The organism is Pseudomonas sp. H9 (assembly GCF_004353925.1).
Classification (GTDB): Bacteria; Pseudomonadota; Gammaproteobacteria; order Pseudomonadales; family Pseudomonadaceae; genus Aquipseudomonas.
Window position 1 is genome coordinate 227392 of record NZ_SMOK01000003.1, and the last position, 57472, is coordinate 284863.

Consider the following 57472-nt stretch of genomic DNA (forward strand, 5'->3'; position numbering starts at 1 on the left):
GCAGAAGGTCGACGTGATTCGTATCATGCTGGCCGAGTTCTTCCGGATTACCAGCCACCTGCTGTTCCTGGGTACCTACATCCAGGACGTCGGCGCCATGACCCCGGTGTTCTTCACCTTCACCGACCGTCAGCGTGCCTACACCGTGATCGAGGCCATCACCGGCTTCCGTCTGCACCCGGCCTGGTACCGTATCGGCGGCGTCGCCCACGACCTGCCGCGCGGCTGGGACAAACTGGTAAAAGACTTCGTTGAATGGCTGCCAAAACGCCTCGACGAGTACACCAAGGCGGCCCTGCAGAACAGTATTCTCAAAGGTCGTACCATCGGCGTTGCCCAGTACAACACCAAAGAAGCCCTGGAATGGGGTGTTACCGGTGCTGGCCTGCGTTCCACCGGCCTGGACTTCGACCTGCGTAAAGCCCGCCCTTACTCCGGCTACGAGAACTTCGAGTTCGAAGTGCCGCTGGCCCACAACGGCGATGCCTACGATCGCTGCATGGTCCGTGTCGAGGAGATGCGCCAGAGTATCCGCATCATCGACCAGTGCCTGCGCAACATGCCGGAAGGCCCGTATAAAGCGGATCACCCGCTGACCACGCCGCCGCCGAAAGAGCGCACCCTGCAGCACATCGAAACCCTGATCACTCACTTCCTGCAAGTGTCGTGGGGCCCGGTCATGCCGGCCAACGAATCCTTCCAGATGATTGAAGCGACCAAGGGCATCAACAGTTACTACCTGACGAGCGACGGCGGCACCATGAGCTACCGCACCCGGATTCGCACCCCGAGCTACCCGCACCTGCAGCAGATCCCTTCGGTGATCCGCGGCAGCATGGTCGCGGACCTCATTGCGTACCTGGGCAGTATCGACTTCGTTATGGCTGACGTGGACCGCTAAGCATGAACAGCACGCTTATCCAAACCGACCGTTTCGCCCTGAGCGAAACCGAGCGCTCGGCCATCGAGCACGAAATGCATCACTACGAGGACCCGCGCGCGGCGTCCATCGAAGCCCTGAAGATCGTTCAGAAGGAACGCGGCTGGGTGCCGGACGGCGCCATCTACGCGATCGGCGAAGTGCTCGGCATTCCTGCCAGCGACGTCGAAGGCGTTGCCACCTTCTATAGTCAGATCTTCCGTCAGCCGGTTGGCCGGCACATCATCCGCGTCTGCGACAGCATGGTCTGCTACATCGGCGGCCACGAGTCGGTGGTCAGCCAGATCCAGAGCGAGCTGGGTATCGGCCTGGGTCAAACCACTGCCGACGGCCGCTTCACCCTGCTGCCAGTCTGCTGCCTGGGTAACTGCGACAAGGCCCCGGCGCTGATGATCGACGACGACACCTTTGGCGATGTCCAGCCTGCTGGCGTCTCCAAGTTGCTGGAGGGTTACGTATGACCATCACTTCCTTCGGCCCGGCCAACCGCATTGCCCGTGCGGCCGAAACGCACCCGCTGACCTGGCGCCTGCGCGACGACGGCGAGCCGATCTGGCTGGACGAATACCAGGCCAAAGACGGCTACAGTGCCGCCCGCAAGGCGCTGGCGCAGATGTCGCAAGACGACATCGTCCAGACGGTAAAAGATTCCGGCCTCAAGGGTCGTGGCGGTGCGGGCTTCCCCACCGGCGTCAAATGGGGCCTGATGCCCAAAGACGAATCCATGAACATCCGCTACCTGCTGTGCAACGCGGACGAAATGGAACCTAACACCTGGAAAGACCGTATGCTGATGGAGCAACAGCCCCATCTGCTGGTCGAAGGCATGCTGATCAGTGCCCGCGCACTGAAAGCCTACCGCGGCTACATCTTCCTGCGTGGCGAATACACCACCGCAGCGAAGAACCTCAACCGTGCCATCGATGAAGCCAAGGCCGCAGGCCTTTTGGGCAAGAACATCCTCGGCAGCGGTTTTGATTTCGAGCTGTTCGTGCACACCGGAGCCGGACGCTACATCTGCGGTGAAGAAACCGCACTGATCAACTCCCTCGAAGGCCGCCGCGCCAACCCGCGCTCCAAGCCGCCCTTCCCCGCTGCTGTTGGCGTCTGGGGCAAACCGACTTGCGTGAACAACGTCGAGACCCTGTGCAACGTGCCAGCCATCGTTGGCAACGGCGTTGACTGGTACAAGTCGCTGGCCCGCGAAGGCTCCGAAGACCATGGCACCAAGCTGATGGGCTTCTCCGGCAAGGTCAAGAACCCGGGCCTGTGGGAACTGCCGTTCGGCGTCACCGCCCGCGAGCTGTTCGAAGACTACGCCGGTGGCATGCGCGACGGTTTCAAACTCAAGTGCTGGCAGCCTGGTGGCGCCGGTACCGGTTTCCTGCTGCCTGAGCACCTCGACGCCCAGATGTATGCCGGCGGTATCGCCAAAGTCGGCACCCGTATGGGTACCGGCCTGGCCATGGCGGTCGACGACAGCATCAGCATGGTCTCTCTGCTGCGCAACATGGAAGAGTTCTTCGCCCGCGAGTCCTGCGGCTGGTGCACCCCATGCCGCGACGGCCTGCCTTGGAGCGTGAAAATGCTCCGTGCCCTGGAAAAGGGTCAAGGCAAGGCGGAAGACATCGAGACCCTGCTGGGCCTGGTCAACTTCCTCGGCCCTGGCCGCACCTTCTGCGCCCACGCACCGGGCGCCGTTGAGCCGCTGGGCAGTGCCATCAAGTATTTCCGTCCGGAGTTCGAGGCCGGCGTCGCACCTGTTACAGGTAGCGAAGCCCTGCGCCCGAACCTGGCCAAGCCGATTGTGGTCGGCGCATAACAAATGAAACGCGGGTGGTCCGTGCCACCCGCTGCCTCGACAGCTCGCCAGGTAGTCCCTGCGCGGGCTGCAGGCACACAGATTTCCATTAGCCACGCCCGCAGACGCGGGCCAACGAAGAACTTTGAACCATGGCCACTATCCACGTAGACGGCAAAGCGCTCGAAGTCAACGGTGCAGACAACCTGTTACAGGCGTGTCTGTCGCTCGGCCTCGACATTCCTTATTTTTGCTGGCACCCGGCGCTCGGTAGCGTCGGCGCCTGCCGCCAGTGTGCAGTCAAGCAGTACACCGACGAGAACGACACCCGTGGTCGTATCGTCATGTCGTGCATGACCCCTGCCTCTGACGGCACCTGGATTTCCATCGACGACGACGAGTCCAAGGCGTTTCGCGCCAGCGTCGTCGAATGGCTGATGACCAACCACCCGCACGACTGCCCGGTCTGTGAGGAAGGCGGTCACTGCCACCTGCAAGACATGACGGTAATGACCGGCCACAACGAGCGCCGCTACCGCTTCACCAAGCGTACCCACCAGAATCAGGAGCTCGGCCCGTTCATCGCTCACGAGATGAACCGCTGCATCGCCTGCTACCGCTGCGTGCGTTACTACAAAGACTACGCCGGTGGTACCGACCTGGGCGTGTACGGCGCTCACGACAACGTCTACTTCGGTCGCGTGGAAGACGGCGCGCTGGAGAGCGAGTTCTCCGGTAACCTCACCGAGGTCTGCCCGACCGGTGTGTTCACCGACAAAACCCACTCCGAGCGCTACAACCGTAAGTGGGACATGCAGTTCGCCCCGAGCATCTGCCATGGTTGCTCCAGCGGCTGCAACATCAGCCCGGGCGAGCGTTACGGTGAACTGCGTCGCATCGAAAACCGCTACAACGGTTCGGTCAACCAGTACTTCCTCTGCGACCGTGGCCGTTTTGGCTATGGCTACGTCAACCGCGAAGACCGTCCACGTCAGCCGCTGCTGGCAGACGGCACCAAGTTGAGCCTGGATGCTGCGCTGGACAAAGCCGCCGACATGCTGCGTGGTCGCAACATCGTTGGTATCGGTTCGCCACGCGCCAGCCTGGAAAGCAACTACGGCCTGCGCGAGCTGGTCGGTGCCGAGTACTTCTACTCGGGTATGGAAGCCGGTGAGCTGGAGCGCGTGCGCCTGGCCCTGCAGGTGCTGAACAACAGCCCGCTGCCGGTCCCTACCCTGCGCGACATGGAAGACCATGACGCGGTGTTCGTCCTCGGTGAAGACCTGACCCAGACCGCCGCCCGTGTCGCCCTGGCACTGCGTCAGTCGGTCAAGGGCAAAGCTGAAGCCATGGCCGATGCCATGCGCGTTCAACCTTGGCTCGACGCGGCGGTGAAAAACATCGGCCAACACGCCATGTACCCGCTGTTCATTGCCAGCCTGGCCGAAACCAAGCTTGATGACGTTGCTGAAGAATGCGTTCACGCAGCACCGGACGATCTGGCCCGTATCGGCTTCGCCGTGGCTCACGCCATCGACCCAAGCGCTCCAGCCGTTGAAGGCTTGGACGCCGAAGCCCTGGCCCTGGCCAAGCGCATTGCCGATGCCCTGGTTGCAGCCAACCGTCCGCTGGTGGTCGCTGGTACTTCGCTGGCCTCCACGGCGCTGATCGAAGCCGCCGCCAACATCGCCAAAGCCCTGAAGCTGCGCGAGAAGAATGGCTCGCTGAGCCTGGTCGTTCCTGAGGCCAACAGCCTGGGTATGGCCATGCTCGGTGGCGACTCCATCGACGCCGCGCTGGATGCTGTGATCAGTGGCAAGGCCGACGCCATCGTCGTCCTCGAAAACGACCTGTACAGCCGCGTGCCGGCCGCCAAGGTCGACGCTGCCCTGGCCGCCGCCAAAGTGGTGATCGTTGCCGACCACCAGAAGACCGCGACCGCCGAACGCGCGCACCTGGTTCTGCCAGCCGCTACCTTCGCCGAAGGTGATGGCACCCTGGTCAGCCAGGAAGGCCGTGCCCAGCGCTTCTTCCAGGTGTTCGACCCTACCTACCTGGACAGCAGCATCCTGGTTCACGAAGGCTGGCGCTGGATGCACGCCCTGCGTGCGACCCTGCTCAACAAGCCGGTCGACTGGACCCAGCTGGACCACGTCACCAGCGCCTGCGCATCTGCCGCACCGCAGCTGGCGGGTATCGTCAACGCTGCGCCGTCCGCTTCGTTCCGTATCAAAGGCATGAAGATCGCGCGTGAGCCACTGCGTTACTCCGGTCGTACCGCCATGCGCGCCAACATCAGCGTGCACGAGCCGCGTACCCCGCAAGACAAAGACACCGCGTTCGCCTTCTCCATGGAAGGTTACTCGGGCACCGCAGAACCTCGTTCGCAAGTGCCTTTCGCCTGGTCTCCGGGCTGGAACTCGCCACAGGCGTGGAACAAGTTCCAGGACGAAGTGGGTGGCAGCCTGCGCGCTGGCGACCCTGGCACCCGCCTGATCGAAACCGAGGGCGACAAGCTGAACTGGTACTCCAGCGTACCGGCGGCCTTCTCCCCGGCCCGTGGCACCTGGCAAGCGGTACCGTTCTATCACCTGTTCGGCAGCGAAGAGAACTCCTCGCGCGCCGCGCCGGTACAAGAACGTATTCCGCAGGCCTACGTTGGCCTGGCCAAGTCCGAAGCCGACCGCCTGGGCGTCAACGATGGCGCGATGCTGAGCTTGAACGTAGCCGGCCAGACCCTGCGTCTGCCGCTGCGCATCAATGAAGAACTGGGCGCAGGCCTGGTTGCCCTGCCCAAAGGCCTGGCCGGCATTCCGCCTGCCATCTTCGGTGCATCCGTCGAAGGCTTGCAGGAGGCAGCACAATGACCTGGTTCACCCCTGAAGTGATCGAAGTGATCATCGCCGTCGTCAAAGCCATCGTCATCCTGTTGGCGGTGGTGGTCTGCGGCGCGCTGCTCAGCTTCGTCGAGCGCCGTCTGCTGGGCTGGTGGCAGGACCGTTATGGTCCGAACCGCGTGGGCCCGTTCGGGATGTTCCAGATCGCAGCCGACATGCTGAAGATGTTCTTCAAAGAAGACTGGAACCCACCCTTCGTCGACAAGATGATCTTCACCCTGGCGCCGGTCGTGGCCATGAGTGCCTTGCTGATCGCCTTCGTGATCATCCCGATCACCCCGACCTGGGGTGTCGCGGACCTGAACATCGGTGTGCTGTTCTTCTTCGCCATGGCTGGTCTGTCGGTGTATGCCGTACTGTTCGCCGGTTGGTCGTCGAACAACAAGTACGCCCTGCTCGGCAGCCTGCGCGCCTCGGCCCAGACCGTGTCGTACGAAGTGTTCATGGGCCTGGCGCTGATGGGTATCGTTGCCCAGGCAGGCTCGTTCAACATGCGCGACATCGTTGACTACCAGGCACAAAACCTGTGGTTCATCATTCCGCAGTTCTTCGGCTTCTGCACCTTCTTCATCGCTGGCGTCGCCGTGACTCACCGTCACCCGTTCGACCAGCCGGAAGCGGAACAGGAACTGGCTGACGGTTACCACATTGAATATGCCGGTATGAAATGGGGCATGTTCTTCGTTGGTGAATACATCGGCATCATTCTGGTCTCGGCGCTGCTGGTTACCCTGTTCTTCGGCGGCTGGCACGGCCCATTTGGCCTGCTGCCACAGATCCCGTTCATCTGGTTCGCCCTGAAAACCGCGTTCTTCATCATGCTGTTCATCCTGCTGCGCGCCTCGATCCCGCGCCCACGCTATGACCAGGTGATGGACTTCGGCTGGAAGTTCTGCCTGCCGCTGACCCTGATCAATTTGCTGGTGACCGCTGCGCTCGTGCTCTACAACGCGCCAGCTGTTGCGGCCCAGTGAGGATTTGACCCATGTTCAAATATATTGGCGACATCGTTAAGGGCACTGGCACCCAGCTGCGCAGCCTGGTGATGGTGTTCTCCCACGGTTTCCGCAAACGTGACACCCTGCAGTACCCCGAAGAGCCGGTCTACCTGCCGCCACGCTACCGTGGCCGTATTGTCCTGACCCGCGATCCGGATGGCGAAGAGCGCTGTGTAGCGTGCAACCTGTGTGCCGTGGCCTGCCCGGTGGGTTGCATCTCGCTGCAGAAAGCCGAAACAGAAGACGGTCGTTGGTACCCGGAGTTCTTCCGCATCAACTTCTCCCGTTGCATTTTCTGCGGCCTCTGCGAGGAAGCCTGCCCGACCACCGCAATCCAGCTGACGCCGGATTTCGAAATGGCCGAGTTCAAACGTCAGGACCTGGTGTACGAGAAAGAAGATCTGCTGATCTCCGGCCCCGGCAAGAACCCTGACTACAACTTCTACCGTGTTGCAGGTATGGCTGTTGCCGGCAAGCCGAAAGGCGCCGCGCAGAACGAAGCCGAGCCGATCAACGTGAAGAGCTTGCTCCCTTAAGGAAGAAAGATGGAATTCGCTTTCTATTTCGCATCCGGTATCGCTGTGGTGTCCACCCTTCGGGTGATCACCAACACCAATCCCGTGCACGCCCTGCTCTACCTGATCATTTCGCTGATCTCCGTGGCGATGACCTTCTTCGCCCTCGGTGCGCCGTTCGCCGGTGTACTGGAAGTGATCGCCTACGCTGGCGCCATCATGGTGCTGTTCGTCTTCGTGGTGATGATGCTCAACCTGGGCCCGGCTTCGGTCGCCCAGGAACGCGGCTGGCTCAAGCCGGGTATCTGGCTGGGGCCGGTGGTCCTGGCTGCGCTGCTGCTGCTCGAACTGCTGTACGTTCTGTTCGGCAACCAGAGCGGCGCCGGTATCGGTCACACCACGGTCGACGCCAAGGCGGTCGGCATCAGCCTGTATGGCCCTTACCTGCTGGTGGTTGAACTGGCCTCGATGCTGCTGCTCGCTGCAGCAGTGACGGCGTTCCACCTCGGCCGCAACGAGGCGAAGGAGTAATAACATGCCTGCAATTCCTCTCGAGCATGGCCTGGCAGTCGCCGGCATCCTGTTCTGCCTCGGCCTTGTTGGCCTGATGGTGCGCCGCAACATTCTGTTCGTGTTGATGAGCCTGGAAATCATGATGAACGCCTCGGCACTGGCGTTCATCGTTGCTGGTAGCCGTTGGGCACAGCCGGATGGGCAGATCATGTTCATCCTGGTGATCAGCCTGGCAGCCGCCGAGGCCAGTATCGGCCTGGCGATCCTGCTGCAACTGTATCGCCGCTTCCACACTCTCGACATCGATGCTGCCAGTGAGATGCGCGGATGAACCTTATCTTTCTGACGTTCGTATTCCCCCTGATCGGCTTCCTGCTGCTGTCGTTCTCACGCGGTCGCTGGTCCGAAAACCTGTCGGCGCTGGTGGGTGTCGGTTCCGTTGGCCTTTCGGCTGCCGTAGCCGCCTACGTGATCTGGCAGTTCAACGTTGCACCGCCTGAAGGCGGCGCCTACAGCCAACTGCTGTGGCAGTGGATGTCGGTGGACGGTTTCGCACCGAACTTCACCCTGTACGTGGATGGCCTGTCGGTCACCATGCTCGGTGTAGTTACCGGTGTGGGCTTTCTCATCCACCTGTTTGCCTCCTGGTACATGCGTGGCGAAGCCGGCTACTCGCGGTTCTTCTCCTACACCAACCTGTTCATTGCCAGCATGTTGTTCCTGGTTCTGGGCGACAACCTGCTGTTCATCTACTTCGGTTGGGAAGGCGTAGGCCTGTGCTCGTACCTGTTGATCGGTTTCTACTACAGCAACCGCAACAACGGTAACGCCGCACTGAAAGCCTTCATCGTGACCCGTATCGGCGACGTGTTCATGGCCATCGGCCTGTTCATCCTGTTCGCCCAGCTCGGCACCCTGAACGTGCAGGAGCTGTTGGTACTGGCACCGCAGAAGTTCCAGGCGGGCGACACCTGGATGGTGTTGGCGACCCTGATGCTGCTCGGTGGTGCGGTCGGTAAATCCGCCCAGCTGCCACTGCAGACCTGGCTTGCAGACGCGATGGCCGGCCCTACCCCGGTTTCGGCACTGATCCACGCCGCAACCATGGTGACTGCCGGTGTCTACCTGATCGCCCGTACCCACGGCCTGTTCACCCTGGCACCTGACATCCTGCACCTGGTGGGTGTGGTTGGCGGCGTGACCCTGGTACTGGCTGGCTTCGCTGCTCTGGTTCAAACCGACATCAAGCGTATCCTCGCCTACTCGACCATGAGCCAGATCGGCTACATGTTCCTGGCTCTGGGCGTTGGTGCCTGGGAAGGCGCGATCTTCCACCTGATGACCCACGCCTTCTTCAAGGCCCTGCTGTTCCTTGCCTCCGGTGCGGTGATCGTTGCCTGCCACCACGAGCAGAACATCTTCAAGATGGGCGGCCTGTGGAAGAAACTGCCGCTGGCCTACGCCAGCTTCATCGTCGGTGGTGCCGCCCTGGCTGCCCTGCCGCTGCTGACCGCCGGTTTCTACTCCAAGGACGAGATCCTCTGGGAAGCCTTCGCCAGCGGTAACAACGGTCTGCTGTACGCCGGTCTGGCTGGTGCCTTCATGACCTCGCTGTACACCTTCCGCCTGATCTTCATCGCCTTCCACGGCGAAGCCAAGACCGAAGCCCATGCTGGCCACGGGATTTCCCACTGGCTGCCACTGGGTGTGCTGATCGTGCTGTCGACCTTTGTCGGTGCGTGGATTCATCCACCTCTGGCAGGTGTGCTGCCGCAGAGCGTCGGCCATGCCGGCGGCGAAGCCAAGCACAGCCTGGAAATCGCCTCGGGCGCCATCGCCATCGCCGGTATCCTGTTGGCTGCGGTGCTGTTCCTGGGCAAGCGTCGCCTGGTGACCGCGATCGCCAACAGCGGCATCGGTCGTGTTCTGTCGGCCTGGTGGTTCGCCGCCTGGGGCTTCGACTGGATCTACGACAAGCTGTTCGTCAAACCTTACCTGCTGATCAGCCACATCCTGCGCAAGGATCCGGTTGACCGCAGCATTGGCCTGATTCCGCGTATGGCTAAGGGCGGTCATGCCGCCATGAGCAAAACCGAAACCGGTCAGCTGCGCTGGTACACCGCTTCGATCGCCGTAGGTGCCGTGCTTGTACTCGGTGCCGTTGTTATGGCTGCGGTCTGATATGAACCTTGCGACTTTGCGAAAGGAATTGAGCCCGTCATGATTTTGCCTTGGCTGATCCTGATCCCCTTCATCGGCGGCCTGCTGTGCTGGCTGGGTGAGCGCTTCGGCGCCACCCTGCCGCGCTGGATTGCGCTGCTGACCATGTCCCTGCTGCTTGGTATCGGCCTCTGGCTGTGGGCCAACGGGGACTACACCCTGGCCCCTGCACCGGGCGCTGCGCCTGAGTGGGCGGTCGAATTCAAAGTGCTGTGGATCGAGCGCTTCGGCATCAGCCTGCACCTGGCCCTCGACGGCCTGTCGCTGCTGATGATCCTGCTCACCGGCCTGCTCGGTGTGCTCTCGGTACTGTGTTCCTGGAAAGAGATCCAGCGTCACGTCGGCTTCTTCCACCTCAACTTGATGTGGATTCTGGGCGGCGTGGTCGGTGTGTTCCTGGCCCTGGACCTGTTCCTGTTCTTCTTCTTCTGGGAAATGATGCTGGTGCCGATGTATTTCCTCATCGCGCTCTGGGGTCACAGCTCCTCCGACGGCAAGAAGACCCGGATCTACGCAGCGACCAAGTTCTTCATCTTCACTCAGGCCAGCGGCCTGATCATGTTGGTGGCGATCCTGGGTCTGGTACTGGTCAACTACAGCAACACCGGTGTGATCACCTTCGACTACACCCAGTTGCTCAAGGCTGAACTGCCTGCCGGCACCGAATACCTGCTGATGCTCGGCTTCTTCATCGCCTTCGCGGTCAAGCTGCCTGTCGTACCGTTCCACTCCTGGCTGCCGGACGCCCACGCCCAGGCACCAACCGCAGGTTCGGTTGACCTGGCGGGTATCTTGCTGAAAACCGCTGCCTACGGCCTGCTGCGTTTCGCCCTGCCGCTGTTCCCGAACGCCTCGGCCGAATTCGCGCCAATTGCCATGACCCTGGGTCTGATCGGGATCTTCTACGGTGCGTTCCTGGCCTTCGCGCAGACCGACATCAAGCGTCTGGTGGCGTTTTCCAGCGTTTCGCACATGGGCTTCGTGCTGATCGGTATCTACTCCGGCAGCCAGCAAGCCCTGCAAGGTGCGGTGATCCAGATGCTGGCGCACGGTCTGTCGGCGGCAGCACTCTTTATCCTCGCTGGCCAGCTGTACGAGCGCCTGCACACCCGTGACATGCGTGAAATGGGTGGCCTGTGGCATCGCATCGCTTACCTGCCTGCCATCAGCCTGTTCTTCGCTGCAGCGTCCCTGGGCCTGCCGGGCACCGGTAACTTCGTTGGCGAATTCCTGATCCTGATCGGCAGCTTCGTGGCTTCGCCGTGGGTCACCGTGATCGCCACCTCCGGCCTGGTATTCGGTTCGGTGTACTCGCTGATCATGATTCACCGTGCCTACTTTGGCCCTGCGAAGTCGGACGAAGTCCTGGCTGGCATGGACACCCGCGAACTGATCATGGTACTGGGCCTGGCTGGCCTGCTGATCTTGCTGGGCGTCTACCCGCAGCCGTTCCTGGACACTTCTGCCGCCACCATGAGCGGTGTGCAGCAGTGGATCGGCTCCGCTTTCACTCAACTCGCTTCGGCCCGGTAAGAGCGCTATGGACCTGACGATTCAACACTTTATCGCGCTTGCGCCGCTGCTGATTACCACCATCACCGTTGTTGTGGTGATGCTGGCAATCGCATGGCGCCGCAACCACTCGCAAACCTTCCTGCTGTCGACCGTGGGCCTGAACCTGGCCCTGCTGTCGATCCTGCCGGTTCTGAAAGTTGTTCCACTGGCGGTCACCCCGCTGCTGACCATCGACAAGTTCGCCTGCCTGTACATGGCGCTGATCCTGGTTGCCACCCTGGCCTGCGTTACCCTCGCCCATGCATATCTGGGTGAAGGCGGCAAAGGCTACCCGGGCAACCGCGAAGAGCTGTACCTGCTGATCCTGATGGCTGCCCTGGGTGGCCTGGTTCTGGTCAGCGCGCAGCACCTGGCCGGTTTGTTCATCGGTCTGGAACTGCTCTCGGTACCGGTCTACGGCCTGGTCGCTTATGCCTTCTTCAACAAGCGTTCGCTGGAAGCCGGTATCAAGTACATGGTGCTGTCGGCTGCCGGTTCCGCGTTCCTGCTGTTCGGTATGGCCCTGCTGTACGCCGATGCTGGCAGCCTGAGCTTCGACGGTATCGGTAAAGCCCTGGCGACCACCAGCATGCCAAGCCTGCTGGCACAACTGGGCCTGGGCATGATGCTGGTCGGCCTGGCATTCAAACTGTCGCTGGTTCCGTTCCACCTGTGGACTCCAGACGTTTACGAAGGTGCTCCGGCGCCGGTCGCTGCCTTCCTGGCCACCGCCAGCAAGGTTGCCGTGTTCGCTGTCGTGGTACGCCTGTTCATGCTCTCGCCTGCGGCCAGCAGCGGTGTGCTGACTACCGTACTGTCGGTGATTGCAGTTGCCTCGATCCTGATCGGTAACCTGCTGGCACTGACCCAAAGCAACCTCAAGCGTCTGCTGGGTTACTCCTCGATCGCCCACTTCGGCTACCTGCTGATCGCCCTGGTGGCGAGCAAAGGCCTGGCCGTTGAAGCCATCGGCGTGTACCTGGTCACCTACGTGATCACCAGCCTCGGTGCGTTCGGTGTCATTACCCTGATGTCGTCGCCGTACAACGGCCGTGACGCTGATGCGCTGTACGAGTACCGCGGCCTGTTCTGGCGCCGCCCGTACCTGACTGCGGTACTGACCGTGATGATGCTGTCGCTGGCCGGTATCCCGCTGACTGCTGGCTTCATCGGTAAGTTCTACATCATCGCCACCGGCGTTGAGTCGCAACTGTGGTGGCTGGTCGGTGCACTGGTGATTGGTAGCGCCATCGGCGTGTTCTACTACCTGCGCGTCATGGTTACCCTGTACCTGATCGAGCCAAACCTGCGTCGTCACGATGCCCCGCTGAACTGGGAACAGCGCACCGGCGGCGTCATGCTGCTGGCCATCGCCATCCTGGCCTTCGTGCTGGGTGTGTACCCGCAGCCGTTGCTGGACATGGTTCAACATGCCGGCCTGCAACTGATCGGCTGATCGACCTAGCAGTAACAAACACCCCGCTTCGGCGGGGTGTTTTGTTTCTACCTCCTGCTAGGAGCGGGCTTGCCCCGCGATAGCAATCTATCTGACAGACCGCTATCGCGGGGCAAGCCCGCTCCCACAGGCAGTACATATCCGTGGGTGTGCTTCGTCTGATAGTTGCGACGTCTGATACCCGCTCTCAGTTTCGGAACCCCATTGATGCGCCCCACCCTCCCCCGTTCTTCCCTCGCCCTGCTGATTTCCTGCGCGGCGTCCGTTCAGGCCAGCGACAGTATTGAACTGAGCCAAGTCCTGATTCAGGAACAGGAGCAAAGCGAGCTGCAAGACGCCCGCGAGCGCCTGAATCAGGTGCCTGGCGGCACCAACCTGGTAGACATGCAGCGGGTTGAACAAGGTCGGGTCGCCAGCAACCAGGACGTACTCGCCTACCAGCCGGGTGTCTTCGCCCAGTCAGCCGGTAACGATGGGATCAAATTGTCGATTCGCGGCTCTGGTATCAACCGCGCACCCGGCGCCCACGGCTCAGGCGTGTACACGATGTTTGACGGTCTGCCGTTGACCGGCCCGGGTGGTACGCCTTATGAGCTGTTCGAGCCGCTGTGGCTGAGCCGGGCCGAGGTGCTGCGTGGCGCCAACGGTTTTGACCGAGGCGCGCTGGCCCTGGGCGGCGCCATCGATTACATCACCCATACCGGTTATGACGCCGCACCGTTGCAGGTGCGGTACGAGCTAGGCAGCCGCGGCTATGCCAAGCGCCAGATCAGCTCGGGCCAAGTGCTGGGTGATCTGGACTACTACGTGGCCCTCACCGACTCGGAGTACGACGGCTATCAGGAACACAGCAGCGGCAGTAGCAAGGGCATCGCTGCCAACGTCGGCTATCGCTTTAGCCCCGCGCTGGAAACTCGTTTCTACCTGCGTTATCGGGAAACCGAGAATGAGCTGGCCGGGCGCCTGACCAAAGAGCAGATCAAACACGATCCACGCGCGGCCAACCCGTTGTACGTGAGTCGTGATGACAGCCGCCCTCAACCGGGCAGTACCTGGGTGGGCAACAAAACCACTTTCTACCTGGATGATGATGCCCGCCTGGAAGCCGGACTGGTCTACCACGACTACCCGATGGACTTGCGCGAAGGCCCGATGCGTCTGAAGGTTGCCTATACCGACGTCAGTGGGACCCTGAACTACCTGCGTAGAGATATGCTGTTCGGACACGAGAGTAAGACAACCATCGGCTGGCGGACCACCAAGCACCTGCCCAACAGCGGTGCTTCACAGTTTGCTCGGGTCGATGACATCACAGGTGCCCGGACCCGAGACTTCAGCTACCAAGGCTCGGACAACGTGGTACACATCGGCAATGACCTCGAGCTAGTTCCAGACCTGTGGCTAACCAGCGGCCTGGCGATGATTTACACCCGCCGCGAAAGCGACGTGAGCTACCCGGCCAACGGCGGCAAAGTCAGCCAGCACGACTGGGACTACGCCCCGCGCCTGGGCCTGCGTTACGATATCAACCCTCAGTTGCAGGTCTATGGCAACCTGAGCCGCTCAGTGGAGCCACCGCACCCATGGTCGCTGATCTGGAGTTCACCACGGGTTAATGGTCAGCAAATCCAGCCCATCGAAATGCAGAACCAGACCGCCACCACCCTTGAGCTGGGCGCACGGGGTGATTCGCTGATCGGCCGCTGGGACCTGGCCTGGTACTACTCGGACGTACGCCACGAACTGCTGGCGGTGGAGATCGTACCCGATCAGCCTGCCGCTGAATTCAATGCCAGCCCTACTGTGCATCAGGGTGTCGAGGCCGGACTGGACAGCTTGCTGTGGGAACGCGCAACGGTCGGCAAACTGTCTTTGCGGCAGGCCTACACCTTCAGCGACTTTCACTATCGCGACGACGATACCTTCGGCGACAACCGCCTACCCGGCATTCCGATGCATTATTACCAGGCCGAACTGCGCTTCGACCTGCCAAGTGGCTTTTTCGCCGGGATCAATACGCAGATGGCGTCCAAGGTTCAGGTCGATTACGCCAACAGTTACCCGGCAGACGCCTATGCCCTGTTCGGTGCCACCCTGGGTTACAACTCACCAAAACAGGACTGGCAAACCTGGCTCGACCTGCGCAACCTGACCAACAAGCGCTACGCCGCTACGGTGACACCCGCCTATAACGACAACGGCAAGGACAATGCCCGCTCAACCCCAGGTGAAGGCTTTGGTGTGTATGCCGGGGTTTCCTACAGCTTCCGCTAATCAGGTAGCTGCACTTTATGCTTGGTTGAAACGAAGATCGCCCAGCTGGACATGAACAGCGCGGCGATCAGCGGGCCGATGACAAAGCCGTTGAGGCCGAACACCGCCAGGCCGCCTAGGGTTGAAATCAGCACCAGGTAATCGGGCATTTTCGTGTCTTTACCCACCAGGATCGGCCGTAACAGGTTATCCACCAGGCCGATGACCAGCACTCCGAATGCGGTCAGTACCACGCCTTGCCAGACGGCGCCGGTCATCAAAAAATAAACGGCCACTGGCGCCCAGACCACGCCGGCACCAACGGCAGGCAGCAACGAGAGAAAACCCATCAGCACCGCCCATACCAAGGGGCTGGGGATGTCCAACAGCCAGAAAATGATGCCGCCCAACGCACCCTGCGTCATCGCCACCACCAAATTACCCTTGACCGTGGCCCGTACGACCCGGTTGAACTTCAACTGCAAGCGCCGTTTTTGCTGTTCGGCCAGCGGCAATGCCGTCCGCATCCTGCGCGCCAGTTCGGCGCCATCGCGAAGAAAGAAAAACAGTAAGTAGAGCATCGCCGCAAAGCTGATCAGGAAGTCGAAGGTGCCCTGGCCAAAGCTGAATACCTGGCCGGCAAAAAACTGGCTTCCCTGCATAGCACTCTTGCTGATCGTCTCGTGCAGCCCCTCCAGGTCGCCTAGCCCCATGCGCTGCAATACGCGCTGAGCGAACACCGGCAGCAGGTCGTTGAAGCGTTCGATATAGGCGGCAATGTCCAGTTGGCCGCTTTCGATGTTCTTGTACAGCGTTGCCCCTTCCTGCACCAGCAAGGTACTGATGATGATCACCGGCAAGATGGCACTCACCAGACAAATCAGCAGCGTCACCGCGGCGGCCAGATTGCGGCGCCAGCCCAGACGCAGCAACAAGCGCCGCTGCAAGGGGGCGAACAGAATGGCGAGGGTCACCGCCCAGAACACCGCACCGTAGAACGGCAGCAGGATCCAAATGAAGGCGATGGTCACCAAGGCCAGTAACAGCAGCAGGGCCTTGTGCTGCAGGGCAGTTTCGTTCATACGCGCTCCGTTGCCATTCACAACATTAGTGCATGGCACAGGAGCGAAAGTGCCGCTTAGCGCAAACAATCACCTGCGGCGCTGGCAACCGTCCTGTTAGCGGGAGCCTGGAGGTGCACGTCATGCCAGTTCTGCGTCACCTGCGCTGCTTGCTCATCCTGGCGCCAGGCGTAGCTGACATTCAGTTCAATCGCTCTGTATACCGGGCTTGCCCACACAGGATGTGCTGCAACGGGCGCGGCGCTATACCAAGCGCGCTGGCTGTCTGAGGCTTGCCAGGTCGTCGCGCCAGGTGCCTCATGGTGTGCGAAGGAATACCTGCAGTGGCTGACACCCGCCAGGCTTTGGTCTTTCCAGTCAAACCGGTAGGTAGGGTTGATCTGGTTTTTTTCTTTCAATGTGCAACTGCTCATGCAGGCCTCATTTACGTCGCCAGGCGTGTCGAGCGTGATAGCCCAAGGCCCGTGGGATAGCGTAACGGTCATGAATGCTCCTAGTGCAGGCCAAGCCCGCTGCTGTCGAGAGTGCGCACCGGCGTAGTAGGAATCAGGTCACGAATGCGCACCTCCTTGCCGTCTACTTCAATCAGCCCGCTTTGCTTGAGGCGGGTGAGCACCCGAGAAACCGTTTCAGACGCCAGGCCCAGGTGATTACCGATCTCGTTACGGGATATGCTCAAGTTCAACTGGTCAGCGGAGTAGCCCAAGGTACGAAAGCGTGTCGACAGGCTGACCAGTAGCGACACCACCCGTACATCTGCCGCCTTGGCCGAGAGCACACGCGTCATGTGCTGGGTACTGCGGATCTCGCGGCTCATTGCGCGTATCAAATGGCGGCGGACTTGTGGCAAGCGCACCAACAGTGCGTCCAGCGGCGCGAACGGAAGCTCGCACACATGCGTGGTTTCCAAGGCTTGAACGGAAACCGGGTAAGCGTCGGTGTCCATTCCGGACAACCCGATCAACTCACCCGGCAAGTGAATCCCGATAATTTTCTCTTCACCATCGGCGCTCAATGCAACGGACTTCAACACACCTGAGCGGATGGCATAAATGGAGGTAAACGGCTCGCCCTGGCGAAACAGGACGTCATCTTTTTTCAGCGTACGGCCATATTTGACCATGGCATCGAGTATGTCGATTTCTTCGTGACTCACTGAACCAGGCAGACACACCTGCGCAAGGCTGCAGGTTCTGCATTGCGTCTGGCGGTGAGCGGAAAAGCTGACGGGCTGCGACATTGATCAGGTCCTAATGGAATAACACCGGTGTGCCTGATCGCTGTCGATCAAGCCCACGTTGTGAACCCGACCAGTGTCCGTTGAGCGGATGGGCAACACCCCTCAATAATCGTTATTTGATATCAAAGCCCTGATTTGCTTGAACAAAAACAAAAATGGCGGCGCGTGATACAGCGCACTCCTACGGCTCGGCAATGCGCAACATTGATACAGGTCAATTGCCCGGCAAAGCACTACGGTTAGCATCCGCGCCTTTTGCCGCGACCTAAAATGACCTCGCTCGCCAAACCTGAATTGCTCGCCCCTGCCGGCACCCTGAAGAACATGCGCTACGCCTTTGCTTACGGCGCCGATGCCGTTTATGCCGGGCAACCGCGCTACAGCCTGCGCGTACGCAACAACGAGTTCGACCACGCCAACCTGGCGTTGGGTATCAAAGAAGCCCAGGCGCAGGGCAAGCGTTTCTACGTAGTGGTCAACATTGCGCCGCACAACGCCAAGCTCAAGACCTTCCTCAAAGACCTTGCACCGGTCATCGAGATGGGCCCGGATGCGCTGATCATGTCCGACCCGGGGCTGATCATGCTGGTTCGCCAGCACTTCCCGCAGATGCCGATTCATCTGTCGGTGCAGGCCAACACGGTGAACTGGGCCAGCGTCGAATTCTGGCGCAGCCAGGGGCTGACGCGGGTGATTCTGTCCCGTGAGCTGTCTCTTGAGGAAATTGAGGAAATTCGCCAACAGGTGCCGTCCATGGAACTGGAGGTGTTTGTCCATGGCGCATTGTGCATGGCCTATTCCGGCCGCTGCCTGCTATCGGGTTACCTCAACCGCCGTGATGCCAATCAGGGCAGTTGTACCAATGCCTGCCGCTGGAAATACAGCGCCACTGCCGCAGTGGAAGATGTCAGCGGCGATATCGTGCGCGAAGTGCAGCCTACCCTGGGTGTCGGCGCCCCCACCGACCAGGTGTTCCTGCTGCAAGAAAGCAACCGCCCGGACGAAGACATGCCGGCCTTTGAAGACGAGCACGGCACCTACATCATGAATGCCAAAGACCTGCGCGCGGTTCAGCACGTCGAACGCCTGACCCACATGGGTGTGCACTCACTCAAAGTTGAAGGCCGGACCAAATCGCACTTCTACTGTGCACGAACCACCCAAGTCTACCGTCAGGCCATCGATGATGCCGTGGCAGGCCGCGCGTTCGACCGCAGCCTGATGCTCAATCTGGAGTCTTTGGCGCAACGTGGTTACACCGAAGGCTTCCTGCGCCGCCATGTGCATGATGAGTATCAAAACTATCAGCGCGGCAATTCGGTGTCCGAGCGCCAGCAATTCGTGGGCGAACTGACCGGTGAGCGCGTCAATGGCCTGGCCGAAGTGCTGGTCAAGAACCGCTTTGCCCTCGGCGATCATCTGGAACTGATGACCCCCCGCGGTAACTACCATTTCGACCTGCACCAGTTGCGCGACCGCCAGGGTTCCGCCATTGAAGTGGCGCCGGGGGATGGGCATACCGTTTACCTGCCGATACCTGAGCAGGTCGATTTGGCGTTTGGTTTGTTGCTGCGCGAGTTGGTGCAATAAACCTTCGGTGGGAGCGGGCTTGCCCCGCGATTCGGTGTGACTGACAGATCGCTATCGCGGGGCAAGCCCGCTCCCACAACCGGCGATAAAATCAAGGCGCGGCGTTTTCGCGGATCACCTGCACCCGGTACTGCGGGTCTGCCTTGATCTGTGCGGCGGAAAACGGAATCGTATGCCACTGCTTGGCCGAGAAGGCTTTGGTCTGGTCACTGGCATGCGCTGAATCCACTTCACTGGATTCCGAAAAGGCCAGCAACCCTTTGGCTTGAGGCCCTTTGGCATCGAAGGTCACCAACTGCAAGTAGCTGGTGCCACTGACCACCAGGCGTTTGCCCGGCGCCGTCGGTACGCTTTGGATCGCGTTATAGACGCCCAGGCTGGCAGGCCCACCATGGATCGGGGTGCCATCGGCAGCTTGCTGGACCTGCCCCCACTGCACATTGGCATTCAGGCCGGCTTGCTTCACTTCTGCCAGTGATGCCAGCGCAGCTTCATGCAACGCTGCGGCTACTTCGGCACGCTCGACAGCCAGCCCGCGCGGAGTGTGCAGCGGGTCGGCCGGGTCGAAGGCAACCCGCCAGATGTCCGGGCGCTCAAGTAGCGGCTCCAACATGTTCTGGAAATGCACCAGGCCCATGCCACTGTCGAGGTCCGCGCGCAGGTTCCAGGCTTTCAAGCTGGCGCATACGGCCGCCACAGGTGAATTCCCTGGCTGTTTGCCACACCAGTGCAGCAAATCCGGCACCAGCAGCTCCGCCAGGTAAACCTGGTTGTCCATGACCATCTGCTGCAGATCAGCGCCCGACAGCTTGCCATCACCCGTCAAGCGTTGCAGGGCAAAGCGGCTGCGCGGGCCCAGGGGCTCATCTTCGCGGCTGATCAACGGCGAATAGCCGCGCAACGGCTGCGCCGGGTTGACCATCCAGGCGGAGTCGTTGGAATGCTGAATGAAATCACGTCGGCTCAAGCTTGGCTGCAATTGGGCAGGGAAGATACCGGCCTGCGCCGCACGAGGGTCAACCTTCCAGTTGCAGGCGCTGCGCGAGCCATCAAGGACGATCAGTTCTTGCCCGGCAGCCGGATCGCTACACTGCTTGAGCAAATCAGCATCAACAAACGGCACCACCGACTGGTTCAAGTACAAGGTTTGCCCCTTGGCGTCCACCGCCAGGGTGTTGACCCAGGGAATGCCCTGCAATCGCGTCACCGAACCTTGCAGTGCCTGCAAGCTGTCAGCCTGGTTCATGCTGTACCACTGCTGCAGAACCCGCGTGTTGTCCAGGTTAGCGTCACGCAAGCTGAACGCGTGCTGTGTGTTCCAGTCCAGTCGCCCAGGCCACTGCACCACCGGGCCGAAGGCCGAGCTGTAGACGTCGCGGTTGACCGATGTGAGCTTGCCATCTTCCCCCTTGACCATCACCGTCAAGCGCTGGCGGCTCATGGCAAGCGACTTGCCGTCGAGCAGGTAACGGGTGGGATCTTTGGGGTCAAGCTCAAGCCGGTAGAGGGTGAAGTGCTTGGACGTGTCCACGGTGTGGGTCCAGGCCAGGTGGCGGTTAAAGCCGATATTGATCAGCGGCAGTCCCGGCAACGCCGCGCCCATGACGTCCAGCTTACCGGGGACTGTCAGTTGCATTTGATAGAAACGCATGCCGCCTGCCCAAGGAAAGTGCGGGTTGGCCAACAGCATGCCGTGCCCTGTCGCCGAACGCTCACTGCCTACGGCCACCGCATTGCTGCCACGTTCCAGGGCGAAGTGTTCCTGGCGCGCCTGTACCTTGCTCATGTCCAGTGCCACCTGCGCCCCGGCATTGGGCGGCGTAGCACCCGCCAGCGCTTCGGCAAACTGCCCTACCCCGCCTTCAACCAGCAGACGTCGGGTCAACTTGACCAAGTCCAGGGTGGTAATCGGTCGCAGCCACGCAGCCTGCAAGCACTGCGCCCCCTGACCTTGGGCGATACGCTCGGCCAATGCCCGGTTGTAACCCTTGGCATAGCCCTCAAGCAGGGCCCGTACCTGAGCCGGTTGCGCTTGCCAGAAGCCGAATACTGCCGTGGGTGTGTTTAGCCAGCTAAAAAACAGATCGCTGGCCAGGTTCTCCCGCTGCTCAAAGGTGACCTGATCGGGGCCAAAGTAACGTGAACGTTCAGCGTTGACGGTAACCACTTCATTGGCCAACAGACACAGGTTGTCCTGGGCATAGGCATAACCGATGCCGTACCCAAGGCCCTGTTCATCCTGCGCCAGAATATGCGGAACACCAAAACTGGTACGGCGTATTTCGGCACTGGCATCACCCGGGATAACACGGGCCTGGGCGGCGAAGCTGAGTGCGACCAGCAGTCCTGCCAGGCAGGTACGGGTCAAGGGGCGGGGTTTGATCACGGAGACTCCTGCACCGATCAGGGAACTGTTGATCCTGATTGAACGAAGTACAGGCAAAAAATTTACGCAGATAGCAGTGCTGAAACGTCATTACCTGGGTGGATCAATAATTTTTTCGCCAGGTACTGCAGTTTTTCCACGCTCATTCGTCTTATAGGGTGTAGGGAACAATAAATCGGTAACGGGATTGACCACGAAAGGGAGCTTTCACATGTACAACCAGCAACAGGCAGCGCTTGCCACTCGGCCGGAACGAAAAACCCGGCAACCGCTGAGCGTAAACGCCGCCAGAAGCGAACACGAACGCCCAGGCAACGATCACATTCGTGAACTGCTCAAGTCATTCGGGCTGCGTACCAGCCTGATCCGCCTGAAAGTCATCGATGCGTTGCACATGGCCGACAGAAACGGCCGCAGCATCGGCGTACGTGGCGTCCATAGTCAGCTTGAACAGCTGGATATTCCCCTGTCGTTTCTCAGTGTGCGGGAAGTGCTCAAGCGCCTGAGTGCCGAAGGCGTGATCAGCATGGGCAACGACAAGTGCTACAGCCTCAACCCCGAGGCCCGCAGCATTCTGGAACAGGCCTGCCCACGCTAAGCGAATGGCCGGCGACTGTGCCGGCCGCGCAGATCACATCACATTTTGACCTTGCGACGCATGATGCCGTTGACCACCACGACCACAACGGCCACCGCAATGGCGATGATCTGGAACACTTGCTCACTGATCGTCCCCTGCTTTTGCAGGTAAGACAGGCCGAGCATGATCCCCAGTACCAACAGGGAGATCAGAATGGAATATTTCAGGCGTTGACCTTGAGTCATTGATAGATCCTTGCAACATCGGGGTAAGGGCCCGAAACGGCCCGCGTGCATCATACAACGTGACCTTGCCGCAAGCGGACAATTTCCTCCTTTTGGTACCCCCTTTCTCTTGAAAACATGGCGTTCCGGGCATAGCCCCCTGACGAACGGAAGGTCACCATGTTTTTTCGCCGAGTACTAAGCAGCATTACCCTGCTGATTGGCCTTGAGGCCTACGCGCTCCCCACCACTGACCTGTCTCCCGAGCAGCGCCATGCCTTGGGCAAGCAATTGGCCGAGCAGGCAGGCGCCAGCCAGTGGCAACAACTTTGGCAGCGCTCCCGCCAGGCCGGACACCTGCAGGAACACCCAACGACCGCCTACTTCAGCCTGCCCTCCGCCGAGCTGATAAAGGCGGCAGCCCTGACCCTTTCGCAGCCCGCAGACACCCAGGCGCTCAAGCAGACCCAAGTGCTCTATCGCCGGGATTTCTCGCCACACATTGTCGGCAAGCAAGCGCAAGAAAACCTCAGTGCCCTCTGTATCTGGGTGGACTGGCGCACGCTTCCGGAAAATGCCTTGAGCCGCCCCAGCGCCTACCTTGGCCAGATCAGCCTGTTGCTGGCACGCCCCTGCCGGTGAGCATGGGTTACCCAAGCTTGAGCACTGCGAGCAGCCGCCTGCAACCTAGATCCAAGGGTTTAAGGCGTCTCGGCCATGGATTTCCCATTCAAGCAGACCACCTTGCCTACAAATCATATGCCCGATGCCCACCAACCCCGCAGCGCTTGCTGCCTGTTATGACCGGCCCGAATGTTCAAACATTGAGGTGTCAAGCCACTCCCTACAAGGAAGTCATCATGGACCTGCGTGACCTCAAACGAATCGACACCCAACAACTGCCTCATTCGCTTCAGATGCTGATCGAATGCCTGGGCATTGAAAACGCCTACAACCTGACGTGCGCCTTCGGCGGCCGCCCTAAATACATCCCCAAGCATCGGGAACGTACCGCACTGGCACAGGTGCTTCCGGAAGCGGCGCTGGACGCGTTGATCCAGCGTTTCGCCGGTATGGCCCTGGAGATTCCCAAGGTTGACCATTTTCTGCGCCAGTTGCGCAATCAACAGATTCAGCAAGAAAGCGCTGAAGGCCTGTCACGCAGCATGCTGGCCAATAAGTACGGTTTGAGCCTGCGCCAGATCGGCAACATTCGCCGGCAGGAATCGTGCGTACAAGCGAACCTCGCCCCTTGAGCCGTTAACCCCGGCACCCAGGGCACTCTCCGCACACTGATGTGCGACCACTACAAGGAGTTTTCTCATGGCAACAATCGATAACAGCTTGATCGGCTCGGTGATGAACGCTTTGCCACTGGACCGGATGATTTCCGGCCCGTTGCAAGCAATGATCCAGGCGCAGGTTTCGGCGAGCAAGTCGTACGCCGACTTCCTCATGGGCGTCTGTATCCAGGACGGTAAGGCCGTCGCGATTCAGTTCGACTACGACGAAACGATCACCGATGAAAACGGCGTCTATAAGGGCACTGTTGCGAAAAAGATGCAGATCCCGCTGCTCGCGGCGATCACCCACCCCAACATCGCCATTGAAGAAGGCAACATCGACTTCGAGCTGACCATCAGCCAGCAAGCCGAGAGTAGCTCTGAGACCGCCGGTGAAGCAGGCTTTGCCGCTTCGCTGGGCTGGGGACCGTTTAAACTACAAGTCAAAGGCCAGGTCAGCCACAAGTCCAGCCAAACCCGTAAAACCGATACCCGCGCACGCTATGCCTTCAACACCAAAGTGCGCCGCCAGGATCCACCGGAAGCCCTGATGCGCGTCATCGACTTCCTCACTGAGGCAGCAACCAAGCCTGTGGTGCTGGCTGATACCACCGCTGAAAACCTTGATGCCCTGCCAGTGTCGGCCCTGGAAATGCCCGACAAAGTAGCAACCCCCTGAGTTTTACCCGCTGACTGCTGATGAATCCGGCCTCTCTCTCAAGAGAGGCCCCCTTGCCAGGCACACAAGGAGTGCGAGCGTTTGGATGATCTCTCCTCGAAACCCACCCCCATCACCGCTAGCGATCTGTGCGACATTACCCGCGGACTGCAAGAGGCCGCTGCCGCCACCAACAACCTGATCGCCCAGCAGTACATTCAACTGTTCGACCAGTTCTTCGATTATGACGCCCAAGCCCTGGGTGCACCGATGAAGGCAAAAATGGTTGAGGTGTCGATGGGAGAACAACACACTATGCAGGTGCCGCTGATCGCCCTGGTGTCACCCAGAGGGTTGGCGCTGGAACGCATGCAAGTCGATCTCTCGGTGCGGATCAACAACACCGAGACCACTGAGGACGACAGTAACCTCAAGCGCGAGCGCTTCTATGTCACCGTCGGTGGCCAGAACAAGCGCAACGGTGACAGCCGTGACCCCGATGAAGTGCAGATCCGTATGCAGTTCCAGGCATGCCAACCGCCTGAAGCACTCAATCGCCTGATCGAGGAGTACACCAACCTGATCAACCCGCGACCACTGCCTGCCCCCCTCAAGGCTCCCAACCCTCTCTCCACGGACGACAGCAACGAGTTTATCGATGCTGCGACCGTGCGCACTTAACCCCTCTTAAAAATCGCGTTTGTAGAAGATATCCAGGGAGCTTGCCAGACCACTGGCAGCTTCCAGATAAACCTTCTTGCTCAGCTTGTAGCGCAAGGCCACGGTGTTGACCGGCTCGAATACCCCCACGCCATAGCGCAGGCTCAAACGTTCGGTCAGATTGCCACTCGCCACCACACTGGTCGCGTTGCCACTGCCTTCAGTGTCCAACTGAAAATCGTCGATCCCAAGGCTGGAGGCGAGGCTGCCGGTGACCCCGGCACTGGTGGCAAGACCCAGGCCAAGTGCCGCTTCAGCCAGCATATTGTTGTCTTCGCCTGTAGCGCCCAATGGGCGCCCCAGCACCAGGTACGACAACGCTTGCTCCTGGCTCATGGCCGGCTCGGAGAACACTTGGGTGGTCGGTTGCTCGGCACTGCCGCTGAGGCGGATACCGGCAATCACATCGTCCGTCTGGCGAATCGCCTCAATGTCCAGGTAAGGCTGATCGATAGGCCCGGCGAACAGCAGACGTGCACGGCGAATGGTCAGGCGCTGCCCGTAGGCACGGTAACGGCCATCGGCCAGCCTCAATTCACCACGGGTGTCGAGGTTATCGCCGATGTGCACATGCCCCAGCAGGTTGGCGGTCAGGCCAAAGCCGCTGAACGACAGCTTGTCCTGACCTACTTCAACATCGATGTCCATGGCCACCGCCATCGGTGCTTTGCCCTCCTCGGTCTGATGACCGATGATCACCGTGTCATCAGACACTTTGACCGTCGAGGGCGGTAGCTCACGCACGGTGATCTTGCCTTTGGGCACCAGCACCTTGCCAGTGACCGCCAAACGCTCGTCCAGCATGCTGATCTTCAGGTCCGGCGCCACTTCAAGGTCGGCGTAAGGCTCGACCGTCACCGGCAGGCGTTGGCCCTGCAACTGCAGCTCGACCGCCAGTTTCTGCCCCCAACCGATGTGACCGCGCAGGCTGCCCTGGCCGGCTTCACCGCTTTTCCAGGCGCCATTGACCTGCACCTGCTCACCGGCGATCAGCGCCTGCAGGTTCAAGTCTTTGACACTGACCGGCAACTCGGCACCCGCCACTTCACCTGCGCTCAAGTTCAAACTGCCGTTGACCTGAGGTGACAACAAGGTGCCAGACAAATGCCCACTGCCGTTGAGCTGACCGCTCAGGCGTTCGACTATGGGGGCAAACGGCCGGGCGATAGCAAGGTCGAGTCCGCTCAAACGGAAGTCGCCGCTCAGCGGCTTGTTCTTGGCGACCGGGTCCAGGCGTGTGACCACGGCCAGCTCGCCCAGGCGGGTGCCTCGGAAATTCAGACGGGTATCAATCCGGCGTGGCGCCAAGGTGCTTTCCAGTCGCAAGGTCTGGTAGGGGAAGTCCAGCCACTGGCCCTTCTCCCGCACACGCAGGGTCCCGCCACTGGCATCGACAACAATGGTGCCCTTCGGCCCGCTGGCGGGTACGTCCAGATTGATGTCGGCGTTGAGCAAGCCCTGCCAGGCGAAGTCTTTGGGCAGCCATTGCGCCAGGCTTTGCAGTGGGAATTGCTTGAGGTGATAGCGCAAGCGCGGTTCGGGTGCCAGGCGCTGGTCTTCACCACACAGGCTGGCTTGCCCGGAGCGCCAACAATGGGCACCAAAATCCAGTTGCCCGGAGGCCAGCCGCTGGAGCTTGGCCGGTGCCTGCAAGCGCCAGTCCTGACCGCCGGCCTGGATCTCACCGCTGGCCAGGCGTCCGCGCCAATTGCCTTTGTCCAATTGCCCATCCAGGCCCAGGTCGAGTTTGAGCTGCGGCCCGTCAAGGGCCAGCTCCACCTGTTGCTGGCGGATATCGCCGCGGCCGTTGACGGTGAGCACGCCCAATGCGGTGTCGCCCAAGCGAATACCACCGGCCTGCAGATCGATGACCGCCCGCTGGGCATTGTCGAGCCGGGCATCCAGCGCCAGGCGCTGCACGCGGTTGTCGGCTTGGGCCAGTTGCTGCCCTTGCAGGGCCAAGGTGCCCTGTGGCGCCTGCAGTGTACCGGCGATCTCCAGTTTGCCCTTGAGTTGACCCTGCAGGTGCGGCCAGAGCTGACCGAGGCGTGGCAGGTTGAGGTCCACCTGCCCGGCCAGGCGCTGCTGCAGACTGCCGCTACCGTTGATGTGGTTGTCACCCAGACGAATGTCCAGGGTACCGAGAGTCCAGGTTTGCCCGGCGCCCTGAGCAATGGCTTTGAGCACCGCCGGTTGACCACGCAGGCGGCCCTTGAGGTCAAGGTTGGCGTCAAGGCTGAGTTCGCCGTTTTTCATCTGCCCTTTGCTACGCAGCGGGCCAGCCAGGGTACCCGGCAACTCGGCGAGCCAATACGCTGGATTGAGTGCCGACAATTCGAGGGCAGCGTCCCAGGCCAGGGTGTCGGCAAACTGCACATTGACGCTACCGGCAAGCTTGCCTTGCCCGGCATTGAGTGCCAACTGTGGCAATGCGATCTGCTGCAGGTCGCCCTTGAACGGGCTGCTCAGGCTGAACGCCCCCGCCGGGCCATCCAGGTCGCCGTTGAAGTTCCCCTGATACTGACCATCGCGGTACTGCACCTGGCCGTTGAAACGGCGCAAGGTCACCTGGGGTGCTTGCTCCAGCGGATACAGGCGTTGCCACGGGAAATCCAGCCAATCGACCGTCGCGTCGGCACTCAGGCCTTGCTGCCAATCGGCATTGGCGCTGAGTTTGAGGCGCTGGTCAGCGCTGGCACTCAGGTCCAGCGCACTTAGCTGGGCGCCCTTGGCATCGACCTTGCCCTGCAGGTTCAACGCCACCGGCCCTTGTTCGGCAGGCAGGCTCGCAGTGCCGAGCAACTGGTAACCACTGCGCAGATCGCCCTTGGCGCTGAGCTCAAGATTGTTCAACTGTAATGTGTCAGGCAGGTCGGCAGCTGGCTTGAACGCTTGCGCGCTGATCTGCAGCGTCGCGGGCAACTGCTCGGCCAACGCTTGCAGCTCTGCACTGAGCCGGGCATTCAGATAACCGCTGCTGTCTGCCGTGAGTTTCAGGGTGTTCTGCAGCTCGCCCTGCAACGCTAGCGCCAGTTGCCAGGCCTGCCCGTCGACTTCGGGCAACTGAAGCTGCCCCTTTAGCTGTAATGGCCAACCGCCTTCGGGTTGAAGCAGGCCTTGCAGGCTCAGGTGCAGGTCATCGCGCTGCAACTTCAGGGTGTCGATTTGCAAACCCGCCACTGTCCAGTGAGCCGCCAGTTGCAACTGACTCAATTGTTCATTGCCATCCAGGCGCAGGTGACCGACACGCACCTCTCCCAGCTCGATCGCCAACGGCAGTTTCAGCGCTGGCAGTTGTATCGGCCCGCTGTCGGCTGTGGGCTCACTTGGCGCGAAGGCAAGGTTGACCTGATCGGCTTGCAGACGTTCGATGCACGAGGTCATGCGCAGCAAACAGGCTGCTGACCAGGCCAACTGCGGCGCGATCAGCTCGACCCGATCAGCACCTTGCTCCCACAGCACGCGCTCGGCCTGCCACTGTCCGCCCAAGCGCCCCTGGAACTGTTCAACCTGCAAGCCTGGAACCAGGCCCAGCGTCCAACGGCTGCCGGCCTGAGTCCCCAACAACAGCCCCACTACACACACCAGCAACAGCAGCAGAGCCAGCACGCTGAGCAGGATATTTCTGATCACGCGACTCACAGTTCCGGCCCCATGGAGAAGTGCAGACGAATGCCACCGTCGTCATCCAGCGCGTGGGCCAGATCCAGACGCAACGGCCCGACCGGAGAGACCCAGCGCACGCCGATACCGACACCGGTCTTGAGGCTGGGAAACTCCAGATTGTTGAATGAATTACCCTGATCGACGAAGGTTGCCACTCGCCACTTCTCAATCAGTTCGTACTGGTACTCAACGCTGCCAGCCACTAAATAGCGGCCACCAATCCGGTCGCCATCGGAGTTCTCCGGTGACAGGCTCTGGTAGTCGTACCCGCGCACGCTCTGGTCACCACCGGCGAAGAAGCGCAGCGAAGGCGGAATCGAGCTCTGATAATCGTTGGTGGCACTGCCACCGACCTGCACGCGCCCGAGAAAACGGTGCTTCTGGCCCAGGGTAGTCAAACCCTTGAGCACGACGTTGGCGTGCAGCAGATTGGTGTCTGACACCAGCCCTTCTTTGGCGGCCTGCACATCGAACTGCAGGCGGTATCCATTGTGCGGGTCGATGCGGTTGTCGCTGCGCAGGTAGGAGTAACTGACCCCGGGCATCAACAGGTTGCTCAAGCCCGAGTCATCCCCGAGGCGATACTCTTCACGCTGGTACTTGAGCGACAGCACCCGTTGCCAACCACTGGGCAACTTACTGTGCCATTCCGGGCCGACGGTGAGCAGCTTACTCAAGGTGTCAGTGCCAGCAATTTCTTCGTTCTGGTAGCCACCGGCAAAGCGAAACTTGTCGGTGAGCGGCGGATCGAGGGGAATGTCGTACCACAGGCCGACGTTCTGCCGGGGCGCCGACAGTTCGGTTTCCCAGCCATAGCTATGCCCTTGCGGGTTAACCCAATGACGCGTCCAGTTAGCCTTGCCGCGCGGGCCGACGTCTGTCGAAAAGCCCAAACCCAAGCCCATGGTCCGTGGTTTACGGGTTTGCAACTGCACCGAGACTGGGATGGTTTGCGCTACCGCGGCCGTTGGCGCGGCATCCACCCGTACGCCTTCGAAGTAACCGCTCGACTGCAGGGCATTATTGAGTTCGGCGATCAGCTCGGAATCGTAGGGAGTGTCGGCTTTGAACGGGACCATGCGCTGCAGCAAGGTCTCGTCGAACGGCGTGTCGCCGGCGAAATTAACCTTGCCCAGGCGATAGCGCGGGCCACTGTCGTACACCAGTTCGATATCGGCCACACCGGCCTGGGGATCAACCGCCAAACGCTGGCGCACAAAACGCCCACTGAAAAAACCGTAGCGTGCCGCCTGGTTCTGGATGAGTCGTTTGGCGTCGTCGTAATGGCCATGGTTAAGCACTTCGCCGGTGCGTAGCGCTTTACTGTCGGGCAAGCGAAACGCTTTAAGCTCGCTGGCCGGGCCTTCGATGCGGATCGTCACGTCACGCAAGTGCACCGGCTCGCCAGGCTCGATGGTGAGAATCAGTCGGGGCGCTTTGTCGGCCTTGGCTGGCGGTTTGACCTCGCTTTCAATCTGCGCCTGGTAGTAACCCAGCGCCTGAGCGGCCTTATGCGCCTGCTCGACAGCACCACGGCTGAAGCGCAGCAGCGCCTCTTCATCGCGTTTACCAAGGTTGCCGATATAGCCCTCGACATTGGCCTTGAGTTCGTTGTTGGCAGGTTTGATTTTTACGATCAGCTCGCTTTGCGCAAATGCGGCAACGCTGGCAACCCATAAAATCAAACCGCAGGTGAATCGTCCTGAATACGTCATAGGCGCGGATGCTACCAGAGCCGGGCGCCGTCATGGAGCCCAAGGCTCTCCCGCCTGCTATGCAGGCATAGCCGATGCACGTTGAGATGACTGAGGGTTGGGATGAAAGAACACATGCTCGCGAACAGGCCCTACAGCAATTTCGCCAATTTCCTGGTAGCCCTGTCGCTGATAAAACGCCAGATAGTGTTCGTTTCCGGTGTCCAGCACCACGCCTTGGGAGTGCTCGTCTTCGGCACACCAGTCATGCACTGCCTGCAACAATTGCTCACCATAGTGCTGGCCCTGAAACTGCGGATGGATCCCCAGCAACGGCAACATGTGCACGGCATCACCGGGCAAGCAGGCCATCAAGGCGGCTTGATAATCGAGATAGCGTCGGGTGCAACGAAAGCCGGTGGTGAGCACCATACGCATGCGCCAGGCCCAACTTTCGGTAATGCCCAGGCGGCGCTGCGGCGGTGCAATCAGGGCAATGCCGATCAGGCGATCTTCAAGCAGCAGCCCCAAGGCCGGCAACTCCTGGAGAAAATGCTGATTGGTCAGCTCGCGTACGGTGGCCCGGATGCGCTGGTCGTAGCCAGGGCGTTGGGCTTCGAACAAAAAGGCAAAGGTCGGTTCATGACGATAGGCGTGATACAACAACGAACGCGCCTCACGACTGTAACCATCATCAAGCAGACGGACCTGAGCCGGGGCAGCCGTCGATTCAGTCATACTGACACACCTCCACAAGTGGGCATTCATTGCCTTTGAGGTGAACCGTACGCCGACGTTCCCCCGAGGTCCACGTTAGCAGCCTCTGCAGTGGCGCGCCACGCTGGCCGCCGTCATCGATGTCGGCTAGGATTTCAGGTTTTATCAGGACTGTGTTTGCCATGAAGATCGTCTCGTTCAACATCAATGGCCTGCGTGCCCGGCCCCATCAGTTGGCGGCGTTGATCGAAAAGCACCAGCCGGATGTGATCGGTTTGCAGGAAACCAAGGTCAGCGACGACCAGTTCCCCTTGGCAGAGGTCCAGGCGCTGGGCTATCACGTGCACTTTCATGGCCAGAAAGGCCATTACGGCGTCGCCCTGCTCTCGCGCCAAGCGCCACTGAGCCTGCACAAAGGCTTTGCCAGCGATGAAGACGACGCCCAACGCCGCTTTATCTGGGGCACCTTTGCCGATGCCGACGGCACGCCGATCACCATCATGAACGGCTACTTCCCTCAAGGGGAAAGCCGCGACCACCCCACCAAATTCCCGGCCAAACAGCGCTTTTACAGCGACCTGCAAGCCTTGCTGGAAAGCCAGTTCAAAAATGACCAACCTGTGCTGGTCATGGGCGACGTGAACATTTCTCCGGAAGACTGCGACATTGGCATTGGCCCGGAGAATGCCAAGCGTTGGCTCAAGACCGGTAAATGCAGCTTCCTGCCAGAAGAGCGCGAGTGGATGGCCCGCCTCAAGAGCTGGGGCCTGGTTGACAGCTTCCGTCACCTGCACCCTGAGGTGGCCGACCGTTTCAGTTGGTTCGACTACCGCAGCCGTGGCTTTGAAGACGAACCCAAGCGCGGCCTGCGCATTGACTTGATCATGGCATCGCAGGCACTGCTGCCACGGATCAAGGACGCCGGCGTCGACTACGACCTGCGGGCGATGGAAAAGCCGTCGGACCATGCGCCGATCTGGCTGGAACTGGCCTGACACAGATCCGGTGGGAGCGGGCTTGCCCCGCGATGCTTTATAGCTGGCAAACTGCAGTCGCGGGGCAAGCCCGCTCCCACAGCAAGCCCGCTTCTACCGGACTGTCATCTTGCGGTCATGCAACCGTCTTAATCTGCGGCACATCCTTTGCTTGAAGAGTGCCTATCGGCATGGTCCGCCACCTCAGCCTTTTGCTTCTGTGCCTCATACCGCTGGTTACCTGGGCAACCACTGGCGCGCCGGTACAGCTGCGTATTCAAGGCTCCAACACCATCGGCGCAGCACTGGCGCCGGCCTTGGTCAAGGGCATGCTCGAGGCACAGGGCGCCCGATCAATATCGGTCATCACCACCGACACAGCCAATGAAACCCAGGTCCGTGCCCTGAACGCCCAGGGCCAGGCCGTACGCATCGACATTGCCGCCCACGGCTCAAGCACCGGCTTTACCGCACTCAAGGCCGGTCAGGCCGATCTGGCCGCAGCCTCGCGGCCAATCAAGGCCACTGAACTGAGCGAACTGAAAGCCTTAGGTAACCTCAATAGTGCAAGCGCCGAGCAGGTCATTGCCCTGGATGGCGTTGCCGTCATCGTTCACCCCGACAATCCTTTGCCACAACTGAGCACCGAGCAACTGGCGCAGATTTTTGCCGGACGCATCACCACCTGGGAGGCCTTGGGTCTGGGTAACGGGCCGATCCACCTATACGCCCGTGATGACCGCTCGGGCACCTTCGAAACCTTCAAGGCACTGGTGCTCGATGCCAACGATCAGGCCCTGGCCATCTCCGCACGGCGTTTCGAGTCGGGCGAACAATTGGCCCAACAAGTGCTGACTGACCGCCAGGCCATTGGTTTCAGCAGCCTGGCCTCGGTGCACGGTGCCAAGGTTGTGGCCATTGCCGACGGTGATTCACGGCCCATGCTGCCGACCCCGGCATTGGTCGCCAGCGAAGATTACCCGTTGTCACGGCGTCTGTATTTTTACCTCTCACCTACCCAGGCCACACCGTGGGCAAAGGCACTGGTGGAGTTTGCCCAAAGCGCCAAGGGGCAAGCCATTGTCACGACCACGGGTTTTGTCGGACAGCAGGTGCATGCGATCAAGGTGCCAGCCGCCGATGATATGCCGCCGTCCTACCGGACCCTGGTGCGCGATGCTCAGCGCCTGTCGGTGAACTTCCGCTTTCAGGAAGGCCAGGCCAACCTGGACAGCAAAGCACTACGGGATGTGCAGCGGGTCGTCGACTTCTTGCGTCAGCACCACAAACTGGATCAAGGGGCCGTGCTGGTCGGCTTCGGCGATGCCAAACAAGATGCCGAACGCGCTGCCCTGTTCTCGCGCTTGCGCGCCATGGCCGTGCGCCGGGAATTGGCCAGACAGGGCGTCACGCTGCGCGAAGTGATCGGTTTGGGCGACGAACTACCCGTGGCCGCCAATACCGCCGAAGAAGGCCGGATCCGCAACCGACGGGTTGAAGTCTGGGTGTACTGACCGCGCCTTCCAGCGCCCTGCGCAATTATTTGTAACAGCCCCGATTGGGCGTCAGCGCTTCACGCGACTAGGCTGAAGGTGTGACGCCGGGCCCCTCTGACGGCTGCCAAGCCGCCATGTCGGAGTCACTGTTGCGCATGCAACGACGACAATCAAGGAGGGGCGCATGGCGGCTCTACAAGCATTTTTCAGCAACGACCTCATGGGTACCAGCACGTGGTTCTGGCTGGCCTTCATTACTATTGTCCTGGCTTTGCTGGTGCTGGACCTTGGCGTCTTGCACCGCAAGGCCCACGAAATCGAAATGCGCGAAAGCCTGCTGCTATACACCGGCTATTTCAGTGTCGGCGTACTGTTCGGTGGCTGGATCTGGCTTGAGCTAGGCGCGCAAAAGGCCCTGGAGTTCTACACCGGTTTTCTCGTCGAACAGTCATTGTCCATGGACAATGTCTTCGTCATGGCGATGATCTTCAGTTACTTCTCCATCCCCCGCCTCTACCAGCACCGCGTGCTGTTCTGGGGCATCCTCGGGGTGGTGGTATTGCGGGCGATCATGATTGGCGTGGGCAGCGCGCTGGTTCAGGAGTTCGCCTGGATCCTCTACGTATTTGGAGCCTTCCTGTTGATCACCGGGGTAAAAATGCTGTTTTCCCGCGAGGAAGCGCACCCGGACCTGGGTAACAACCCGGTACTCAAATTTGTGCGCCGCCATTTACGTGTCACCGATGACATCCATGGCCCGCATTTCTTCGTGCGCCTCAAAACGGCCGGGCAGCACAAAGCCTTACTGTATGCCACACCGTTGTTCCTTGCGCTGGTATTGATCGAGTTGGCTGACCTGGTGTTCGCAGTCGACAGTGTGCCGGCGATCTTCGCCATCACCCAGGACCCGTTCATCGTTTACACCTCGAACATCTTTGCGATTCTGGGCCTGCGGGCGCTGTACTTCGCGCTCGCGGCGCTGATGCACCGTTTTGTCTACCTCAAGTACGCCCTGGCGCTGGTGCTGATTTTTATCGGCGGCAAGATTTTCTATCACGGCCTGATTGGCTCGGTACCGGCCTTGCTGTCGCTGAGCGTTACCGTCGGTCTGCTCAGTGGTGGTGTGTTGCTGTCACTGTTCAAGACCCGCGAGCAGCCGCCCCACCCGGCGAACTCCAGTCAGCCCAAATGAAACCGGTAGGAGCGGGCTTGCCCCGCGATGCGATTTCGCTGACGAACCGCAATCGCGGGGCAAGCCCGACCCCACAGCAACCCCCTTCCTACCGGGAAAGATCAATGGCTGCTGCGCAGCATTTCCTTCGGCACATACTTGCCGATCTCATACTTGCCAATCGCCGCCCGGTGCACTTCATCCGGGCCATCGGCCAGGCGCAGGGTACGTTGCATGGCGTACATGTAGGCCAACGGGAAGTCACCACTGACCCCGGCGCCACCGTGGATTTGAATCGCCCGGTCAATCACCTTCAAGGCCACGTTCGGCGCTACCACCTTGATCTGGGCGATTTCGCTACGTGCCACTTTGTTGCCGACGGTGTCCATCATGTAGGCCGCCTTGAGGGTCAGCAGCCGCGCCATGTCGATTTCCATACGCGAGTCGGCAATCTTGTCGACGTTACCACCCAGGCGCGCCAACGGTCGGCCGAAGGCAGTGCGTTCCACCGAACGTTTACACATCAACTCCAGCGCACGTTCCGCCATGCCGATTGAACGCATGCAGTGGTGAATGCGCCCTGGCCCCAGCCGCCCCTGCGCGATTTCGAAGCCACGGCCCTCGCCCAGTAACACATTCTCGTAAGGCACGCGCACGTTCTCGAACAGCACTTCGGCGTGGCCATGAGGCGCGTCGTCGTAGCCGAACACCGGCAGTGGACGGACGATTTTCACCCCAGGGGTGTCGGTAGGTACCAGAATCATCGAGTGCTGCTGGTGACGTGGGCCGTCGGGGTTGGTCAAGCCCATGAAGATCATGATCTTGCAGCGCGGGTCGCAGGCGCCTGAGGTCCACCATTTACGGCCATTGATCACCCACTGGTCACCCTCGCGCACGGCACGGGCGGCCATGTTGGTAGCGTCGGAAGAGGCCACATCGGGTTCGGTCATGGCAAAGGCCGAGCGAATCTCGCCACGCAGCAGCGGCTCAAGCCACTGACGTTTCTGCGCTTCACTGCCGTAGCGCACCAGCACTTCCATGTTGCCGGTGTCCGGAGCTGAGCAGTTGAACGGCTCAGGGCCGAGCAGCGAACGGCCCATGATTTCAGCCAGCGGCGCGTACTCCAGGTTGGTCAGCCCTGCCCCCAGCTCCGACTCGGGCAAGAACAGGTTCCACAGGCCTTCAGCCTTGGCCTTGTTTTTGAGCTCTTCCATGATCGCGGTCGGCTGCCAGCGGTCACCCTCGGCAACCTGGCGCTCGAACACCGCTTCAGCGGGATAGACATAAGCATCCATGAACGCCGTGACACGTTCGCGCAACGCCTGGACCTTGGGTGAATAGGCGAAATCCATGGGCAACACCTTCAAAGGATTGGGGATCTGATGAAGAGCCTAGATCAGCGATCATAATCCACCTAGTCTATTTTCATTCTGTATAAACATTCATAACCAATATATGATCCACCCATAACACCAACAAGAGCAGCGCCCATGAATCTGAGCAAGGTCGACCTGAATCTGTTCATCGTCTTCGATGCCATCTACACCGAAGCCAACCTGACACGCGCCGGGCAGATCGTCGGCATTACCCAGCCAGCGGTGTCGAACGCTCTGGCGCGTCTGCGCGAGACCTTCAACGACCCGTTGTTCGTGCGCACCGCTCAAGGCATGGTGCCCACCCCGATGGCGCAGAACATCATCGGCCCGGTCCGCAACGCCTTGTCGCTGTTGCGTGTGTCGGTTCAGGAAAGCCGGATCTTCAACCCGCTGCAAGCCAACAAGACGTTTCGCATCAGCATGACCGACCTCACCGAAGCGGTCATCCTGCCACCGTTGTTCCAGCGCCTGCGCCGCCAGGCCCCGAACGTGGTGATTGAAAGCTTTCCCTGCAAACGTCGCGAAACCACCAAGGAACTGGCCGCCGGGCGCCTGGATTTTGCCGTGGATGCACCGCTCAACACCGACCCGCAGGTGCGTCACGTCAAGCTGATGCAGGATCGCTACGTCTGCACCATGCGCCAGGGCCATCCGCTGGCTAAAGACAAGCTCAGCCTGGACGACTACCTGGGGCTGACCCACATTCACATTTCCAGCCGCCGCAACGGCCTGGGTTATGTCGACCTGGCTCTGGGCAAGATGGGCCTGCAACGCAAGATAGCCCTGCGTTCACAGCACTATTTGATGGCGTCTCAAGTGCTGCAGCAAACCGACATGGTCATGACCGTGCCCGAGCGCTTTGCCCGACGACATCAACTCAACTACCTGAGCCTGCCGGTCAACGATGTGCCACCGCTGGAAACCCACCTGTACTGGCATGAAAGCACTGACCAGGATCCGGCCAACCGCTGGATGCGCGAGCAGATTATTGAATTGTCCCAGGCTGTGGTTGCGCAGGATGAGCAGGCACAGGCATAGCCTGCGCCACTTGACGTATACGTCAACCTGCCTTTAGGTTAGCTCATGCCCATTTCCCGAGCCTGACCATGAGCAGCCAGACCTACAGCATTTCTGACCTGTCCCGCGAGCTGGATATCACCACTCGCGCCATCCGCTTTTACGAAGAACAGGGCTTGCTGAGCCCTGAACGCCGCGGCCTTGAGCGCATTTACTCGGCGCGCGACAAGGTCAGCCTGAAGCTGATTCTGCGTGGCAAGCGCATCGGCTTCTCGCTGGCCGAGTGCCGTGAGCTGATCGAGCTCTACGACCCGTCCAGCGGCAACCTTAAACAGTTGCACAGCATGCTGGCGAAGATCACCGAGCGCCGCGCCCAACTTGAACAGCAACTGCTCGACATCCAGCAAATGCAACTGGAGCTGGACACCGCCCAGGAGCGCTGTGAACAAGCGCTGGCCGCCACCTTGAACAACCAGAAAAACAGCCATTGAGCCTTGAGGAACCGCGCCATGTCATTGCCTGAAACAGCCCGCCTGGTCGAAGTCGGCCCGCGCGACGGCCTGCAGAACGAAGCTCAGCCCATCAGCGTGGCTGACAAGGTCCAGTTGGTCGATGACCTCACCGCCGCTGGCCTGTCCTATATAGAAGTAGGCAGCTTCGTTTCGCCCAAGTGGGTGCCGCAAATGGCCGGTTCCGCCGAGGTGTTTGCCAACATCACACAAAAGGCGGGGGTCACTTATGCGGCCCTGGCACCGAACCTGCGTGGCTTCGAAGACGCCCTGGCCGCTGGCGTGAAGGAAGTGGCGGTGTTCGCTGCCGCCTCCGAGGCGTTCTCCCAGCGCAACATCAATTGCTCGATCAGCGAGAGCCTGCAGCGCTTCGTGCCGATCATGGAAGCTGCCCGTGCACACGGTGTGCGAGTACGTGGCTATGTCTCCTGCGTGCTCGGCTGCCCTTATGAAGGTGTGGTCGCGGCTGAGCAGGTGGCGCCAGTGGCGCGTGAACTGCACGACATGGGCTGCTACGAGGTATCGCTGGGCGACACCATTGGTACCGGCACCCCAGGCGCTACCCGCCGTCTGTTCGAGGTGGTGTCAGCCTATGTGCCACGCGCACAACTGGCCGGTCACTTCCACGATACCTACGGCCAGGCTCTGGCCAACGTCTATGCCAGCTTGCTTGAGGGTATCAACGTCTTCGACAGCTCGGTCGCAGGCCTGGGCGGCTGCCCGTATGCCAAAGGTGCCAGCGGTAATGTCGCCAGTGAAGACGTGCTGTACATGCTGCAAGGCCTGGGCATCGAGACCGGGATCAACCTTGAGCAGTTGATTCACGCCGGCCAGCGCATCAGCGCGGTACTGGGCCGGGCTACCGGTTCACGCGTGGCGCGCGCCCGTAGCGCAGCTTGATACTGTGGGCGGTAACAGCAGGCTGGGTGCCTGAGTGTTACCGCCCCCACGGTTTACAGAAAAAAACCGGGTAACACGGAAACAAATCGACAGAATTCCCCGCCCCCTTTTCCTGCCAAAAAAACCTAAACCATTGATTTCATTAGGTTTTAAAAAGTTGGCACGGCATCTGCTATATCTTTAGTACAAGAACAATAAAAAGTGCGACACACAATAAAAACAATACGAGACGACTCTGACATAACAAAAACAACACGGCAGAGACGCAGCTAACAGATTTTTTTGGAGAAGATGTGCTTTTCCGGGGTTCGCCCTCGCAACCTGACACAGAACAATAAAACTACCCCAAGGTAGCGCCAGTCACGGTTGGATCAGTAATGATGAGAGTAGATCAGCGCTCAAAAAAATACGTTTGCTCTTGATCCCGGATGGGGATCGCCAGAAACAAGAGGCAACGGTCGCCAAAAACAACAATAGGCCGCCCTCCAATAACAAAAAAGAGCACGCAACAATCTTTGAGGGGAGCTTCGGCTCCCCTCAGTGCTTCCCGCCCTCCTGCTTTTCATCTCCATCGTCTTTCTCGAACCGGTTTACCACCCACGGCATCACGCCCAGCACCAGCAGGGCCAACAGGGTGCTGATCACTGCGGTCGCTTCGCGGCCCATCCCCGCCGCCACACCAATGGCCGCCGTCATCCACATTCCCGCCGCCGTGGTCAGGCCTTTGACATGGTCAAGTTGCTGATGGTGGCCCTTGAGAATGGTGCCGGCGCCAAGAAAACCGATACCGGCGACAACGCCCTGCACCACCCGACTCAGTGCCGCATCGTCGACCCCGGCCATGCGCGGCACTAACACAAACAGCGCCGCGCCCATCGCCACCAGCATGTGCGTACGTACACCCGCAGCTTTGCCCTTGAGTTCCCGCTCGAATCCCAGAATGCCACCGAGCAGCGCAGCCATGAGCATGCGCACCGTCACCTGGGTCAGTTGCTTGGCATCATTGATGTCAGCGAACTCAGCCAGCAGGGTCATCCAGGCTTGATGCCACCACGCGTCCATCGCCGTGCTCCTGAAAAGGGCTATTACTCGATGGACCCTGCCACTTGGCACTCGTGCTGTATCAGCCGACGACAGGCAAACGCTGCGACTGTAGCAGGTGCGGTGGAAGGTCGCAGGCCGCTCAAAATGGCTGGGCAAAGCTCGGTAAACTGGGGCCTGCAGTGGTCTGACCGTTAATCTGATATGGTTTTTATCGAAATACCTGAGCCTGTTATGCAAACAGATCGACAGCCATAGTGCTCTGGCCTGATCGAGGCCTGATGAGCGACGAACCATGAGCGATAGAATTCCCGTCCAGATCGTTGAAGTTGCCGAGCCTTCCGCCACCAAGAAGAAGACCGCCAGCAGCGACAGACAAATCCACACCCGTAGCTTTACCGGCTTTTTTCGAAACCTGCGCCTGGGCGGTGCGGGCTTCTTGTTTCTGCTGTTTTTCGGCACCGTCTGGTTGAACTGGAACGGCCGTCAGGCCGTGCTGTGGGACCTGGCCGACAGCAAGTTCCACATCTTCGGTGCGACCTTCTGGCCCCAGGATTTCATTCTCTTGTCAGCGTTGCTGATCATCTGCGCTTTCGGCCTGTTCGCCATTACCGTGTTTGCCGGGCGGGTATGGTGCGGTTACACCTGCCCACAGAGCTCCTGGACCTGGATCTTCATGTGGTGCGAGAAGGTTACCGAAGGTGATCGCAACCAGCGTATCAAGCTCGATGCCGCGCCCTGGAGCCTGAACAAACTCGCCCGGCGCTCCGCCAAGCACACCCTGTGGCTGGCCATCAGCCTGCTCACCGGCCTGACCTTTGTTGGCTACTTCACACCGATCCGACCGCTGACTGAAGAACTCTTCACCTTGCAACTGGGTGGCATCAGCCTGTTCTGGATCCTGTTCTTCACTGGCGCGACCTACATGAATGCCGGCTGGCTGCGTGAAGCAGTGTGCATGCACATGTGCCCTTATGCCCGCTTCCAGAGCGTGATGTTCGACAAAGACACCCTGGCCATCAGCTACGACCCAGCCCGTGGCGAGTCCCGTGGCCCGCGCAAAAAAGACATCGACTACAAGGCCAAGGGCCTGGGCGACTGCATCGACTGCACCATGTGCGTCCAGGTGTGCCCGACCGGCATCGACATTCGCGATGGCCTGCAGATGGAATGCATTGGCTGCGCAGCCTGTATCGATGCCTGTGATTCGGTCATGGACAAAATGGGCTATGCCCGCGGCCTGATTGGCTACAAGTCCGAGCACAACCTGCAGGGCGGCAAGACCAACTGGCTGCGCCCACGCCTGCTGGGCTACGTCACCGTTCTGGTAGTGATGATCGGTGCGCTGGTGATCGCCTTGCAGCACCGGCCAATGGTGTCGATGGACGTGATCAAGGACCGCGGCCTGTTCCGTGAAAACAACCTGGGGCAGATCGAAAACATCTACACCCTCAAGGTCATCAACAAGACCCAACAAGCGCAACACTACCGCTTGCGCCTGGTCGACGCCGAGGGCTTCGAACTGCACGGCAAGACCGAGTTCACCCTGGCCGCCTCGGAGATGAGCGAGATACCGGTATCGGTCGCCATGCTGGCCGAGCGCCCGCAAAGCAGCTCGCAGGAGATCAGCTTCGAAATCGTCGACAGCGACCAACCCGGAATTTCCAGTGTTGCTCATAGCCGTTTTGTCGCGCCTTTGAACCGCTGATCACATACACTTTGCAGCAGTCGAAACGTCCCGAGCCATGATGAAACGCTACGAAAAATTCGCCGACGACATTGCCGAACTGATCCGCTCCGGGGTGCTGAGCCCCGGCCAGCGTGTGCCGTCGGTGCGCTACGCCAGCCAGACTCACGGGGTCAGCCCCTCCACGGTGTTCCAGGCTTACTACCTGCTGGAACGCCGCGGGCTGATCCGCGCACGGCCGCGCTCGGGTTACTTCGTCAATGCCCACGCACCACGGCAGTTCAGCGAACCGCAGATAATCGAGCAAGCGAGTGAATCCACCGAGGTTGATGTCAGCGAGCTGGTGTTCTCGATTCTTGATTCAATCAAAGACCCGCAAACCGTTGCCTTCGGCTCGGCGTTTCCCAGCCCTCACCTGTTCCCGTTGCCGCGCCTGGCCCGCTCGATGGCCAGTGCCAGCCGCGAGATGGACCCGCGCATGGTGGTGACCGACCTGTCGCCGGGCAACCCGCAACTACGTCGGCAAATTGCCCTGCGCTACATGGTCGGCGGTTTGATGCTGCCCATGGAAGAGTTGTTGATCACCAACGGCGCGCTGGAGGCACTGAACCTGTGCCTGCAGGCGGTGACCGAACCGGGTGATCTGGTGGCTATCGAGGCACCCGCCTTCTACGCCTGCCTGCAAGTGCTTGAACGTCTCAAGCTCAAAGCCGTAGAAATACCCGTGCACCCGCGCGAAGGCATCGACCTGGGCGTGCTGGCACAGACCTTGGCCAAGCACCCGGTCAAGGCTGTCTGGTGCATGACCAATTTCCAGAACCCGGTGGGCGCAAGCATGCCGGAGGAGAAGAAACAACAACTGGTGGCACTGCTACGAGAGCATCAGGTGCCGCTGATCGAAGACGATGTGTACGCCGAGCTGTACTACGCCCAACAGGCACCAAAACCGGCGAAAGCCTTCGACACCGATGGCCTGGTGATGCACTGCGGCTCGTTCTCCAAAAGCCTGGCGCCGGGTTACCGAGTGGGCTGGGTAGCTGCCGGTCGCTACGCGCAGAAAATCGAACGGCTGAAGCTGATGACCTCGCTGTGCGCCTCGATGCCGGCTCAGGCGGCGATTGCCGATTACTTGCAACATGGCGGCTACGATCGCCACCTGCGCAGGCTGCGCTATGCCCTAGAAGAGCAACAGAGCGCCATGCTCGCCGCCATTGCCCGGCACTTTCCTGCTCAGACCCGGGTCAGCCACCCGTCGGGCGGGTACTTCCTGTGGCTGGAGCTGCCAGAGCAAATGGACTCGCTCAAACTGTTCCAGATGGCGCTGGCACAGGGCATCAGCATTGCCCCTGGGCCGATTTTTTCGCCGACCCAGCGCTTTCGCAATTGCATCCGCCTGAACTACGGCAGCCCCTGGACCGAACAATCGGAAAAGGCCATGGAGACCCTGGGCAGGATCGTGCGCTCGTTCTGAGTGCGCGTCAGCCGCCTAGCGTCCGCCGCCCAAGTCAATGAAACTGCCGGTGGAATACGAAGCCTTATCGGACAACAACCAGATAATCGCTTCGGCCACCTCCTCGGCCTGCCCGCCACGGCCCATGGGAATCCCTGGCTCCAGCTTGCTGACACGCTCAGGGTCGCCGCTCAGGGCATGAAAGTCGGTGAAGATGTAACCGGGGCGTACGGCATTGACGCGGATGCCATCGTTAGCGACTTCCTTGGCCAAACCCACAGTGAAGGTGTCCAGCGCCCCCTTGGAGGCCGCATAGTCGACATACTCATTGGGTGAACCCAGGCGGGCGGCTACCGAGGACACGTTGACGATGCTGCCGCCCTGCCCACCCTGGCGCGTCGACATCCGTTGCACGGCATGCTTGCTACACAGCATCGGCCCGACCACGTTGGTTTTCATCAGCTTGAGCAAGCGAAACTCGGACATGTGCTCCAGCTGACTTTTCTGGCCAATGGTCCCGGCGTTATTGACCAATGCGGTCACCGGCCCAAGCTCGGCATCGACTCGCTGAAACAAGTGAATGATCTCATCTTCGACGCTGACATCGGCCTTGACGGTAATAGCCTCGGCACCCAGTTCGCGCACCTCGGCCAGCACGCGCTGGGCGGCCTCGTCGTCGCTCAGGTAGTTAATGCAGATGCGGTACCCTTCGCGGGCCGCCAAGCGCGCGGTCGCAGCGCCAATACCACGGCTGGCGCCAGTGATCACGATGACTTTGTCCATGGATACTCCTTGCCCCCAATAGCGTTTGCGTCTCAAGGCTAACCCACAGCGGGCCGGGCGTGAAGTTGCTTGAGGCGTCAGGCAGCTTCATCGTGCTTTAGGCGTGATGCTCAACTTGCGTATGCGCGTTTTGGCAGACTCTGCAATGTAGGTACTGATCGCCTCGCGATACTGCGCGTAGGTGTCTCGCTCAAAACGATACAACCCACCAACGACATGCACGACCATGTCGCGCCGGGTTTCTGTCCAGAAGTCGAAATCGCGCACGTCTACCGACAAACCGATGTTAACGGCAAACACCACCAGCAGAATGTCGCCTGCCTGGTTCTTTTCGCAGGGCACGGCAACGAACTCGGAGAAGGCTCCACCGTTCTCGCCCTTGCTGAAGAAACGCCCGGCGTAGCCGCTTTCCCTGACTCTACCGATAGCATGCTCCACCATTTCTGCCAGTTCAGTGTCACCGACTTGCCCTACCACGGTGGCGGCAATTCCTTGCAACTCATCGGCCGAATGAATCACCCGTGGTGGCTCGGTGATCAAGCTCAACAACTTACAGCCGTGCTTTTCCAAGCGGTTCCGGTAGCGGTCCATCCAGCTTTTCCAGTGGATCCTGGAGTCAAGGAGATTGCTGGCAAACAGGCGCGCCTGTAGCAGCAGGCTCATCGCATCCTGACGCTCTTCGGCCGTCAGTGCCGGTGCAAAGGTGATGATGGTATTTTCAGCCAGGTAGGTTTTCAGCGGCGCACTAAAGTCCATCGGGTCCTCTCTTTCGTACCTCGTGAGTGTGCCGACAGATTGGATTTTTCCACGCCGACAACGCAGCGGGATCAGTTTCCGACTGACCTGACAAATCTGTAATCTGCATCTCAGTTTGCTGACAGTCGCCATTGGCTACTGTCCTGCCATCCTTGTGAATGGACTGGCAACGACATGCTTGCAAACCCCTCCCGCCGTACCTTTGTCAAAGGCTTCGCCGCTGGAAGTGCCCTGGCCGGGCTCGGCCTCTGGCGCCTGCCTGCGTTCGCCGCGCCGCTGCCGTTGGAAAACGCACTCAGCGGTCGCGACTTCGACCTGTTCATTGGCCAGACACCGGTCAACATCACCGGACGTGCGCGCACGGCAATGACCATCAACAACAGCTTGCCAGGCCCGGTACTGCGCTGGCGCGAGGGCGATACCGTGACCTTGCGCGTGCGTAACCGTCTGGAGGAGTCGACCTCGATTCACTGGCACGGCATTATCCTGCCGGCCAACATGGACGGTGTACCGGGTCTGAGCTTTGCCGGAATCGAGCCGGGTGGCGACTACCTCTATCAATTCACCCTGCAACAGAGTGGCACCTACTGGTACCACAGCCACTCCGGGCTGCAGGAGCAAGCCGGGGTGTACGGGGCGATTGTCATCGAACCGAAAGAACCCGAGCCCCATCGTTACCAACGCGACTATGTGCTGCTGCTCAGCGATTGGAGTGACCAGTCACCCCAAGCGCTGATGGCCACCCTGAAAAAGCAGTCCGACGCCTTTAACTACCACAAGCGCACTGTCGGCGATTTCATCGATGACGTGGCTGAGCATGGCTGGTCGAAGACCGTCGCCGAACGCAAGAGCTGGGCCGAGATGCGCATGAGCCCGACCGACCTCGCCGACATCAGTGCCGCCACCTATACCTACCTGCTCAACGGTCAGCCACCAGATGGCAATTTCACCTGCCTGTTCCAGCCGGGTGAAACCGTACGCCTGCGCTTGATCAACGGCTCAGCCATGAGCTATTTCGACTTCCGCATCCCTGGCCTGAAATTGACCGTCATCGCCGCCGACGGCATGCCGGTGCAGCCGGTCACTGTCGATGAACTGCGCATTGCCGTGGCCGAAACCTACGACGTGCTGGTGCAGGTGGGCGACCTTGCGGCCTATACCTTGTATGCCCAGAGCATGGACCGCACCGGCTACGCCCGCGGCACCCTGGCCCGCAGCCCGGGCCTCAGCGCCCCGGTGCCGGAACCCGACCCGCGGCCGATTCTGACCATGGCCGACATGGGCCACGGTGGTATGGATGCCATGGCGGGCATGGACCATAGCCAGATGGGTGGCATGGCGGGTATGGATCACGGCCAGATGGGCAGTATGGATCATGGCGCCATGAGCGGCATGCAGACCCACCCGGCCAGTGAAACCGGCAATCCGCTGGTCGACATGCAGACCATGAGCCCCAAACCCAATCTTTCCGACCCTGGCCTCGGCTTGCGTAACAACGGTCGCCGGGTGCTGACCTACGCCGACTTGAAAAGCACCTTTGTCGACCCGGACGGCCGCGAGCCGTCGCGCGATATCGAGCTGCACCTGACCGGCCACATGGAGCGTTTCGCCTGGTCGTTCAACGGCATCAAGTTCTCCGATGCCGAGCCGTTGCGCCTGCGCTATGGCGAGCGCGTGCGTATCACCCTGGTCAACGACACGATGATGGCCCACCCGATTCACCTGCATGGTTTGTGGAGCGACCTGGAAGACGAACACGGGCGTTTTCTGGTGCGCAAACACACCCTGGATATTCCGCCGGGCAGTCGCCGTAGCTACCGGGTAACTGCCGACGCGCTGGGGCGCTGGGCCTACCACTGCCACCTGCTTTACCACATGGAGATGGGCATGTTCCGCGAGGTACGCGTCGATGAATGAAGTATTCAACCGTCCGCTGCTGGGTAGCCTGGCACTGTTGGCGTTGCTGGCCAGCGAAGAGATCCGGGCCCAGGAAATGGATCACGGCGCGATGAATCATGGCAGCATGAATCATGGCGCCATGAACCACGGCAGCATGAACTCCGGAGCCATGGACCACAGCAAAATGAACCACGGCACCCAGCCCATGCCGCCGATGGATCATTCCAGCATGGACCACGGCAGCATGGGCCACACGCAAGCGCTCGACACCCCTCGCACACCGTTGCGGCCAATCACCGATGCAGATCGCCGCGCAGCCTTCCCCCCCCTGCCCGGCCATCAAGTGCATGATCGGCAGGTCAACTGGGCGGTGATCGTCGAGCAACTGGAATACCAGAACTTCGACAGCAGCGGCGCCCTGAACTGGAACGCCAATGCCTGGATCGGCGGCGACATCGACCGCCTGTGGCTGCGCACCGAAGGTGAGCGCGAACAAGGGGAAACGCACAAAGCCGAATTGCAGGCGCTTTGGGGCCATGCCATCAGCCCATGGTGGGAAGTGGTCGGCGGCCTGCGTCAGGACTTCAAACCAGCCAGCGGCCAGACCTGGGCGGCCTTCGGCATTCAAGGGACACCCCTGTACGGCCTGGAACTGGAAGCCACCGCCTATGTGGGAGAGCGGCAACAGACCGCGCTGCGCCTGGAGAGCAGTTACGCTATGCTGCTGACCAACCGCTGGATTCTCGAGCCGTCCCTTGAAGCCAACTTCTATGGCCGTAACGATGCCAGCCGCGATCAGGGCAGCGGCCTTGCCGACAGTGAGATCGGCGTGCGCCTGCGCTATGAGATCACCCGCGGTTTTGCCCCGTACGTGGGCGTCAGTTTCAACCGGAGCTACGGCAATGCGGCCGAACAGATCCGTGATGACGATGGCGATATCGGCCAGACCCGTGTGGTCGCCGGTGTGCGCCTGCGTTTCTAGTCTTGGAGAACCACCATGTTGAGTAAAAAAATCGTCGCTTTCGGCTTGCTGGCCCTGAGCACCTTGGCCCAGGCCGGGCAAACCATTGATGTGTATCGCGACCCCAACTGTGGCTGCTGCAAGGAGTGGATCAACCACTTGCAGGCCAACGGCTTTACCGTCAACGACCATGTCGAGCCGAACATGAGCGCGGTCAAACAACGCCTGGGCGTGGCGCCACGCCTGGCTTCGTGCCACACCGGCGTGATCGACGGCAAGTTCGTCGAAGGCCATGTACCGGCTGAACAGGTCAAGTTGCTGGCCAAGCGCTCCGACTTGCGTGGTGTGGCCGTACCGGGTATGCCAATGGGCTCACCGGGCATGGAAATGGGCGACCACAAAGATGCCTACCAAGTGATCGGCCTGACTAAAGACGGCCGTGACGAAGTGGTCGCCAACTACTGATCAGCGCTGAATGTTGAGTGAATGGGCGCTGTTTTTCAGCGCCTTTGGCGCGGCGACCCTGTTGCCGCTGCAATCAGAGGCCGTCCTGGTGGGTTTGCTGCTGCGCGACCCGCAGGCGGTCTTCACTCTTGTGCTGATCGCGACCCTGGGTAACGTGCTGGGCTCGATCGTCAATTGGCTGCTGGGCCGTGGCATTGAACACTTGCGCGACCGCCGCTGGTTTCCCTTTTCAGCAGCGCAACTGGACAAAGCCCAGCAGCGCTATCAGCGCTATGGCCAATGGTCATTGCTGCTGAGCTGGATGCCGGTGATTGGCGACCCACTGACGTTGATCGCCGGCATCATGCGCGAGCCCTTCTGGCGCTTTGTGTTGCTGGTGACCCTGGCCAAGGCTGGCCGCTACGCAGTGCTGGCGATGCTCACCCTGGGCTGGCTGAGCCGTTAGCGCCCCCAGATCTGCGCTTCGGTCCAGCCCAGTTCGGCAAAGTCCTGGGCGCGCAAGTGGGCTTCCTCCTCGCAATAGAATTCGTCCAGTTGCGGCGGTCGCACCGAGCTGTCGCTGAGCATCGCGTGCACCTGCCCACGGTGATGGATCTGGTGCTCGAACAGGTGCGACAGCAGGCGCAAACGCTGCTCGCGCTGAACCCAATCAGGGCGCACGATACTGACATAACGTTGCAACTGCTCGTCGCGCAGTTGGCTGCAGTAAGCAATCAAACGATGGTCGGCCTGGGCCTGTTCTTCGCGCAGCGCCTCACAACTGGAAAACGGCTCTTGCGGCTCGAAAAAGCGCTCGCTGTCTGGCTCCGGTGCTTCGCCGCGCTGTTCTGACTCCAGCGCGTTAAGGTAATACCAGTCAACCGTCAGGATGTGATTGAGCGTGGCCTTGATCGAGCCAAAAAAGCTGCAACGTGGCGCTACAAACTCATCCTGGCTCAGTTGCAGGCAGGCCTTGTACAGCCTGTGGTTGGCCCAGCCGTTCTGGTAGGCCTGGGTCAGCAGGTAGTGCGATAGCGGCTGCATGATCGACTCCTTCAACCGAAGCGTTGCAGTTGCATCTCCCGCAAGCGGCTCAAGGTTCGCCGGAACGGGAACGCTAGATACCCTTGAGTGTAGAGTGCATCCAGCGCCACCTCCGCTTCCAGATAGAGGGCGATCCGACGGTCGTAACATTCATCGACCAGGGCGATGAAACGTCGCACGCCATCATCGTGTACCGACAGTTGTGGCAACTCCCGGTCACCGGCCAACACCTGGCTGGCAGCATCTTCGGTGCCACGGGCGATCTTCGCCGGACGCTGGCTGGCACCCAAGGCTGGCACCTCGCCCAGCAAGATGGCACTGAAACTGTCACACAAGGCCATGAAATCCATGGCTGCGAAGGGCTGCTCGCACAGATCGGCATAGCGGCACCAGATCACCGATTCGCTACGCCGCACCACCGACAACCGCCGCGAACCAATGGCCAACGGCTGATCCGAGGCGGGCTGGCCGTTGCTCATCTGGTGGAACACGTCGCCCAATACCGCAGGCTGGCCCGGCTCACGGACCCAGTAACGCTGGCGCTCAGCCCCCGGATGCAGGCGGTGATCCTGCTCCCCTGCCACCGACAACACCTGCATGTGCTGCTCGATGGCAGCAATTGCGGGCATAAAGCGCTCGCGGTTGAAGCCGTCACTGTACAACTGGCCGGGTGGCTGATTGGAGGTGGCGACAATCACCACCCCGGCATCGAACAGCACCTGGAACAAGCGGCCGAGAATAATCGCATCACCGATGTCGTTGACGAACAGCTCATCGAAACACAGCACGCGGATTTCATCGGCCAGGGAAACGGCCAGCGCATGCAGAGGATCGGCGGTGCCATTGAGCTGGAACAGACGCTGATGCACCCAGCGCATGAAATGGTGAAAATGCTGGCGTCGTGCGGGGATTTGCAAGCAACGGTAGAACTGGTCCATCAGCCAGGTTTTACCGCGCCCGACCGGGCCCCAGAGGTAGACGCCTTGCGGAACTTCTCCGCGCTGCAGGGCATTGAAGCAGGCTTCCAACGCGTTGGCGGCCTGCAACTGCGCCGGGTCACTGACAAAGCCATCACGTTCGAGGGCTTGCTGGTACAGCCGCAAAGGTGACGGCTCGGTAAAGCAGGACATGGACAGCGCCTGTTGCAAAAGAACGCCATTCTGGCGATGAAGCGCCTCACGGCGCAAGCAAAGGCTCAGTAGGAGCGGGCTCGCCCCGCGATTGCGATCTGACAATTACATCGCCTCGCGGGGCAAGCCCGCTCCTACTGAGGGTCCAGGCCCACTTTGAACAGGGCGCCGTCTTCGTCATCGGTCAATAAATAGAGGTAACCGTCCGGCCCGACCCGTACGTCGCGAATGCGTGCGTTGAGTTCACCCAGCAGGCGCTCTTCATGCACCACTTTGTCACCGTCCAGTTGCAGGCGAATCAGCTCCTGGCTCGCCAGCGCACCGATGAACAGGCTGTGGTCCCACGCCTTGAAGCGCGGGTTGTCGTAGAAGGCCATGCCGCTGATCGCCGGCGACTTTTCCCAGACATGGTGCGGGTCGACCATGCCCTCGACATGCTCGCCCTTGGCTTCAGGAATCGGCAGCAGCGAATAGTTGATGCCATGGGTCGCAAGCGGCCAGCCGTAGTTCTTGCCGGGTTTTGGCAGGTTGATTTCATCACCACCACGGGGGCCGTGTTCGTTGGTCCATAACTCACCCGTCCAGGGGTTGAGCGCCGCACCTTGCTGGTTTCGGTGGCCGAACGACCAGATTTCCGGTCGGACATTGGCCTGGCCGACAAACGGGTTGTCTTTCGGTACGCTGCCATCCGGCAGAATGCGCACGACCTTGCCTTGCAGCTTGTCCAGGTCCTGGGCTGTGGGGCGCTGGTTGTTTTCGCCCAAGGCAATGAACAGATACCCCTCACGGTCAAACACCAGCCGCGAACCAAAGTGAAGGCCATCCGAGAGCTTGGGCTGCTGACGGAAGATCACGGTGAAGTCTTCCAGCTTGGCCCTATCGGTCGACAATCGCCCACGGCCCACAGCGGTACCGCCTTTACCGTCCTCACCACGCTCGGCATAGCTTAGGTAGATCATACGGTCCTGCTTGAAATCCGGTGACAGCACCACATCGAGCAACCCGCCCTGGCTTTGTGCCCAGACTTCAGGCACGCCGCCCAGCGGCGCACCGACCTTGCCCTCGCGGCTTACGATACGCAAGTTGCCGACACGTTCACTGACCAGTATGCCCGCACCGTCGGGTAGGAAGGCCAACGCCCACGGGTGCTTCAAGCCTTCTGCCAGGGTACTGACTGAAAGGCTGCCCTCCTCGCTCTTGAAGTGCTGCTCAGGCGCGGCATGGGCCAAAAGCGGCAGCAACGTTGCGGTCAACAGCGTGGGGATCCAAGTGCGTAATGACATCAGCGTTTCCTTTCAGGGAGGGCCTGCCAGTCAAGGCGTACGGGTCGACTCGCGTGGCGGTCGGATGGGGTCAAGGCGCGGGCTCGTCTGTTCGCGGCGCATGTTTTCGCCATTGCCGATACCGCGGTTTTCGACGGTGGGTTGGCGCACGATGGGTTGGGTCGAAGGGCCGCGTACCGGGGGTGTAGCCTGCACGCTGCCTTGGCGGCTGTTGGGATTGGCGCGCATGATCGGGCTGTTGTACGGATTATTCGGCGAAGCAGCCAGTTGCACGGGTGCTGCACTTTGCGCCGCTGCCAAAGGCATGCTGACCAGCAGGCTCAGCATAAGGCCTGCCAGGCTCAACCGGGATCTGTTCACGGTACACCTCCTGCGCGATACGACGCGCCCAAGCATGTGGATAGCCTAAGGCGCGTCGGGTTCGTCAGGAAACCGCAAAATCCTCTACAGGTAATTCATTTTGTTACCAGCTCAGTCGACCTTATGCCGTGCGGCATATAAGCAGAGCATTTCCATGGCCAGGGTCGAACCCGCCAAAGCGGTGATATCAGCATGGTCATAGGCCGGGGCGACTTCCACCAGGTCCATACCCACCAGGTTGATACCGCGCAGGCCGCCGATGATCTCCAGTGCTTGCACCGTGGTCAGCCCGCCGCACACCGGGGTGCCGGTGCCTGGCGCGTAGGCCGGGTCGAGGCAATCAATATCGAAAGTCAGGTACACCGGGTGATCGCCCACCCGCTGACGAATCGCCTCGATGATTGACTGACAACCGCGCTGGTGCACCTGACGCGCATCCAGCACAGCAAAGCCCTGAGTGTCATCGTTAGTGGTGCGCAAGCCGATCTGCACCGAACGCGAAGGGTCTACCAGCCCCTCGCGCGCGGCGTGCCAGAACATGGTGCCGTGATCGACGCGCCCTGCCCCTTCTTCACAAGGCCAGGTATCGCTGTGGGCGTCGAAGTGAATCAACGACAGCGGACCATGCTTACGGGCGTGTGCCTTGAGCAGTGGATAACTGATGAAGTGATCGCCGCCCAGGGTCAGCATGGCGCAGCCGGCTTCAAGAATCTGCTCGGCATGGGCCTGGATACTGTCGGGGATGGTCTGCGGGCTGCCGTAATCGAAGTTGCAGTCGCCGTAGTCGATCACCGCAAGGTGATCGAATGGGTCGAACTCCCACGGCCAATGACGGGCCCAGGCTTGCTGTACCGACGCTGCACGAATGGCCCGAGGGCCGAAGCGTGCACCGGGGCGGTTGCTGGTGGCAGTGTCGAACGGCACACCGCTGACCACCACATCGACACCACGCAAGTCGCGGGTGTAACGACGGCGGGAGAAACTGGTGATCCCGGCGAAAGTGTTTTCAGCGACGGTGCCATACAAGCTGTCACGGGTGATTGCCTGATCGTTGTCGGGGGCGAGGTCCATCATCGGGCTCCTGCTTTTTTAGAGGTTATTGGCGGCTACGGAAGGTGGTCCACAAGCGGGTACGCTGGCGCATGTCAGCCAGGGCCATACTGCGGTCGGCAAACAAGCGGGCGCGCACGGCTTCGGCCGGGTAAATGTCGGGATCGTTGCGCACGGCTTCGTCCACCAGCGGCGTGGCAGCGAGGTTGGCGTTGGCAAAGAACAAGGTGTTGGTCAGCGGCGCGACCGAATCAGGGCGCAGCATGAAGGCGATGAAGGCGCGTGCGGCCTCCGGGTGCGGCGCATCTTTGGGGATTACCAGGTTGTCTTGCCAGATCAGCGTCCCTTCGCGGGGAATCCGGTAGATCACCTGGTACGGTTTGCCGGCCTGGCGGGCCTGCTCGGCGGCCATGCCGGCATCGCCGTTGTAGGTCAGCGCCAGGCATACGCTGCCATTGGCCAGGTCATTGATCTGCCGGCCGTTGGCGACGTAGCTGATCGACGGCTGCAGTTGCTTGAGTAATGCCTGTGCTGCGGCCAGGTCATCTTTGTTGCGGCTGTAGGGATCCTTGCCCAGGTAATGCAAGGCCAAACCAATCACTTCCTGAGGCGAGTCGGACATGGCAATGCCACAGTCTTTGAGCTTGCTGGCATATTCGGGCTTGAACAGCAGGTCGAGGCTGTCGAGTGGCACATCGCCGAGCCGCTGGCGCACTGCCTCAAGGTTCATGCCCAGGCCCAAGGTGCCCCAGGTGTAGGGCACGGCGTACTGGTTACCTGGGTCAACCTCGGCCAGTTTGGCCAGCAGGTCTTTGTCCAGGTTGCTGTAGCCCGGCATCGACTGTGCCTGCACCGGCTGCAGGGCACCGGCGGTCAACGCCCGGGCCAGCAAGCTGGACGACGGCACCACCACGTCATAGCCGCTACCACCGGTCAACAGTTTGGTTTCCAGCACTTCGGTGGTGTCGAAGGTGTCGTAACGCACCTTGTAGCCGGTTTCTTTTTCGAAGCGCTGCAAGGTCTCTGGCGCCACGTAATCGGCCCAGCTGTAGAGATTGAGTACCTGCTCCTCGGCCTGTACCGGCATGGCCAGGACCAAGGGGAGCAACCACAGGGATGTACGCATGTCGGGCACCTTTTTCAGTGGATGCCGCCAGCATGCGCGCCGGGTTACATTAGTAAAATGACAAGTTACTTAAGCTGACATTCGCCAGGAGCAATGTTTGATGCTCGGACAACTGCACGACCTTGACCTGCACTTGCTACGGCTGTTCGTCACCGTGGTCGAAGCCGGTGGCTTCAGCGCTGCCCAAGGCGTACTGGGCCTGAGCCAGCCCAGCATCAGCCAGCAGATGGCACGCCTGGAGACCCGCCTGGGCTATCGCCTGTGCAGCCGAGGCAAAGGCGGCTTTGGCCTGACCGCCAAAGGTGAGGTATTGCTCAAGGCAACCCGGGAGTTGTTCGTGCAGATCGATGCCTTCCGCCACCAGGCCAACGGCGTGGCCGGGCGCTTGCTCGGCGAAGTGCGGGTGGGCATTTCCGAAGCCCAGGACAGCAGCGTGACCCTGCGCCTGGCCCAGGCGATCGAGCGCTTTCGCCAGCGCGACGAGTCAGTGCGCCTGGAACTGGTCAGCGCCATGCCGGCTGACCTTGAACGCTTGTTGTTGCAGCAGCGCCTGGACCTGGCCATCGGCTACTTTTCTGGCAAACAGGCGGCGTTCGACTACATCCCTTTGTTCGAAGAAACCCAACGCCTGTACTGCGCCAGCCAGCATCCGTTCGCCAGCCTGACGGAGCTGAGCCTGGAAGTGCTGCATGAGGCCGATCACGTCGAGCACCCTTACAGTTTTCTGAAGACTCCTGAACCACTCAGTGGCGGCCGGGCTTCAGCGCGCTCTGAGCAAGTCGAGGGGGCCCTGGCCTTCATTCTGTCGGGGCGTCACATCGGCTACCTGCCCTGTCACTACGCCGCACCTTGGGTCGAGCGTGGGCTGTTGCACGGTTTGGACTCAGCGCTGAACTTTCAGGTGCCGTTCGCCCTGGCCCGACATCGGGCCCAGCTCCCCGGCGATGCCCAACAGGCCTTTAGCGCCGACCTGTTGAGCGCCTTCAGCTGACTCAGTAGGCCAGCGACCAGGTCAGGGTGTAGGTACGGCCACGGCCTTGATAATCGTACAGGTAGGCAGGGCCGTAGGTCGGCGAGTAAAACAGCGTCGCACGCTGGCCCCAGACTGTGCTGTATTGCTTGTCCAGCAGGTTCTGAATACCGGCGCTGAAGGTTCCGAAGCCGGTGTTCTGGCTGCCAAGCAGGTCGAAGGTGGTATAGCCGTTGATCTTGTGGTCGGCATCATCTTCAAGGGTGAAGGCGTGGTTGGCTTGCAGGCGTGCACTGCGCCCCTCCTCCTTCCAGCCAACAAAAGCGGTGGACTTGGACAGCGAGGCATAACGCGCATCGCGCTTGATCCAATCACCGTTTTTGTCCTCTTCTTCAGAGCGCACCAGGTGCAGAGTGCCACCGGCTTCCCAGCCACTTTCGAAGTGTCGGGTCAGTGCACCTTCGAAGCCGAAGTCGCGGCTCTTCTGATCCTCGACGTTGATGGTCAAGGTTGCCATGTCGGTGGTAATGATCTTGTCCGACCAGATGTAATACACCGCAGCCTGAGCATCCCAGTCGAGGTCGGCATAACGCCAGCCCATTTCCACCTGACGACTCTTGATCCCGGCCAGCGGGTTGTCTTCGACGCTCAGACCGGGCTTGCCGTAAAACTTGGCCGGATCGGGCAAGTCGAAGCCTTCGCCGTAGTTACTCCAGACCTGGTGGCCGTTCTTGAAATCATAGATTGCGCCGAAGTTGAACAGGTTGACCTGATAGTCGTTGCTGCCACCCGGCACGTTCTTGAAATCACTGACGTCGACGTCCATTTGCTGGCGACGGGCGCCGCCGGAGAAGGTCAAATTGTCGGTGGCGTGCCAGTCGAGCTGGGCGTAGTACGACAAGCCATCGACGCGATAACTGGGATAGCGCGGGGCTTTGCTGGCTTTGTCCAGATCCAGACCACCACTTTCAGACGACGTCAGCGCATCGAAGGTGGTCTGCTCGGCGTTGAAGCGTTCGCGGTCCAGGTCCACGCCGTAAGTTAGTTTCAGCGTGTCCCACTGTTTGGCGAACAACGCTTTGAGGCTGCTGACCTCGAAGTTCTGCTGCGACGCGGCGAAATACACGCCCTTGACCCCTGCCGGCTTGCCGGGATTGTAGTAGGGGAACGGGTAGAAGTTGTCGTCTTCTTTGCGGTACGACGCCTGCAGGTAGAAATCCTGACCGAGCACATCGCTGTGGTGGTAATTGGCGTTGAGCAACAGGCGTTTGGTGCGCGGTTCCAGGTCGGTGGAGTAACCGCTGCGCAGCTCGGCATCTTCCAGGTTCGACGGCGCGTTGTAGTTCAGGTTGGGAAAGTAAATTCCGGTGCTGCCGTGGTTGCCGGAGTCGTAATACTGGGCCAGCAGGTCGAGGCTTTGTTGCTCGTTGAAGGTCAGGCCGAGGCTGCCCAACACATCGATGGTGCGGTTGTACTGCAGATCGGTCTGGGTGTTGTCGATGAAGATCTGGTCACCGGCACCATCGTAGAACGCTTCATTCTGTTCAGCGGAAATCCCCAGGCGGGCGTTGATTCGCTCATTGCCTGCGCTGACCGACTGGGCAATACGCGTGGAGAGGTCGTCACTGTTGTTGAAGCCGCTGCTGGCACCTACCTGAGTTTCAAAGCGTGTCGGCCCCGCTTCACCCTTTTTGGTGACGATGTTGATAATGCCGCCGGTGGCGCCACCGCCGTACAGGGCGCTGGCCCCGGAGAGCACTTCAACGCGCTGGACGTTGAACGGCGAAATGCTGTCGAACTGGCGCGAGAGGCCACGGGAGCTGTTCTGGCTGACGCCGTCGATCATCACCAGCACGTTACGACCGCGCATGTTCTGGCCGTAGTTGGTGCGCCCTTCCGGTGCCAGGTCCAGGCCCGGTACCAGCTTGCCAATGGCTTCCTTGAGGCTGACGCCACTGCTGATCTGCTCATTGAGCTGCTGCTGATCCACCACCCAGACGGTCCCGGGGATTTCGCTGATCGAGGTGCTGGTGCGCGATGCCACACTGACTTCGATCGGTTTGAGGCTGACGCTTGCGGGTACGGCCTGTGCCTTGCGCAGAATAATCGTACGCGAATCGCTGAACTGCCAGCTCATGCCGCTGCCGGCCAACAACTGCTGCAACGCCTGGGCGATGCTGTATTGCCCTTCCAGTGCCGGGCTGTGCAGGCCGGCAACATCGGCGGTGGTGAACAGCAAATGCAGACCGGCCTGGTCGGCGAAAGCAGTCAGGGCCATATCGAGGTCCTGGGCCGGTAACGACAGGTTCACTTCGCGGTCTTGCTGAGTGCTGGCGTGTGCTGTGTTCATGGCGTCGGCGGCGTGTACCCAGACCGGGCCGAGCAGTGCGGCGACAGCAGTCGAGGCCAGCAGCGCCTGTTTGAAACCGCCGGTGGAGCGGGCGATTGGCTTGAGCGTACCCTTCACAATGTTCTTCCAGACAAAGGTGTAAATGAGAATGGATTGCTGATCAGTCTCACTACGACGATTGGGCGAAGAAGAACTTGCAGTACGAAATTGAAATTTTTTTGTTTTTTTCGCGGGGCAAGCCCGCTCCCACAGATACGGCGGGAGCGGGCTTGCCCCGCGAAGGCTTACCTCAGTACACCACCGCCAACCAAGGCAAATAGGTAACCTTCAGCGCATAACGCTGCTCAAGCGTATGCAACAGCCCTTGCGGGTCATTCAGGTCGAATACACCGCTAACCTGCAGCGCACCCAACTGCTGGTCGGACAACACAATACGCCCATGCTGGTAACGTTCCAGCTCGGACAATACCTCGCGCAACGGCTTGCCATTGAAGATCAACTTGCCGCGCTGCCAGGCCATCTGCGCATTAGCATCGGCGGAAGCCTGCAACGTGCGCTGGCCGACCTGCGCTTCTCCCTGGGCAATCACCACACTGTTCTGGCTGCCGTGGCGACGCACACTGAATACCGCGTCATTGCCCTGCACGGTTTCATCACCCGCTTCGACGATAAAAGGTCGCGGATCACTGGCAGGTTCGAACAGTGCTT

General features: G+C 60.5%; 51 protein-coding genes (2 of these 51 running past the window's edge). 31 read left to right on the forward strand and 20 right to left on the reverse strand.

Annotated features, from left to right (window positions below):
* The 12 genes from nuoC to E1573_RS02000 all read left to right on the forward strand — a co-directional run.
* On the forward strand, window positions 1-901 hold the 3' portion of the coding sequence (gene nuoC, locus E1573_RS01945) for an NADH-quinone oxidoreductase subunit C/D (RefSeq protein ID WP_128324643.1). It extends 881 nt beyond the left edge of the window; the window shows 901 of its 1782 coding nt (coding positions 882-1782); its start codon lies beyond the left edge, outside the window; the stop codon is at window positions 899-901.
* A 2-nt stretch (window positions 902-903) separates the two neighbouring features.
* A complete protein-coding gene (gene nuoE, locus E1573_RS01950; RefSeq protein WP_012313767.1) occupies window positions 904-1401 on the forward strand; it encodes an NADH-quinone oxidoreductase subunit NuoE in 498 nt (165 codons plus the stop codon).
* Window positions 1398-2762: an NADH-quinone oxidoreductase subunit NuoF gene (gene nuoF, locus E1573_RS01955; RefSeq protein ID WP_133210113.1), complete on the forward strand. Its 1365-nt coding sequence runs from the start codon at window positions 1398-1400 to the stop codon at window positions 2760-2762. Before nuoE ends, nuoF begins: the two co-directional genes overlap by 4 nt.
* Before the next feature lie 131 nt (window positions 2763-2893).
* A complete protein-coding gene (gene nuoG / locus E1573_RS01960) occupies window positions 2894-5608 on the forward strand; it encodes an NADH-quinone oxidoreductase subunit NuoG (RefSeq protein WP_133210115.1) in 2715 nt (904 codons plus the stop codon).
* The gene (gene nuoH / locus E1573_RS01965; protein WP_133210117.1) at window positions 5605-6612 is read left to right on the forward strand and encodes an NADH-quinone oxidoreductase subunit NuoH; all 1008 of its coding nucleotides are present in this window, start codon (window positions 5605-5607) and stop codon (window positions 6610-6612) included. The genes nuoG and nuoH overlap by 4 nt, the downstream gene beginning before the upstream one ends.
* An 11-nt stretch (window positions 6613-6623) precedes the next feature.
* Entirely contained in the window at window positions 6624-7172 is a 549-nt protein-coding gene (gene nuoI / locus E1573_RS01970; RefSeq protein ID WP_009400993.1) for an NADH-quinone oxidoreductase subunit NuoI, read from the forward strand.
* A gap of 9 nt (window positions 7173-7181) precedes the next feature.
* Window positions 7182-7682 (forward strand): NADH-quinone oxidoreductase subunit J, encoded by a 501-nt coding sequence (gene nuoJ, locus E1573_RS01975; protein ID WP_133210119.1) that lies wholly within the window; start codon window positions 7182-7184, stop codon window positions 7680-7682.
* 4 nt (window positions 7683-7686) lie between these two features.
* Complete coding sequence (nuoK, locus tag E1573_RS01980) at window positions 7687-7995, forward strand: NADH-quinone oxidoreductase subunit NuoK (RefSeq protein WP_028944232.1); 309 nt, start codon at window positions 7687-7689, stop codon at window positions 7993-7995.
* Window positions 7992-9845 (forward strand): NADH-quinone oxidoreductase subunit L, encoded by a 1854-nt coding sequence (nuoL, locus tag E1573_RS01985; RefSeq protein WP_133210121.1) that lies wholly within the window; start codon window positions 7992-7994, stop codon window positions 9843-9845. Before nuoK ends, nuoL begins: the two co-directional genes overlap by 4 nt.
* A gap of 39 nt (window positions 9846-9884) precedes the next feature.
* Window positions 9885-11417 carry an NADH-quinone oxidoreductase subunit M gene (nuoM, locus tag E1573_RS01990; protein WP_133210123.1) on the forward strand — a complete coding sequence of 511 codons (1533 nt, stop codon included), beginning with the start codon at window positions 9885-9887 and terminating at the stop codon, window positions 11415-11417.
* 7 nt (window positions 11418-11424) lie between these two features.
* Window positions 11425-12894, forward strand: a complete 1470-nt coding sequence (gene nuoN, locus E1573_RS01995; RefSeq protein ID WP_133210125.1) for an NADH-quinone oxidoreductase subunit NuoN — start codon at window positions 11425-11427, stop codon at window positions 12892-12894.
* A 207-nt stretch (window positions 12895-13101) separates the two neighbouring features.
* Window positions 13102-15168: a TonB-dependent receptor domain-containing protein gene (locus E1573_RS02000; protein ID WP_133210127.1), complete on the forward strand. Its 2067-nt coding sequence runs from the start codon at window positions 13102-13104 to the stop codon at window positions 15166-15168.
* Here the strand turns inward: E1573_RS02000 and E1573_RS02005 are convergent.
* Genes E1573_RS02005 through E1573_RS02015 form a run of 3 tightly spaced genes read right to left on the reverse strand, consistent with a single transcriptional unit; the run spans window position 15165 to window position 17469 of the window.
* A complete protein-coding gene (locus E1573_RS02005) occupies window positions 15165-16229 on the reverse strand; it encodes an AI-2E family transporter (protein WP_133210129.1) in 1065 nt (354 codons plus the stop codon). The genes E1573_RS02000 and E1573_RS02005 overlap by 4 nt on opposite strands.
* A 56-nt stretch (window positions 16230-16285) precedes the next feature.
* Window positions 16286-16714 (reverse strand): hypothetical protein, encoded by a 429-nt coding sequence (locus tag E1573_RS02010; protein WP_133210131.1) that lies wholly within the window; start codon window positions 16712-16714, stop codon window positions 16286-16288.
* 8 nt (window positions 16715-16722) lie between these two features.
* Window positions 16723-17469, reverse strand: a complete 747-nt coding sequence (locus E1573_RS02015; protein WP_133210133.1) for a cyclic nucleotide-binding domain-containing protein — start codon at window positions 17467-17469, stop codon at window positions 16723-16725.
* A gap of 270 nt (window positions 17470-17739) precedes the next feature.
* On the opposite strand from E1573_RS02015, the gene yegQ reads away from it, so the two are divergent.
* On the forward strand, window positions 17740-19059 hold the full coding sequence (gene yegQ / locus E1573_RS02020; protein WP_133210135.1) for a tRNA 5-hydroxyuridine modification protein YegQ: 1320 nt from the start codon (window positions 17740-17742) through the stop codon (window positions 19057-19059).
* 91 nt (window positions 19060-19150) lie between these two features.
* Here yegQ and E1573_RS02025 read toward each other — a convergent pair whose 3' ends face one another.
* Window positions 19151-21445, reverse strand: a complete 2295-nt coding sequence (locus E1573_RS02025; RefSeq protein ID WP_165957280.1) for an acylase — start codon at window positions 21443-21445, stop codon at window positions 19151-19153.
* 211 nt (window positions 21446-21656) lie between these two features.
* Between E1573_RS02025 and E1573_RS02030 the strand changes: the two genes are divergently transcribed.
* Window positions 21657-22043 (forward strand): fe2+ zn2+ uptake regulation protein, encoded by a 387-nt coding sequence (locus tag E1573_RS02030; protein ID WP_165957281.1) that lies wholly within the window; start codon window positions 21657-21659, stop codon window positions 22041-22043.
* A 38-nt stretch (window positions 22044-22081) separates the two neighbouring features.
* Here the strand turns inward: E1573_RS02030 and E1573_RS02035 are convergent, their stop codons facing one another.
* On the reverse strand, window positions 22082-22270 hold the full coding sequence (locus tag E1573_RS02035) for a hypothetical protein (protein ID WP_133210137.1): 189 nt from the start codon (window positions 22268-22270) through the stop codon (window positions 22082-22084).
* 159 nt (window positions 22271-22429) lie between these two features.
* On the opposite strand from E1573_RS02035, the gene E1573_RS02040 reads away from it, so the two are divergent.
* The 4 genes from E1573_RS02040 to E1573_RS02055 all read left to right on the forward strand — a co-directional run bounded on the left by E1573_RS02040 (window position 22430) and on the right by E1573_RS02055 (window position 24871).
* Window positions 22430-22891 carry a hypothetical protein gene (locus tag E1573_RS02040; RefSeq protein WP_133210139.1) on the forward strand — a complete coding sequence of 154 codons (462 nt, stop codon included), beginning with the start codon at window positions 22430-22432 and terminating at the stop codon, window positions 22889-22891.
* Between the two features lie 218 nt (window positions 22892-23109).
* Window positions 23110-23505 carry a Mor transcription activator family protein gene (locus E1573_RS02045; RefSeq protein ID WP_133210141.1) on the forward strand — a complete coding sequence of 132 codons (396 nt, stop codon included), beginning with the start codon at window positions 23110-23112 and terminating at the stop codon, window positions 23503-23505.
* Window positions 23506-23572: 67 nt separating this feature from the next.
* Window positions 23573-24211 carry a DUF2589 domain-containing protein gene (locus E1573_RS02050; protein WP_133210143.1) on the forward strand — a complete coding sequence of 213 codons (639 nt, stop codon included), beginning with the start codon at window positions 23573-23575 and terminating at the stop codon, window positions 24209-24211.
* A gap of 111 nt (window positions 24212-24322) precedes the next feature.
* Entirely contained in the window at window positions 24323-24871 is a 549-nt protein-coding gene (locus tag E1573_RS02055) for a DUF2589 domain-containing protein (RefSeq protein ID WP_133210270.1), read from the forward strand.
* Window positions 24872-24877: 6 nt separating this feature from the next.
* Here E1573_RS02055 and E1573_RS02060 read toward each other — a convergent pair whose 3' ends face one another.
* Genes E1573_RS02060 through E1573_RS02070 form a run of 3 tightly spaced genes read right to left on the reverse strand, consistent with a single transcriptional unit; the run spans window position 24878 to window position 31008 of the window.
* Entirely contained in the window at window positions 24878-28552 is a 3675-nt protein-coding gene (locus tag E1573_RS02060; protein WP_177494557.1) for a translocation/assembly module TamB domain-containing protein, read from the reverse strand.
* Window positions 28549-30291, reverse strand: a complete 1743-nt coding sequence (locus E1573_RS02065) for an autotransporter assembly complex family protein (RefSeq protein WP_133210145.1) — start codon at window positions 30289-30291, stop codon at window positions 28549-28551. The genes E1573_RS02060 and E1573_RS02065 overlap by 4 nt, the downstream gene beginning before the upstream one ends.
* 57 nt (window positions 30292-30348) lie before the next feature.
* Window positions 30349-31008, reverse strand: coding sequence for an N-acetyltransferase (locus tag E1573_RS02070; protein ID WP_133210147.1), 660 nt, complete (start codon window positions 31006-31008; stop codon window positions 30349-30351).
* Between the two features lie 161 nt (window positions 31009-31169).
* Here E1573_RS02070 and xthA point away from each other — a divergent pair, with 161 nt between their 5' ends.
* The 3 genes from xthA to E1573_RS02085 all read left to right on the forward strand — a co-directional run bounded on the left by xthA (window position 31170) and on the right by E1573_RS02085 (window position 34649).
* A complete protein-coding gene (xthA, locus tag E1573_RS02075; protein ID WP_133210149.1) occupies window positions 31170-31982 on the forward strand; it encodes an exodeoxyribonuclease III in 813 nt (270 codons plus the stop codon).
* Between the two features lie 170 nt (window positions 31983-32152).
* A complete protein-coding gene (locus E1573_RS02080) occupies window positions 32153-33475 on the forward strand; it encodes a substrate-binding domain-containing protein (protein WP_133210151.1) in 1323 nt (440 codons plus the stop codon).
* Between the two features lie 166 nt (window positions 33476-33641).
* Window positions 33642-34649: a TerC family protein gene (locus tag E1573_RS02085; RefSeq protein ID WP_133210153.1), complete on the forward strand. Its 1008-nt coding sequence runs from the start codon at window positions 33642-33644 to the stop codon at window positions 34647-34649.
* A 101-nt stretch (window positions 34650-34750) separates the two neighbouring features.
* Here E1573_RS02085 and E1573_RS02090 read toward each other — a convergent pair whose 3' ends face one another.
* Complete coding sequence (locus E1573_RS02090) at window positions 34751-35980, reverse strand: acyl-CoA dehydrogenase (protein WP_133210155.1); 1230 nt, start codon at window positions 35978-35980, stop codon at window positions 34751-34753.
* Between the two features lie 138 nt (window positions 35981-36118).
* Between E1573_RS02090 and E1573_RS02095 the strand changes: the two genes are divergently transcribed.
* The 3 genes from E1573_RS02095 to E1573_RS02105 all read left to right on the forward strand — a co-directional run bounded on the left by E1573_RS02095 (window position 36119) and on the right by E1573_RS02105 (window position 38430).
* Entirely contained in the window at window positions 36119-37042 is a 924-nt protein-coding gene (locus tag E1573_RS02095) for a LysR family transcriptional regulator (RefSeq protein WP_133210157.1), read from the forward strand.
* A 68-nt stretch (window positions 37043-37110) separates the two neighbouring features.
* Window positions 37111-37512, forward strand: coding sequence for a MerR family DNA-binding transcriptional regulator (locus E1573_RS02100; protein ID WP_133210159.1), 402 nt, complete (start codon window positions 37111-37113; stop codon window positions 37510-37512).
* Window positions 37513-37530: 18 nt separating this feature from the next.
* A complete protein-coding gene (locus tag E1573_RS02105) occupies window positions 37531-38430 on the forward strand; it encodes a hydroxymethylglutaryl-CoA lyase (RefSeq protein ID WP_133210161.1) in 900 nt (299 codons plus the stop codon).
* 537 nt (window positions 38431-38967) lie between these two features.
* Here E1573_RS02105 and E1573_RS02110 read toward each other — a convergent pair.
* Complete coding sequence (locus E1573_RS02110) at window positions 38968-39492, reverse strand: MgtC/SapB family protein (RefSeq protein ID WP_133210163.1); 525 nt, start codon at window positions 39490-39492, stop codon at window positions 38968-38970.
* Between the two features lie 274 nt (window positions 39493-39766).
* On the opposite strand from E1573_RS02110, the gene ccoG reads away from it, so the two are divergent.
* A complete protein-coding gene (gene ccoG, locus E1573_RS02115; RefSeq protein WP_133210165.1) occupies window positions 39767-41179 on the forward strand; it encodes a cytochrome c oxidase accessory protein CcoG in 1413 nt (470 codons plus the stop codon).
* Window positions 41180-41219: 40 nt separating this feature from the next.
* On the forward strand, window positions 41220-42629 hold the full coding sequence (mapR, locus tag E1573_RS02120) for a GntR family transcriptional regulator MpaR (RefSeq protein WP_133210167.1): 1410 nt from the start codon (window positions 41220-41222) through the stop codon (window positions 42627-42629).
* A 15-nt stretch (window positions 42630-42644) separates the two neighbouring features.
* Here the strand turns inward: mapR and E1573_RS02125 are convergent, their stop codons facing one another.
* Together E1573_RS02125 and E1573_RS02130 are read right to left on the reverse strand one after the other, a co-directional pair.
* Window positions 42645-43391, reverse strand: a complete 747-nt coding sequence (locus tag E1573_RS02125) for an SDR family oxidoreductase (protein WP_133210169.1) — start codon at window positions 43389-43391, stop codon at window positions 42645-42647.
* A gap of 87 nt (window positions 43392-43478) precedes the next feature.
* Window positions 43479-44147, reverse strand: coding sequence for a hypothetical protein (locus E1573_RS02130; protein ID WP_133210171.1), 669 nt, complete (start codon window positions 44145-44147; stop codon window positions 43479-43481).
* A 174-nt stretch (window positions 44148-44321) separates the two neighbouring features.
* Between E1573_RS02130 and E1573_RS02135 the strand changes: the two genes are divergently transcribed.
* The 4 genes from E1573_RS02135 to E1573_RS02150 are packed head-to-tail and all read left to right on the forward strand — an operon-like array spanning window position 44322 to window position 47917.
* On the forward strand, window positions 44322-46064 hold the full coding sequence (locus E1573_RS02135; RefSeq protein WP_133210172.1) for a copper resistance system multicopper oxidase: 1743 nt from the start codon (window positions 44322-44324) through the stop codon (window positions 46062-46064).
* The gene (locus E1573_RS02140) at window positions 46057-47028 is read left to right on the forward strand and encodes a copper resistance protein B (RefSeq protein WP_133210174.1); all 972 of its coding nucleotides are present in this window, start codon (window positions 46057-46059) and stop codon (window positions 47026-47028) included. The genes E1573_RS02135 and E1573_RS02140 overlap by 8 nt, the downstream gene beginning before the upstream one ends.
* Before the next feature lie 15 nt (window positions 47029-47043).
* A complete protein-coding gene (locus E1573_RS02145) occupies window positions 47044-47472 on the forward strand; it encodes a DUF411 domain-containing protein (RefSeq protein ID WP_133210176.1) in 429 nt (142 codons plus the stop codon).
* 10 nt (window positions 47473-47482) lie between these two features.
* Window positions 47483-47917 carry a YqaA family protein gene (locus tag E1573_RS02150; RefSeq protein ID WP_133210178.1) on the forward strand — a complete coding sequence of 145 codons (435 nt, stop codon included), beginning with the start codon at window positions 47483-47485 and terminating at the stop codon, window positions 47915-47917.
* Here E1573_RS02150 and E1573_RS02155 read toward each other — a convergent pair.
* The 6 genes from E1573_RS02155 to E1573_RS02180 all read right to left on the reverse strand — a co-directional run bounded on the left by E1573_RS02155 (window position 47914) and on the right by E1573_RS02180 (window position 53444).
* Window positions 47914-48495 carry a DinB family protein gene (locus E1573_RS02155; RefSeq protein ID WP_133210180.1) on the reverse strand — a complete coding sequence of 194 codons (582 nt, stop codon included), beginning with the start codon at window positions 48493-48495 and terminating at the stop codon, window positions 47914-47916. The genes E1573_RS02150 and E1573_RS02155 overlap by 4 nt on opposite strands.
* Before the next feature lie 11 nt (window positions 48496-48506).
* Window positions 48507-49625, reverse strand: coding sequence for a cell division protein ZapE (zapE, locus tag E1573_RS02160; RefSeq protein ID WP_133210182.1), 1119 nt, complete (start codon window positions 49623-49625; stop codon window positions 48507-48509).
* A gap of 134 nt (window positions 49626-49759) precedes the next feature.
* Window positions 49760-50908: a PQQ-dependent sugar dehydrogenase gene (locus E1573_RS02165; RefSeq protein WP_133210184.1), complete on the reverse strand. Its 1149-nt coding sequence runs from the start codon at window positions 50906-50908 to the stop codon at window positions 49760-49762.
* Window positions 50909-50938: 30 nt separating this feature from the next.
* On the reverse strand, window positions 50939-51235 hold the full coding sequence (locus tag E1573_RS02170; protein WP_256659463.1) for a hypothetical protein: 297 nt from the start codon (window positions 51233-51235) through the stop codon (window positions 50939-50941).
* Between the two features lie 144 nt (window positions 51236-51379).
* Window positions 51380-52339 (reverse strand): agmatinase, encoded by a 960-nt coding sequence (gene speB / locus E1573_RS02175; protein WP_133210188.1) that lies wholly within the window; start codon window positions 52337-52339, stop codon window positions 51380-51382.
* A 25-nt stretch (window positions 52340-52364) separates the two neighbouring features.
* The gene (locus E1573_RS02180) at window positions 52365-53444 is read right to left on the reverse strand and encodes a polyamine ABC transporter substrate-binding protein (RefSeq protein WP_133210190.1); all 1080 of its coding nucleotides are present in this window, start codon (window positions 53442-53444) and stop codon (window positions 52365-52367) included.
* Between the two features lie 100 nt (window positions 53445-53544).
* Here E1573_RS02180 and E1573_RS02185 point away from each other — a divergent pair, with 100 nt between their 5' ends.
* Window positions 53545-54435: a LysR family transcriptional regulator gene (locus E1573_RS02185; protein WP_133210192.1), complete on the forward strand. Its 891-nt coding sequence runs from the start codon at window positions 53545-53547 to the stop codon at window positions 54433-54435.
* 1 nt (window position 54436) lies between these two features.
* On the opposite strand, the gene E1573_RS02190 is transcribed toward E1573_RS02185, so the two are convergent.
* Both E1573_RS02190 and E1573_RS02195 read right to left on the reverse strand, forming a co-directional pair.
* Window positions 54437-56764, reverse strand: a complete 2328-nt coding sequence (locus E1573_RS02190; RefSeq protein WP_371925121.1) for a TonB-dependent siderophore receptor — start codon at window positions 56762-56764, stop codon at window positions 54437-54439.
* 289 nt (window positions 56765-57053) lie between these two features.
* Window positions 57054-57472: the 3' portion of a FecR domain-containing protein gene (locus E1573_RS02195; protein WP_256659462.1), read on the reverse strand. It continues 460 nt past the right edge of the window; the window shows 419 of its 879 coding nt (coding positions 461-879); its start codon lies beyond the right edge, outside the window; the stop codon is at window positions 57054-57056.

Coding starts and splice junctions, on each gene's coding strand:
- nuoE (WP_012313767.1), top strand. CDS start 904: ATGAACAGCACGCTTATCCAAACCGACCGTTTCGCCCTGAGCGAAACC.
- nuoF (WP_133210113.1), top strand. CDS start 1,398: ATGACCATCACTTCCTTCGGCCCGGCCAACCGCATTGCCCGTGCGGCC.
- nuoG (WP_133210115.1), top strand. CDS start 2,894: ATGGCCACTATCCACGTAGACGGCAAAGCGCTCGAAGTCAACGGTGCA.
- nuoH (WP_133210117.1), top strand. CDS start 5,605: ATGACCTGGTTCACCCCTGAAGTGATCGAAGTGATCATCGCCGTCGTC.
- nuoI (WP_009400993.1), top strand. CDS start 6,624: ATGTTCAAATATATTGGCGACATCGTTAAGGGCACTGGCACCCAGCTG.
- nuoJ (WP_133210119.1), top strand. CDS start 7,182: ATGGAATTCGCTTTCTATTTCGCATCCGGTATCGCTGTGGTGTCCACC.
- nuoK (WP_028944232.1), top strand. CDS start 7,687: ATGCCTGCAATTCCTCTCGAGCATGGCCTGGCAGTCGCCGGCATCCTG.
- nuoL (WP_133210121.1), top strand. CDS start 7,992: ATGAACCTTATCTTTCTGACGTTCGTATTCCCCCTGATCGGCTTCCTG.
- nuoM (WP_133210123.1), top strand. CDS start 9,885: ATGATTTTGCCTTGGCTGATCCTGATCCCCTTCATCGGCGGCCTGCTG.
- nuoN (WP_133210125.1), top strand. CDS start 11,425: ATGGACCTGACGATTCAACACTTTATCGCGCTTGCGCCGCTGCTGATT.
- E1573_RS02000 (WP_133210127.1), top strand. CDS start 13,102: ATGCGCCCCACCCTCCCCCGTTCTTCCCTCGCCCTGCTGATTTCCTGC.
- E1573_RS02005 (WP_133210129.1), bottom strand. CDS start 16,229: ATGAACGAAACTGCCCTGCAGCACAAGGCCCTGCTGCTGTTACTGGCC.
- E1573_RS02010 (WP_133210131.1), bottom strand. CDS start 16,714: ATGACCGTTACGCTATCCCACGGGCCTTGGGCTATCACGCTCGACACG.
- E1573_RS02015 (WP_133210133.1), bottom strand. CDS start 17,469: ATGTCGCAGCCCGTCAGCTTTTCCGCTCACCGCCAGACGCAATGCAGA.
- yegQ (WP_133210135.1), top strand. CDS start 17,740: ATGACCTCGCTCGCCAAACCTGAATTGCTCGCCCCTGCCGGCACCCTG.
- E1573_RS02030 (WP_165957281.1), top strand. CDS start 21,657: ATGTACAACCAGCAACAGGCAGCGCTTGCCACTCGGCCGGAACGAAAA.
- E1573_RS02035 (WP_133210137.1), bottom strand. CDS start 22,270: ATGACTCAAGGTCAACGCCTGAAATATTCCATTCTGATCTCCCTGTTG.
- E1573_RS02040 (WP_133210139.1), top strand. CDS start 22,430: ATGTTTTTTCGCCGAGTACTAAGCAGCATTACCCTGCTGATTGGCCTT.
- E1573_RS02045 (WP_133210141.1), top strand. CDS start 23,110: ATGGACCTGCGTGACCTCAAACGAATCGACACCCAACAACTGCCTCAT.
- E1573_RS02050 (WP_133210143.1), top strand. CDS start 23,573: ATGGCAACAATCGATAACAGCTTGATCGGCTCGGTGATGAACGCTTTG.
- E1573_RS02065 (WP_133210145.1), bottom strand. CDS start 30,291: ATGACGTATTCAGGACGATTCACCTGCGGTTTGATTTTATGGGTTGCC.
- E1573_RS02070 (WP_133210147.1), bottom strand. CDS start 31,008: ATGACTGAATCGACGGCTGCCCCGGCTCAGGTCCGTCTGCTTGATGAT.
- xthA (WP_133210149.1), top strand. CDS start 31,170: ATGAAGATCGTCTCGTTCAACATCAATGGCCTGCGTGCCCGGCCCCAT.
- E1573_RS02080 (WP_133210151.1), top strand. CDS start 32,153: ATGGTCCGCCACCTCAGCCTTTTGCTTCTGTGCCTCATACCGCTGGTT.
- E1573_RS02085 (WP_133210153.1), top strand. CDS start 33,642: ATGGCGGCTCTACAAGCATTTTTCAGCAACGACCTCATGGGTACCAGC.
- E1573_RS02090 (WP_133210155.1), bottom strand. CDS start 35,980: ATGGATTTCGCCTATTCACCCAAGGTCCAGGCGTTGCGCGAACGTGTC.
- E1573_RS02095 (WP_133210157.1), top strand. CDS start 36,119: ATGAATCTGAGCAAGGTCGACCTGAATCTGTTCATCGTCTTCGATGCC.
- E1573_RS02100 (WP_133210159.1), top strand. CDS start 37,111: ATGAGCAGCCAGACCTACAGCATTTCTGACCTGTCCCGCGAGCTGGAT.
- E1573_RS02105 (WP_133210161.1), top strand. CDS start 37,531: ATGTCATTGCCTGAAACAGCCCGCCTGGTCGAAGTCGGCCCGCGCGAC.
- E1573_RS02110 (WP_133210163.1), bottom strand. CDS start 39,492: ATGGACGCGTGGTGGCATCAAGCCTGGATGACCCTGCTGGCTGAGTTC.
- ccoG (WP_133210165.1), top strand. CDS start 39,767: ATGAGCGATAGAATTCCCGTCCAGATCGTTGAAGTTGCCGAGCCTTCC.
- mapR (WP_133210167.1), top strand. CDS start 41,220: ATGAAACGCTACGAAAAATTCGCCGACGACATTGCCGAACTGATCCGC.
- E1573_RS02125 (WP_133210169.1), bottom strand. CDS start 43,391: ATGGACAAAGTCATCGTGATCACTGGCGCCAGCCGTGGTATTGGCGCT.
- E1573_RS02130 (WP_133210171.1), bottom strand. CDS start 44,147: ATGGACTTTAGTGCGCCGCTGAAAACCTACCTGGCTGAAAATACCATC.
- E1573_RS02135 (WP_133210172.1), top strand. CDS start 44,322: ATGCTTGCAAACCCCTCCCGCCGTACCTTTGTCAAAGGCTTCGCCGCT.
- E1573_RS02140 (WP_133210174.1), top strand. CDS start 46,057: ATGAATGAAGTATTCAACCGTCCGCTGCTGGGTAGCCTGGCACTGTTG.
- E1573_RS02145 (WP_133210176.1), top strand. CDS start 47,044: ATGTTGAGTAAAAAAATCGTCGCTTTCGGCTTGCTGGCCCTGAGCACC.
- E1573_RS02150 (WP_133210178.1), top strand. CDS start 47,483: ATGTTGAGTGAATGGGCGCTGTTTTTCAGCGCCTTTGGCGCGGCGACC.
- E1573_RS02155 (WP_133210180.1), bottom strand. CDS start 48,495: ATGCAGCCGCTATCGCACTACCTGCTGACCCAGGCCTACCAGAACGGC.
- zapE (WP_133210182.1), bottom strand. CDS start 49,625: ATGTCCTGCTTTACCGAGCCGTCACCTTTGCGGCTGTACCAGCAAGCC.
- E1573_RS02165 (WP_133210184.1), bottom strand. CDS start 50,908: ATGTCATTACGCACTTGGATCCCCACGCTGTTGACCGCAACGTTGCTG.
- E1573_RS02170 (WP_256659463.1), bottom strand. CDS start 51,235: ATGCTGAGCCTGCTGGTCAGCATGCCTTTGGCAGCGGCGCAAAGTGCA.
- speB (WP_133210188.1), bottom strand. CDS start 52,339: ATGGACCTCGCCCCCGACAACGATCAGGCAATCACCCGTGACAGCTTG.
- E1573_RS02180 (WP_133210190.1), bottom strand. CDS start 53,444: ATGCGTACATCCCTGTGGTTGCTCCCCTTGGTCCTGGCCATGCCGGTA.
- E1573_RS02185 (WP_133210192.1), top strand. CDS start 53,545: ATGCTCGGACAACTGCACGACCTTGACCTGCACTTGCTACGGCTGTTC.
- E1573_RS02190 (WP_371925121.1), bottom strand. CDS start 56,764: ATGAACACAGCACACGCCAGCACTCAGCAAGACCGCGAAGTGAACCTG.